General features: G+C 61.8%; 55 protein-coding genes and 3 tRNA genes (1 of these 58 only partly in view). 28 read left to right on the top strand and 30 right to left on the bottom strand.

Features of this window, described 5'->3' with window-relative positions:
• The first annotated feature begins 211 nt into the window (after nt 1-211).
• Nucleotides 212-1,156 (top strand): metallophosphoesterase, encoded by a 945-nt coding sequence (locus tag V1286_RS10475; RefSeq protein WP_334479399.1) that lies wholly within the window; start codon nt 212-214, stop codon nt 1,154-1,156.
• 156 nt (nt 1,157-1,312) lie between these two features.
• Here the strand turns inward: V1286_RS10475 and V1286_RS10470 are convergent, their stop codons facing one another.
• From V1286_RS10470 to V1286_RS10460, 3 genes are all read right to left on the bottom strand, one after another.
• Entirely contained in the window at nt 1,313-2,098 is a 786-nt protein-coding gene (locus V1286_RS10470; protein ID WP_334479398.1) for a bestrophin-like domain, read from the bottom strand.
• A gap of 525 nt (nt 2,099-2,623) precedes the next feature.
• Nucleotides 2,624-2,697, bottom strand: a tRNA-Gly gene (locus V1286_RS10465).
• A gap of 320 nt (nt 2,698-3,017) precedes the next feature.
• The gene (locus tag V1286_RS10460) at nt 3,018-3,218 is read right to left on the bottom strand and encodes a hypothetical protein (RefSeq protein WP_334479396.1); all 201 of its coding nucleotides are present in this window, start codon (nt 3,216-3,218) and stop codon (nt 3,018-3,020) included.
• A 193-nt stretch (nt 3,219-3,411) separates the two neighbouring features.
• On the opposite strand from V1286_RS10460, the gene V1286_RS10455 reads away from it, so the two are divergent.
• Both V1286_RS10455 and V1286_RS10450 read left to right on the top strand, forming a co-directional pair.
• Complete coding sequence (locus V1286_RS10455) at nt 3,412-3,798, top strand: YciI family protein (protein WP_334479394.1); 387 nt, start codon at nt 3,412-3,414, stop codon at nt 3,796-3,798.
• A 396-nt stretch (nt 3,799-4,194) separates the two neighbouring features.
• Nucleotides 4,195-5,415, top strand: coding sequence for an ABC transporter substrate-binding protein (locus V1286_RS10450; RefSeq protein ID WP_334479393.1), 1,221 nt, complete (start codon nt 4,195-4,197; stop codon nt 5,413-5,415).
• Nucleotides 5,416-5,597: 182 nt separating this feature from the next.
• Here V1286_RS10450 and V1286_RS10445 read toward each other — a convergent pair.
• Nucleotides 5,598-5,683 (bottom strand) — tRNA-Tyr (locus tag V1286_RS10445).
• Nucleotides 5,684-5,887: 204 nt separating this feature from the next.
• Here V1286_RS10445 and rlmB point away from each other — a divergent pair.
• The gene (gene rlmB, locus V1286_RS10440) at nt 5,888-6,712 is read left to right on the top strand and encodes a 23S rRNA (guanosine(2251)-2'-O)-methyltransferase RlmB (RefSeq protein WP_334479391.1); all 825 of its coding nucleotides are present in this window, start codon (nt 5,888-5,890) and stop codon (nt 6,710-6,712) included.
• Nucleotides 6,713-6,775: 63 nt separating this feature from the next.
• Here rlmB and V1286_RS10435 read toward each other — a convergent pair whose 3' ends face one another.
• Entirely contained in the window at nt 6,776-7,129 is a 354-nt protein-coding gene (locus V1286_RS10435; RefSeq protein ID WP_334479389.1) for a hypothetical protein, read from the bottom strand.
• A gap of 28 nt (nt 7,130-7,157) precedes the next feature.
• Nucleotides 7,158-7,604, bottom strand: a complete 447-nt coding sequence (locus tag V1286_RS10430; protein WP_334479387.1) for a hypothetical protein — start codon at nt 7,602-7,604, stop codon at nt 7,158-7,160.
• A gap of 267 nt (nt 7,605-7,871) precedes the next feature.
• Here V1286_RS10430 and V1286_RS10425 point away from each other — a divergent pair, with 267 nt between their 5' ends.
• On the top strand, nt 7,872-9,512 hold the full coding sequence (locus V1286_RS10425) for an alkaline phosphatase family protein (protein ID WP_334479385.1): 1,641 nt from the start codon (nt 7,872-7,874) through the stop codon (nt 9,510-9,512).
• Between the two features lie 118 nt (nt 9,513-9,630).
• Here V1286_RS10425 and V1286_RS10420 read toward each other — a convergent pair whose 3' ends face one another.
• Nucleotides 9,631-10,824: an alpha/beta hydrolase gene (locus tag V1286_RS10420; protein WP_334479383.1), complete on the bottom strand. Its 1,194-nt coding sequence runs from the start codon at nt 10,822-10,824 to the stop codon at nt 9,631-9,633.
• 220 nt (nt 10,825-11,044) lie between these two features.
• Between V1286_RS10420 and V1286_RS10415 the strand changes: the two genes are divergently transcribed.
• Together V1286_RS10415 and V1286_RS10410 are read left to right on the top strand one after the other, a co-directional pair.
• Nucleotides 11,045-12,025 (top strand): Bug family tripartite tricarboxylate transporter substrate binding protein, encoded by a 981-nt coding sequence (locus V1286_RS10415; protein WP_334479381.1) that lies wholly within the window; start codon nt 11,045-11,047, stop codon nt 12,023-12,025.
• A gap of 119 nt (nt 12,026-12,144) precedes the next feature.
• Nucleotides 12,145-12,330 carry a hypothetical protein gene (locus tag V1286_RS10410; RefSeq protein WP_334479380.1) on the top strand — a complete coding sequence of 62 codons (186 nt, stop codon included), beginning with the start codon at nt 12,145-12,147 and terminating at the stop codon, nt 12,328-12,330.
• A 463-nt stretch (nt 12,331-12,793) separates the two neighbouring features.
• Here V1286_RS10410 and V1286_RS10405 read toward each other — a convergent pair whose 3' ends face one another.
• Nucleotides 12,794-12,985: a hypothetical protein gene (locus tag V1286_RS10405; protein WP_334479378.1), complete on the bottom strand. Its 192-nt coding sequence runs from the start codon at nt 12,983-12,985 to the stop codon at nt 12,794-12,796.
• 358 nt (nt 12,986-13,343) lie between these two features.
• Here V1286_RS10405 and V1286_RS10400 point away from each other — a divergent pair, with 358 nt between their 5' ends.
• Complete coding sequence (locus tag V1286_RS10400) at nt 13,344-14,099, top strand: hypothetical protein (RefSeq protein WP_334479377.1); 756 nt, start codon at nt 13,344-13,346, stop codon at nt 14,097-14,099.
• Between the two features lie 136 nt (nt 14,100-14,235).
• Entirely contained in the window at nt 14,236-15,174 is a 939-nt protein-coding gene (locus tag V1286_RS10395; protein ID WP_334479375.1) for an alpha/beta fold hydrolase, read from the top strand.
• Between the two features lie 21 nt (nt 15,175-15,195).
• Here V1286_RS10395 and V1286_RS10390 read toward each other — a convergent pair whose 3' ends face one another.
• The 6 genes from V1286_RS10390 to V1286_RS10365 form a co-directional block, all read right to left on the bottom strand.
• Nucleotides 15,196-15,822: a methyltransferase family protein gene (locus V1286_RS10390; protein ID WP_334479374.1), complete on the bottom strand. Its 627-nt coding sequence runs from the start codon at nt 15,820-15,822 to the stop codon at nt 15,196-15,198.
• Between the two features lie 27 nt (nt 15,823-15,849).
• Nucleotides 15,850-16,899, bottom strand: a complete 1,050-nt coding sequence (locus tag V1286_RS10385) for an NAD-dependent epimerase/dehydratase family protein (RefSeq protein WP_334479372.1) — start codon at nt 16,897-16,899, stop codon at nt 15,850-15,852.
• Between the two features lie 33 nt (nt 16,900-16,932).
• Nucleotides 16,933-17,445 (bottom strand): Mpo1 family 2-hydroxy fatty acid dioxygenase, encoded by a 513-nt coding sequence (locus V1286_RS10380; RefSeq protein WP_334489616.1) that lies wholly within the window; start codon nt 17,443-17,445, stop codon nt 16,933-16,935.
• Nucleotides 17,446-17,840: 395 nt separating this feature from the next.
• On the bottom strand, nt 17,841-18,758 hold the full coding sequence (locus tag V1286_RS10375; RefSeq protein ID WP_334479370.1) for a Bug family tripartite tricarboxylate transporter substrate binding protein: 918 nt from the start codon (nt 18,756-18,758) through the stop codon (nt 17,841-17,843).
• Between the two features lie 63 nt (nt 18,759-18,821).
• On the bottom strand, nt 18,822-19,517 hold the full coding sequence (locus V1286_RS10370) for a HoxN/HupN/NixA family nickel/cobalt transporter (RefSeq protein WP_334479368.1): 696 nt from the start codon (nt 19,515-19,517) through the stop codon (nt 18,822-18,824).
• A gap of 164 nt (nt 19,518-19,681) precedes the next feature.
• Nucleotides 19,682-20,401: a dienelactone hydrolase family protein gene (locus V1286_RS10365; RefSeq protein WP_334479366.1), complete on the bottom strand. Its 720-nt coding sequence runs from the start codon at nt 20,399-20,401 to the stop codon at nt 19,682-19,684.
• Nucleotides 20,402-20,596: 195 nt separating this feature from the next.
• Between V1286_RS10365 and V1286_RS10360 the strand changes: the two genes are divergently transcribed.
• Nucleotides 20,597-20,950 carry a hypothetical protein gene (locus tag V1286_RS10360; RefSeq protein ID WP_334479365.1) on the top strand — a complete coding sequence of 118 codons (354 nt, stop codon included), beginning with the start codon at nt 20,597-20,599 and terminating at the stop codon, nt 20,948-20,950.
• Between the two features lie 160 nt (nt 20,951-21,110).
• Nucleotides 21,111-21,185, top strand: a tRNA-Thr gene (locus V1286_RS10355).
• A 506-nt stretch (nt 21,186-21,691) separates the two neighbouring features.
• Here the strand turns inward: V1286_RS10355 and V1286_RS10350 are convergent.
• Nucleotides 21,692-23,287, bottom strand: coding sequence for a porin (locus V1286_RS10350; protein ID WP_334479363.1), 1,596 nt, complete (start codon nt 23,285-23,287; stop codon nt 21,692-21,694).
• Nucleotides 23,288-23,690: 403 nt separating this feature from the next.
• Between V1286_RS10350 and V1286_RS10345 the strand changes: the two genes are divergently transcribed.
• The 3 genes from V1286_RS10345 (at nt 23,691) to V1286_RS10335 (ending at nt 26,550) form a co-directional block, all read left to right on the top strand.
• The gene (locus V1286_RS10345; protein ID WP_334479361.1) at nt 23,691-24,206 is read left to right on the top strand and encodes a MarR family winged helix-turn-helix transcriptional regulator; all 516 of its coding nucleotides are present in this window, start codon (nt 23,691-23,693) and stop codon (nt 24,204-24,206) included.
• 468 nt (nt 24,207-24,674) lie between these two features.
• Entirely contained in the window at nt 24,675-25,793 is a 1,119-nt protein-coding gene (locus V1286_RS10340; protein ID WP_334479360.1) for an alpha/beta hydrolase family protein, read from the top strand.
• Nucleotides 25,794-26,073: 280 nt separating this feature from the next.
• Complete coding sequence (locus V1286_RS10335) at nt 26,074-26,550, top strand: hypothetical protein (protein WP_334479359.1); 477 nt, start codon at nt 26,074-26,076, stop codon at nt 26,548-26,550.
• 95 nt (nt 26,551-26,645) lie between these two features.
• Here the strand turns inward: V1286_RS10335 and V1286_RS10330 are convergent, their stop codons facing one another.
• Nucleotides 26,646-26,753 carry a glucose transporter gene (locus V1286_RS10330; protein WP_334479358.1) on the bottom strand — a complete coding sequence of 36 codons (108 nt, stop codon included), beginning with the start codon at nt 26,751-26,753 and terminating at the stop codon, nt 26,646-26,648.
• 206 nt (nt 26,754-26,959) lie between these two features.
• On the opposite strand from V1286_RS10330, the gene V1286_RS10325 reads away from it, so the two are divergent.
• Nucleotides 26,960-27,214, top strand: coding sequence for a hypothetical protein (locus V1286_RS10325; protein WP_108516840.1), 255 nt, complete (start codon nt 26,960-26,962; stop codon nt 27,212-27,214).
• A 99-nt stretch (nt 27,215-27,313) separates the two neighbouring features.
• On the opposite strand, the gene V1286_RS38870 is transcribed toward V1286_RS10325, so the two are convergent.
• The 5 genes from V1286_RS38870 to V1286_RS10300 all read right to left on the bottom strand — a co-directional run bounded on the left by V1286_RS38870 (nt 27,314) and on the right by V1286_RS10300 (nt 31,004).
• Complete coding sequence (locus V1286_RS38870) at nt 27,314-27,760, bottom strand: hypothetical protein (RefSeq protein ID WP_417021123.1); 447 nt, start codon at nt 27,758-27,760, stop codon at nt 27,314-27,316.
• Nucleotides 27,735-28,448 (bottom strand): outer membrane protein, encoded by a 714-nt coding sequence (locus tag V1286_RS10315; RefSeq protein WP_334479356.1) that lies wholly within the window; start codon nt 28,446-28,448, stop codon nt 27,735-27,737. Before V1286_RS10315 ends, V1286_RS38870 begins: the two co-directional genes overlap by 26 nt.
• A gap of 376 nt (nt 28,449-28,824) precedes the next feature.
• Nucleotides 28,825-29,874, bottom strand: a complete 1,050-nt coding sequence (locus V1286_RS10310) for an alpha/beta fold hydrolase (RefSeq protein WP_334479355.1) — start codon at nt 29,872-29,874, stop codon at nt 28,825-28,827.
• 211 nt (nt 29,875-30,085) lie between these two features.
• The gene (locus tag V1286_RS10305; protein ID WP_334479353.1) at nt 30,086-30,511 is read right to left on the bottom strand and encodes a hypothetical protein; all 426 of its coding nucleotides are present in this window, start codon (nt 30,509-30,511) and stop codon (nt 30,086-30,088) included.
• Between the two features lie 208 nt (nt 30,512-30,719).
• On the bottom strand, nt 30,720-31,004 hold the full coding sequence (locus tag V1286_RS10300; RefSeq protein ID WP_334479351.1) for a His-rich protein BRANT: 285 nt from the start codon (nt 31,002-31,004) through the stop codon (nt 30,720-30,722).
• Between the two features lie 279 nt (nt 31,005-31,283).
• On the opposite strand from V1286_RS10300, the gene V1286_RS10295 reads away from it, so the two are divergent.
• On the top strand, nt 31,284-31,817 hold the full coding sequence (locus V1286_RS10295) for a tetratricopeptide repeat protein (protein WP_334479349.1): 534 nt from the start codon (nt 31,284-31,286) through the stop codon (nt 31,815-31,817).
• A gap of 67 nt (nt 31,818-31,884) precedes the next feature.
• On the opposite strand, the gene V1286_RS10290 is transcribed toward V1286_RS10295, so the two are convergent.
• Complete coding sequence (locus V1286_RS10290; RefSeq protein ID WP_334479348.1) at nt 31,885-33,471, bottom strand: S10 family peptidase; 1,587 nt, start codon at nt 33,469-33,471, stop codon at nt 31,885-31,887.
• Between the two features lie 286 nt (nt 33,472-33,757).
• On the opposite strand from V1286_RS10290, the gene V1286_RS10285 reads away from it, so the two are divergent.
• The 5 genes from V1286_RS10285 to V1286_RS10265 all read left to right on the top strand — a co-directional run bounded on the left by V1286_RS10285 (nt 33,758) and on the right by V1286_RS10265 (nt 38,835).
• Nucleotides 33,758-34,423: a hypothetical protein gene (locus V1286_RS10285; RefSeq protein WP_334479347.1), complete on the top strand. Its 666-nt coding sequence runs from the start codon at nt 33,758-33,760 to the stop codon at nt 34,421-34,423.
• A gap of 49 nt (nt 34,424-34,472) precedes the next feature.
• Nucleotides 34,473-36,602, top strand: a complete 2,130-nt coding sequence (locus V1286_RS10280) for an adenylate/guanylate cyclase domain-containing protein (RefSeq protein WP_334479345.1) — start codon at nt 34,473-34,475, stop codon at nt 36,600-36,602.
• Between the two features lie 140 nt (nt 36,603-36,742).
• Complete coding sequence (locus V1286_RS10275) at nt 36,743-37,522, top strand: NAD kinase (RefSeq protein ID WP_108516819.1); 780 nt, start codon at nt 36,743-36,745, stop codon at nt 37,520-37,522.
• 167 nt (nt 37,523-37,689) lie between these two features.
• A complete protein-coding gene (locus tag V1286_RS10270; protein ID WP_025590237.1) occupies nt 37,690-38,235 on the top strand; it encodes a response regulator in 546 nt (181 codons plus the stop codon).
• Between the two features lie 21 nt (nt 38,236-38,256).
• A complete protein-coding gene (locus V1286_RS10265) occupies nt 38,257-38,835 on the top strand; it encodes an Hpt domain-containing protein (protein WP_334479343.1) in 579 nt (192 codons plus the stop codon).
• Nucleotides 38,836-38,976: 141 nt separating this feature from the next.
• On the opposite strand, the gene V1286_RS10260 is transcribed toward V1286_RS10265, so the two are convergent.
• On the bottom strand, nt 38,977-40,152 hold the full coding sequence (locus tag V1286_RS10260) for a DUF2336 domain-containing protein (protein WP_108516815.1): 1,176 nt from the start codon (nt 40,150-40,152) through the stop codon (nt 38,977-38,979).
• 419 nt (nt 40,153-40,571) lie between these two features.
• On the bottom strand, nt 40,572-41,636 hold the full coding sequence (locus V1286_RS10255; RefSeq protein ID WP_334479341.1) for a transglycosylase SLT domain-containing protein: 1,065 nt from the start codon (nt 41,634-41,636) through the stop codon (nt 40,572-40,574).
• Between the two features lie 287 nt (nt 41,637-41,923).
• On the opposite strand from V1286_RS10255, the gene mddA reads away from it, so the two are divergent.
• From mddA to V1286_RS10240, 3 genes are all read left to right on the top strand, one after another.
• Nucleotides 41,924-42,718 carry a methanethiol S-methyltransferase gene (gene mddA, locus V1286_RS10250; protein ID WP_334479339.1) on the top strand — a complete coding sequence of 265 codons (795 nt, stop codon included), beginning with the start codon at nt 41,924-41,926 and terminating at the stop codon, nt 42,716-42,718.
• 142 nt (nt 42,719-42,860) lie between these two features.
• Complete coding sequence (locus tag V1286_RS10245; protein ID WP_334479337.1) at nt 42,861-43,478, top strand: TetR/AcrR family transcriptional regulator; 618 nt, start codon at nt 42,861-42,863, stop codon at nt 43,476-43,478.
• 3 nt (nt 43,479-43,481) lie between these two features.
• A complete protein-coding gene (locus V1286_RS10240) occupies nt 43,482-45,599 on the top strand; it encodes an alpha/beta hydrolase (RefSeq protein ID WP_334479335.1) in 2,118 nt (705 codons plus the stop codon).
• A 27-nt stretch (nt 45,600-45,626) separates the two neighbouring features.
• Here V1286_RS10240 and hisI read toward each other — a convergent pair whose 3' ends face one another.
• A complete protein-coding gene (gene hisI, locus V1286_RS10235; protein ID WP_334479334.1) occupies nt 45,627-46,058 on the bottom strand; it encodes a phosphoribosyl-AMP cyclohydrolase in 432 nt (143 codons plus the stop codon).
• Nucleotides 46,059-46,085: 27 nt separating this feature from the next.
• Nucleotides 46,086-46,808 (bottom strand): GTP cyclohydrolase I FolE, encoded by a 723-nt coding sequence (gene folE, locus V1286_RS10230; RefSeq protein WP_108516801.1) that lies wholly within the window; start codon nt 46,806-46,808, stop codon nt 46,086-46,088.
• 231 nt (nt 46,809-47,039) lie between these two features.
• On the opposite strand from folE, the gene V1286_RS10225 reads away from it, so the two are divergent.
• Nucleotides 47,040-47,489 carry an iron-sulfur cluster assembly scaffold protein gene (locus tag V1286_RS10225; RefSeq protein ID WP_108516799.1) on the top strand — a complete coding sequence of 150 codons (450 nt, stop codon included), beginning with the start codon at nt 47,040-47,042 and terminating at the stop codon, nt 47,487-47,489.
• Nucleotides 47,490-47,705: 216 nt separating this feature from the next.
• Here the strand turns inward: V1286_RS10225 and V1286_RS10220 are convergent, their stop codons facing one another.
• Nucleotides 47,706-48,623, bottom strand: coding sequence for a COG3904 family protein (locus tag V1286_RS10220; RefSeq protein ID WP_334479329.1), 918 nt, complete (start codon nt 48,621-48,623; stop codon nt 47,706-47,708).
• Between the two features lie 240 nt (nt 48,624-48,863).
• Between V1286_RS10220 and yidD the strand changes: the two genes are divergently transcribed.
• On the top strand, nt 48,864-49,217 hold the full coding sequence (gene yidD / locus V1286_RS10215) for a membrane protein insertion efficiency factor YidD (protein ID WP_334479328.1): 354 nt from the start codon (nt 48,864-48,866) through the stop codon (nt 49,215-49,217).
• A gap of 34 nt (nt 49,218-49,251) precedes the next feature.
• On the opposite strand, the gene V1286_RS10210 is transcribed toward yidD, so the two are convergent.
• Both V1286_RS10210 and V1286_RS10205 read right to left on the bottom strand, forming a co-directional pair.
• Nucleotides 49,252-50,466 (bottom strand): hypothetical protein, encoded by a 1,215-nt coding sequence (locus tag V1286_RS10210; RefSeq protein ID WP_334479327.1) that lies wholly within the window; start codon nt 50,464-50,466, stop codon nt 49,252-49,254.
• Between the two features lie 2 nt (nt 50,467-50,468).
• Nucleotides 50,469-51,842: an APC family permease gene (locus tag V1286_RS10205; protein ID WP_334489612.1), complete on the bottom strand. Its 1,374-nt coding sequence runs from the start codon at nt 51,840-51,842 to the stop codon at nt 50,469-50,471.
• A 297-nt stretch (nt 51,843-52,139) separates the two neighbouring features.
• Between V1286_RS10205 and V1286_RS10200 the strand changes: the two genes are divergently transcribed.
• On the top strand, nt 52,140-53,474 hold the full coding sequence (locus tag V1286_RS10200) for an alpha/beta hydrolase (protein ID WP_417021122.1): 1,335 nt from the start codon (nt 52,140-52,142) through the stop codon (nt 53,472-53,474).
• Nucleotides 53,475-53,533: 59 nt separating this feature from the next.
• Here the strand turns inward: V1286_RS10200 and V1286_RS10195 are convergent, their stop codons facing one another.
• On the bottom strand, nt 53,534-54,694 hold the full coding sequence (locus V1286_RS10195) for an MFS transporter (RefSeq protein WP_417021121.1): 1,161 nt from the start codon (nt 54,692-54,694) through the stop codon (nt 53,534-53,536).
• A gap of 313 nt (nt 54,695-55,007) precedes the next feature.
• Between V1286_RS10195 and thrS the strand changes: the two genes are divergently transcribed.
• Nucleotides 55,008-55,392 carry the 5' end (the start) of a threonine--tRNA ligase gene (gene thrS / locus V1286_RS10190; protein WP_334479323.1) on the top strand. Its footprint extends 1,661 nt past the window's final position, so 385 of the gene's 2,046 nt are visible here — the first part of the coding sequence; its start codon is at nt 55,008-55,010; its stop codon lies off the right edge, out of view.

Raw genomic sequence — 55,392 nt, 5'->3', positions numbered from 1 at the left:
CATCGGACGTCGAACCAGCGCTCTGGTGGGTCTGCTACTGTCGGTAAAGCGGACATCGGCAAAGCTTGCCGGCTAACCGACCACTTCCAACTAGCCTGCCTCAATCTAGGCCATGGCCTGAAATGGCGCGCCGGCCGGGGCCGACTACAATGGACCTATCATGTTATTCCTGCTCTTGTTTGGAACGCCCTCCAACTCGAGAGACTAGAATTTGGATCCTACTCTGCAAGACCTGATCGAGCGAATTGGATCAGAACATGTTGAGCGGCGACTGAAAGTCGAAGTCGAGCATGAGGCCCAGCTGTTCGGCCAGGGACTGATCATTTTCAATCTTGAAAACTGGTACGCAGCGCCGTGGATTGTCAGAACTGCGCTGAAGCTGACTGGACTTTATGGCCGTGCGCGTCGAAACGCTGACCACGTCGTTGTCAAACAACATAGCGTGGCTTTCGCCAATCTTCCCTCGGCATTTGACAATTTCACTATCCTTCACATCAGCGATCTGCATGCCGACATAAGTGTAGGCGCGATGCGGCATCTGGTTAGCGTGGTCGGCGGCCTTCAATACGACATTTGCGTCTTAACCGGCGACTATCGCGGCAAGACATATGGTCCATTCGAAAAAAGTCTAGAAATCATCGATGAACTGCAGGCCCAATTGAAGGGGCCAGTTTATGGGGTGCTTGGTAACCACGACAGCATCCGTATGGCCCCTTCAATGGAAGCCATGGGAATCTGCATGCTGTTCAACGAGTGCGAACCGATTGTTCGTGACGGACAACGTATTTTCCTGGCCGGCGTTGACGATCCGCATTTCTATCGGGCAGACGACATTGAGAAAGCCGCGTCGAAAATTCCTTCAGATGCCTTTTCGATTTTGTTGGCGCACACGCCGGAAGTCTACGATCGAGCGATGAGCGTCAGATTCGATCTCATGTTATGCGGACACACCCACGGAGGCCAGCTTTGCCTACCCGGTGGAATTCCGATCAAGCTGGAGGCAGCATTACCTAGATTCATGGGCGCTGGACCATGGCGCCATGGCGCCATGGTCGGATATACCTCGGTGGGCGCTGGCACGAGCCTTCTGCCGGTCCGCTTAAACTGCCCGCCGGAGATAACTCTGCATACCTTGCGCGATGGGCAGCAGCTCTAGCTCACGAGCAAGTCCGTTGCCGAAAAACAAAACGCGGTATCAAAATATCCCGTCGCGGTATCCAAGGAATGACCGCTTTGCGCCATTTGCGGACTCCAGCTAACGCAAACACGCTACTCATCCAACCTCGTCACAGCGGCAGATGGCCCGCGCTCACTAGCTCGCCGACTTACCTGGCATGATTTGCAGAAGAGGCTCCGGCCCGATCGAGATTTGACCGGTGAATGGCCGGTCGTGAGCGGCGATCAGCAGTACGGAGGTGGCCACTCCTGTCGCGAACAGCCCCATCGCTATCCCCGATGCCAGCCGATTGCCGCAGTGGACCACGGCGATCACGAGCAACTCGCATATCGCCTGCAGGTACAGGCTCCACCATTTCACCGAATTGACTTCTGCTTGGCTGACGATGATCCGTTGCCGGCGCGCATCGAGCGCGGACCCCAGTGCGCTGATTATTTCGCGCTGCGCGGTCTGCTGGCCCGGGTTCTGCGGAGTCATCGAGACAACGAACTGCAGCGCCTCGGCCAGAGCAATAGGAGCCGACCTCAGTGAAGCCGTTTGGCGCGCCATCATCGGCCATTCCACCGTTGCTGTTTGCTCAACGTAGTCACGAATCAGGTCACGCAACCGGCTTTCCTGTTCTGGCGGCAGGCCAGCCGCTAGAAGCACAACGGCTCTCAGCGCGCTGGCCTCTCGGCTGACCGCCGCACTACCACGATCACTGTCACTCCAGACCTGTGCAGCGGTGAAAGCAACAAACAGGCCGAATAGGATACCCAGCACCGGCAACATACCGGGAGAAATCGCCTGGAATGATTTTGCGCGCTCTCCCGTCGCGAGTGCCGAAACACTGGCGAAAATAATTATGGCAAGCAGATAGGTAAAGGCGAAGATAGCTATTGCCATCAACGGTACCGGCAGATTGTGTAACCAGTCGCTCATCATTGTCCCCGTTCCGCCTGGCGCCCGAATGGATCGGCTCCGGCCGCAACAGAATGGCGCCAAATCACGCGACACGCCGGTTGGCGTAGCGACATTGCCCCCTTGTTGTAGATCAATTCATGCGGTTTGACGACGGCTTCCACCGACGGTCGAACGGCCGCTTTGCGCCATGAGCGGCCGTCCCATTACCACGCTTTAGATGAATTGAGTCTCAGCACAAAAACGCCTTCGACAATTTTGAACATACGGCGGGGCCGCTCACTTTGAGCTTTCTTGAGATTTTCTATGCCCTCGCGCTGAGGGAGCAAGCGTGGTGACCCAGTTGCCATGCGATGGATGTCTAGTCGCCAGCCTCGCCCGAACCAAGCGTATTGGAGACGATCATCACAAATAAGAACAATCTTAAGTAGATCTTGAACACATTCGCTGATTTGCATCAGCCTTCAGCCGCGACGAGTCAAAATTGTCGGAATGGCGCCAGAACGAAAGTTTGAAAATTCCTGGCTAAGTCATTGAAATCGTTTTTGGAGCGGGTGAAGGGAATCGAACCCTCGTATTCAGCTTGGAAGGCTGCTGCTCTACCATTGAGCTACACCCGCGCTGGCGTTGACCTAACACGCCGTGCAGGCGGCCTCAACCCGCCCCGCCGCCCTGGTCCGAACATCCTGGGGAGCGGTCCATCTGCCGGTCCGGGCCCTTAACAGGGGCCGATTCGCCGCCTATATTGATGTTTCCATCAACAAAGAAAGGAGGTGATCCAGTGTCTTATACCAAGCGCTGTCACCTCGCTGGGATCGCCCGCTAGGCTGACGTTTTGGCCTGGCTCCGGGCGCTCTCAGGCCTGGACCAGCGAGCACAACAAATGGGGCGCGACGGGAGCCATCCCGCCGCGCCTTTTTGTTGCCCCGAAGCTCAAAGATCAAAAGCCGCAGAGATTGACGGAGCGCGGGCACGGGCCGCGGCGGACTTCGACGATGCGCTCGCCGCCATTGATGGCCGAACTGCCGTAGTAGCGGTGATGGCCGGTGACGTCGTGCCAATCGCCCGCTTGCGATGACGCCGGCTGCGATGCACGCAATCTGGCGGCATCGCAAATGATCGTGGCAGGCTGGCGTCGCATGACCGTCTCCTTGAATAGTGTGCGTTGGCTCGCGTTCTGCCCATCAGTCGAGAGCCCGCCACCTCTCGTTCAAGGGCAATCCGATATATCGTGTTTCCGGAATGTTTCGTGGGCCGCCGGAATGTCGGGACCGGGCGCGGCAAAACGTCCTCGGGAAGCAGCCAATCCCGGCCCCCGCATAAAGGAGAAAGCGATGCTCTACGCCATGCTGGCCTACCACGTCGAAGCCGAGGTCACGTCCTGGACGGCGGAGGAGGACGCGGCCCTGATGACCGAACTGCTGGCCGTGCATGACCGGCTGAACGCGAAGAAGCTGCTCGGGCCGGCGGCGCGGCTGGGCGCGACGGCAGAAGCCCGCACCTTGCGAGGTCCGGGCGCCGGAATGGTCATCGACGGGCCGTTTGCCGAAACGAAAGAGCAGCTGCTGGGTCTATATGTGCTGAATTGCGCCGACGAGGAGGAAGCGATCGGCATTGCGCGCGACCTGCACCGGGTCAATCCGTCCGCCGTCTACGAAATCCGCCCGATCAGGCTTTATCTCCCCGGAGAATCCTTGCCGGAGACCGCTCAAGAAGGCTGAGGCCTCGAGACGACGACGAGCTTTCGGAACAGGAAGACGGCGCGTTTTGCCACCCCGGTGATCACGGCGCCGATGAGGTTCTCCTCGCCGCTTGGTCGCGGCGGGCGGAAGAGTTCACGGGAGTAGCTTGCCCCCAAAGGGAACAAAAGCGAATTCGTTGACACAACCGATCGACGGCGTACGCTTGTCGGATCGCGTTGTGCGGGAACTTGCTCTGGCCTGCCGCCAGCTATCGCCCTTTCGGTATGAGCCGATCGGAACACAGGCACATCCATTCCGGTCGAAGAAAATGACGATCACGCTGCCGTCAATTTCTCGGCGTTCGATCCAGATCAGGCATCTCGCCTCTCATAGGTCTCGAAATCTGGCTGCATTCTTTGTAACGGAGTTCGTCCGATGCAAACCAGGGTCCGAACGCTGATTGCTCTTGTCCTGGCGCTTACGTCATTGGGCGCGATCACCGAGCGGGTGCGCGATCCAGGCGTGACCGACACTGAAATTCGCATCGGCAACGTTATGCCCTATAGCGGGAGTCTGGAGGTCTTCGGCGCGATTGGAAAAGCCGAAGCGGCGTATTTTGAGATGATCAACGAGCGTGGCGGGATCAACGGCCGCAAGGTGCGCTTCATCTCATATGACGACAAATCCGATCCATCGACCGCTCTAAGCCTCACGCGCGACCTGATCGAGAAAGACGACGTGCTCTTGATGTTCGGTTCGTTCGGAACGCCGGGGAATTTTGCCGTTCGCGCATACCTGAATGAAAGGCAAATTCCCCAACTCTTTGTCGCCTCCGGAGACGATCATCTGAGCGATCCGTCGCTGTTTCCGTGGACAATGGGCTGGCAGCCCTCCATTCGCGAAGAGGGACGCATCTACGCCAACTACATCCACGCGTTCTACCCCGGAAAAAGGATCGTAGCCCTTTGGCAGAACGATCATTTCGGTCGAGAACTGTTCAAGGGGCTGGAAGACGGGCTCGGTGACATCGCCCGGATGATCAGGGTCGACATCGCCTACGATATCGCAGACGAGCATTTGGACACGCACGTATCGATCTTGAAGCGATCAGGCGCCGAAATTTTCGTATTCGCAGGGGTGCCGGAAAACGCAGCGAAAGTCGCCCGAATAGCGGCGGATCTCAATTGGCACCCGGTGTTCATCTTGAACCATATGGCGTCATCGATCGCGACGGCGCCAAAGCCCGCCGGCCAGGAAAAATCCTTGGGCGTCATTACAGCCACTTTCTTGAAGGATGCGAATGATCCGGCCTGGAAGGACGAGCAAGCCGCCAGGGACTGGCAGACATTTGTTGAGAAATATAATCGGGCCGGCGGCAGAGACGACAGTAACGCCGTGTTCGGCTACGCCGCCGCCGAGACATTGGCCCAGGTGCTCAAGCAATGCGGCAACGACTTGTCTCGCGAGAACGTCATGAAGCAGGCGGCGGCCCTAAAAGACTATCAAGGCTCCATGTTGTTGCCCGGGATCAAAATCAGCACGGGACCTTGGAACTTCCGGCCGATCAAACACCTGCGGCTCATTCAATTCGACGGCCGCACCTGGCAGCCGATCGGCGACGTGCTCGAAACGGCTTTCTCCAACGCGCAGAAGTAGGCGATGTGTGTTTGAGCGGGCGGCTGGCGCAGAAGTTCAAGGAGATGGCTTACCGAGCCTTGGCTTGCGTATGGGCGGCACCAGTCCGTCTACGCTTTCGCTGCGCTCAAGCTACGCCGGACACGCTCCGACCAGACGGTCTCCGCGCGGCTGCGCCACGCGTAGCCCGTCAGGGCGAAGCGTGGTGGGGAAGGAAGGACTCGAACCTTCGAAGCCATACGGCGGCTGATTTACAGTCAGCTCCCTTTGCCACTCGGGACACTTCCCCGTCCGCCAGCGTCAGGAACCGGCCGCCCGAGTGGCGGAGGACCGGACCATGGATGACGCTGAGGCCGAAAGCCTGTTTCGAACCGGCTTCGACCGGCGCGTTTATGGGCGAAGCGGGATAGCAAAGTCAACCAACGGCGCCTGCCAAAAACGCATCTGATGAGGCCAAATTGCCATATTCCGGCCCCCGTGACACAAGCTCCCCATGAGCGATCGCGACCGAAAACCGCCGTTCCGCCGTGGCGGCGGTAAACCCTTCGAAAAAGGGCGGAAATTCGCCCGTCCACCGGGCCGGGACCGGGATTCGAGCCCTGACGGGCCGGTGATTCTTTATGGCTGGCACACGGTTTCGGCGGCCCTGGCCAACCCGGAACGGCAGATCCGAAAGCTGTTCCTGACCGAAAACGCCGCAAAGCGCCTAGCGGACGAGAATATCGACACCCGCGTTCCCCCCGAAATCGTCCGCCCGAACGCGATCGACCAGCGGCTCGGCCCCGACGCCGTGCATCAGGGGCTATTGGCGGAGGCCGAGCCCCTGCCCTCGCCCGATATCGATACGCTGGCTCAGGAAGGCATCGTGCTGGTGCTCGACCAGATCACCGATCCGCACAATGTCGGCGCAATCATGCGCTCGGCGGCGGCATTTGCGGTGAAAGCGATCGTCACCACGGCCCGGCACAGTCCGGAGGCCACCGGCGCACTGGCGAAATCCGCCTCCGGCGCGCTGGAGCTGGTACCGCTGGTGACCGTGCAGAACCTCGCCCGCGCGCTCAACGAGTTGAACGACCGCGGCTTCATGACGGTTGGGCTGGACAGCGAGGGCAGCGAGGACCTCGGCGCGGTGACGCTACAGCAGCCGCTGGCGCTGGTGCTGGGGGCCGAGGGCAAGGGCCTGCGGCAACTGACGCGCGAGACCTGCAGCGTGGTGGCGCGGCTCGACATGCCCGGCGAGATCAAGAGCCTGAACGTGTCGAACGCCGCGGTGCTGGCGCTCTATATCGGCGCGAGCCGGCTCGGCCTGATGAAATGAAAGGACAACGCCCGCCCGCAACTCAATGCGAACGGGCGCCGAAATCCTTCACCGATCGCGAGATCAGTAGTAGCGGCGCAGCACGCGCTGGCCGTGGTAGCGGTGCGCGCGATAGGGCCGGTTGTAGCCATAGCCATAACCGGAGATCGAGCCTTCGCGATAGACCGGACGCGGCGCCCAGTTGCCGGGACCGGTATAGGTCGGGCCCTGGTTGACCCAATAATACTGCTGCTCCGGATCGGGCAGACGTTCACGGACCCAGCCGCCGCAGGGGTTGCAGCCGGCATAGCCGTAAGCCGCGACCGGCGCGACATAGACAGGCGGCTGCACGCACGGCGCGTAGTAACCGCACGCCATCGCGGGGGCTGCGGCCATGACGGCAACTGCCGCGATCAATCCTTTAAGTATCTGACGCATTACTCTCTCCTGTCGATATTTTCGTTGGTTAGCGTGGAAAATGCTGCGGCCCTCGCCTTCGCTCCTGCGGCGCGTAGATGATCTCGGGCGGATTGACGGGGACGTTGGATTGCGCCGGCAGCGGCGCCGATTGCGCCGACCAGGATTGATGATAGCTCTCGGCCGGCTGCGGCAATCTGCGGTTCGCCGGCGGCTCGATTTCCAGCCGCCCGTAACCGGGCATGCGGCCGGCGCTCGGATAATAGCGGCCGACGTGCGGCACCGAATCGACATAGCGGCCACCGTAGACGGTCGGCTCGACATGGGTGCCTTTGCCCAGCCCCCAATCGCCCTCGACCACCGCATAGGATGCATCGACGCCGTTAATGATGACGGGTACGCCGGGGCGGCCTGGAATCACGATCTCGAAGCCGCCGCCGGCAAAGGCCGTCGACGTCATCGCCGCCAAAATTGCCAGTGTCGAGGCAACGCGCATCGCTTGGGATTCCGTTTTCCTGGAGTCCCAATTTAATCCGACACGCCGTTTCAGGGGTTAAGGCGGCCGGCCAAACTGCCGGTAAGGCTAACGCGCCAGCATGGATCGCCGTTCAATTGCGAGAAAAGTCGCTATCCAAACGTTAACGCCGAGGGGATCGGCAGGCCGACCCCGGGAGTTGGCGCCCGCTCGATTGTCATTTGCGCGGCAATATCGCACCATCCCGCCTTCTCCCGCTTCCTCCGAACTCCAGCCGAAATGCCTGAAATGACGACCAAAACGCCCGCGAAGAATGTGCTGTGGATCATGTGCGACCAGCTTCGCTACGACTATCTCGGCTGCACCGGGCACCCCGTTCTGAAGACGCCAAACATCGACGCGATGGCCAAGCGCGGCGTTCTGTTCTCGAAGGCCTATGTGCAGTCGCCGATCTGCGGCCCGTCGCGGATGTCGTTCTATACCGGCCGCTACATGCGCTCGCACGGCTCGCACTGGAACGGCTGGCCGCTGCGCATAGGCGAACCGACGCTCGGCGATCACTTGAAGAAGATCGGCGTCCGCAATGTGTTGGTCGGCAAGACCCACATGGCCCCCGACCTCGAAGGGCTGAAGAATCTCGGGATTCCACCGGACTCGATCATCGGCGTGCATGTGTCGGAATGCGGGTTCGAACCCTATGAGCGCGATGACGGCCTGCACCCGACCGGGCGGCCGCGCCCGGCCTACGACAATTATTTGCGCCAGCACGGCTACGACGCCCCCAATCCGTGGGAGCACTGGGCCAATTCCGGCGCAGCCGAGGACGGGAGCCTGCAGAACGGCTGGCTGCTGGTGCATGCCGACAAGGCGGCGCGCGTGCCGGACGAGCATTCCGAAACGCCCTACATGACGCGGCGCGCGATGGAGTTCATTACCGATGCCGAGGACGACGGAAGGCCATGGTGCCTGCATCTGTCCTACATCAAGCCGCACTGGCCCTACATCGCGCCGGAGCCCTACGCCAGCATGTACGGGCCTGAGGACGTGCAGCCGGTGATCCGCTCGCAGGAGGAACGCGCCAACGCCCATCCGGTGTTCGCCGCCTATATGGACATGCGCTACTCCCGCAACATGTCGCGCAACGAGGCGCGCGAAAAAGTCATTCCGACCTATATGGGCCTGATCAAGCAGATCGACGACCAGATGGGCGTCCTGATGCGCTTCCTCGAAGCGCGCGGCCTGCTCGACACCACCATGATCGTGTTCACGTCAGACCATGGCGACTATCTCGGCGATCACTGGATGGGCGAGAAGGATCTGTTCCACGAGCAATCGGCCAGGATCCCGCTGATCGTGATCGATCCGTCAAGCGCCGCCGACAGCACGCGCGGCACGGTGAGCGATGCGCTGGTCGAGGCGATCGACCTGGCGCCGACCTTCATCGACTATTTCGGCAGCAATCCGCCGGACCACATTCTGGAAGGACGTTCGCTGCTGCCGCTTTTGCATGGCAAGCGGCCGGCTGACTGGCGCAAGGTCGTGTTCTCCGAATACGACTACGCGATGCAGGACGTCCGCGTGATGCTGGGCCAGCCGATCGAGCGCTGCCGGCTGTTCATGGTGTTCGACGGCCGCTGGAAATTCATTCACGCCTCCGGCTTCCGCCCGATGCTCTACGATCTCGAAAGCGACCCGCAGGAATTGACCGATCGCGGCGCCGACCCCGCCTGCGCTGACGTCGTGGCGCGGCTGCAATCGGAGTTGTTCGACTGGGCGCTGCATCCGAGGATGCACATCACCACGCCGAATGCGAAGATCGCGGCATATGCTGCCCAGCAATTGCAGGTGAAGAACGGCGTGCTGATCGGCATCTGGGACGAGGCCGAGCTCGGCGCCATCAGGGAGAAGATCGGGATTATCCGCAGTTGAATTTCAGAGCGATCATCGGCCGCAGAGCCCAAACGACGAGAAATTTGCAAATAAAACCGACATGGCGAGACGCGGCTTTGACCCAATGCGAACGCGCGGATCGGTCGAAACGCGAGCGTCAGACACCTGTCAAGAACGTCTCAATCTCGCCGATGAACTTTGACCAGGCGGGCTCGCCCGGTATGGGGACGTGGTTTTCTGAGTCCAAGACCGCGAATCTTGCGTTCGGGACGGACGTGGCGATGCGGCGTCCCTCGTTAAACGGCGCTGCATTGTCGTTACGACAGTGAAGGACCAGGGTTGGGGCAGATACCTTCGGCAATAGATCGACGATATCGATCTCGTCAACGGCACATCGGTTCATGATCGCGTTTTCGACTGACGTCGAGAGGCGCAGCAGGTTTGCGTACCACTTGATCTGCTCGGCCGAAGCGCCGGGAAGAAAGACAGAGCTGAATATCCTTAGCAGAGCGGAGTTATCGTCGCCCCATCCCTGTCGCATGATGGCAATCCACGCTTTGGCGATTTCGGCCTCTTTCGGCGAGCCGCGTTTGTTGCGGCCCAACGCAAAGCCGCCGTGAAGGATCAGTTTCGATACACGTTCGGGATAGCGGGCAGCGTGAGCGATGGCGATTGCGGCTCCCTGCGATATGCCCAGGATGGCGTAACGATGCAGATGCAAAGCATCCACAACCGCGTCCAGGTCGCGCTCGAACGTTGTGAACGAAACATCGGTGATGTCTCGATCGGAAAGCCCAAAACCTCGACCATCGTAACGAACAAGCCGGACGCGGTCGACGAGGAAACGCCAAAGCGGTCCGCGGATAGGACTCTGCCAGTCGTACTCCAGGTGGGTGGCCCAGGTGGGAATACACACAAGCGGCATGCCCTGGCCCACACATGCAACGGCAATGTTGACGCCGTCTTGGGTTCGGCAGAATGTGAGCTCCTGATGACGCGAACCGATCATTGGAGGTCGGCTATCCAGTTCCCCATCGGATAATTCGGCCGCGAACAGATAGCCCCGGCGCGGGACGGTTTTGACGATCTCATGGACATCGTCGGACAGCGCCTCGCGGATGTCCTTGATGGATTGGACGAGACAGCCATCGGATACGAACACGTTGGGCCACGTCGCTCTGATCAGCTCTTCCTCTGAAACGAGCCTGCCAGCGTGCTCAGCGAGATAGCGTAGCACATCGAAGGATTTCGGCCGAAGTTGAAGCTCCCGCCCGCCGCGCATGACCGCGCAGCGCTGCAGGTCGAGGGCATAACCGTTGAAGCAGAGCACCCTGGGAGAGCCGGAATGCATCCTGACCTCCACCGCCTTCAAAATACGATCTTACCACCTTCACCGATATTTCGGCGGAATTTCATCGCGCCCTCACTACGCCAGACGCTCGCCGTGCCAGTGTCGGCCCAGCGTGCGGGCGCGCCCCTTCGGGCTGCTCCGGGCCCGTCGCCAACAGCCACCCAAACGCTTCGCCGAGCCACGATAGCCCCGGAAGGATCATCTGAGGGGGGAGGCAGCCATGAACCTTCTGCGTTCATTGATTTTGGTTCTTGCCACTCTGGTCATGTCCGTCACGGCGGGGCCGGTCGCACAGGCGCTAGATTATCCCATCCACACGGTTCGAATTGTCGTCGGTTTCGGACCGGGCACGTCTCCAGATATTGTCGCTCGCTTGCTCGGCGATCGGCTTTTCCAGGCATGGGGCAAGCCGGTCATCATCGAGAACACGGTGGGCGCCAACGGCAATATTGCCGGGGAGCGCGTCGCAAGGGCCGAGCCCGACGGCCATACGCTGCTGCTCGCGGCCGCCCCAGTTATTGTCATTAACCCGAGCCTCTATGAGAAGATGCCGTTCGACCCGGTCCGGGAGCTTGTGCCGATCTCTCAGTTATGTGCTTACGCAAACATCCTCATCGTCAGCAACAACGTGCCGGCGAAGAATGTGCAAGAGCTTGTGGCACTCGCACGCGCGCGACCGGGCGCACTCACCTATGGGTCCGCAGGATTTGGCTCGACGCTGCACCTCGCCGGGGAACTGCTGAAGTCCATGGCGAAAGTCGACATCCTGCACGTGCCGTATCGCGGTGCTGTCTTTTCCCAGGAGCTGGTCGCTGGACGACTCAGCATGGCGTTTGCTCCTCCTACCGGCGCGTTGCCCCTCGCGCGCGAAGGGAAAGTCAGGGCGCTCGCGGTGACGTCGTTGGAGCGCTATGCCGGCGCACCCGATCTCCCGACCATGGCAGAGTCTGGCTTCCCTGACTTCGACGTAACGGTATGGTTCGGCCTCTTGGCGCCTGCCAGAACTCCACCGGCCATCGTCGACAAGCTGCACCGCGAAACAGCGAGGATTCTTGCCATCCCCGACATACGCAAGCGCTTCGGTGATCTTGGAATCGAGCCGATTGGGAATTCACCTGCGGAATTCGCCGCCGCTATTGATGATGAGATTCCGAAATGGGCGAAGCTGGTTAGAGAAGCGGGTATAAAGCTGCACGATTAGATTGCGGTCGGCCGCGGAACTTGTCGCCGGCACCGGCTCCGCCCTTCGAGGAGAGCAATGAAGCCATATCGCCGCGACACCAGATTTGACCGGTTGTCATCCTTTCCCGACCGGGCATCGTGGCGCTGCTGCAGTTAGAGCTATTCGATTGGGCGCTGCATCAAAAGATGCACGTCACGACGCCAAACGCAAGGATCGCTGCCTATGCGGCCCAGCAACTGCAGGTAAAGAACGGCGTGCTGATCGGCATCTGGGACGAGGCCGAGCTCGGCGCCATCAGAGAGAAGATCGGGATCAAGCCATAAGACCAGTGATGCGCATTGCACGACGGATTAGCCCAGGCAAAAGACGTCCGGCGTTCTGTCTCGGCATCAAGTGAGCGTGAGGCGTGAGGCAGCTCACATTCGAGAACCGCGAGTTGATCTAAGGCCGTCGCAAACCCGGCTGCGGGAGACGAGCCATGCCATTGTTCAATAGCCAAATCGATTGGCAGGGAATCGGCACCATAGTGGTGGTTGGGCTTTTCACCCTATTCGCCCTTACGTTCGCCGTTGTTAGTTACGTGGAATGGTCATCGAATGCCGACTTGGCCGAGTCTATGAGCACGACCGAGTCATCGGCATCTGATCCGAACCATTCCAACAAATCTGCAGCGCAGAACCCGTCCGCCAAGGGCCGAACGAACTGCCCCCTCGATAAGAAATCGCTCCCAACTCAACTACTGCCCTTGCCGTAGTCTACACTTCAGACCAATTCGATCTCGTGCGCTTACGACGCATCGTGCGCGACGGACGATTCCATCAGCGGCCGGTCGACCGGAGTACGGTAGAGCTCGTTACTGTCTCCGTCGGTGACACGCACAGCACATCCGGTGGAACACAGCTCGGGGCGAACGATGCAAAGCTCGCTCGCGAGGCTTTCGGCCTTATCGATCGCGTTTTCTGTGTTTTCGAGATACATGCCGCCTGGTTTTTGAACTCCGCGCCTATGACGAGATCAAAGTTGAAGTATGGCATCAGTGCCCCCTGCCAAATTCAAGCTGCACGGAATCTAACTGAGTCTGGTGGGTTCCCCTCATTTCAATTTCTGCATTTGACATCTGATTGTAGCCGTCTGTTGCGCTTCGGTACCGCGACCGGGGCACGATTGCATTCTGCTCCGGGCGGCTGGCGCAAACCAGGGGGTCGGAAACGAGTGTTGCGGCGGCGACACGTCGCGTTGGTAAATTGCGGCCGCTCACGCCACGTTTATTGCGGTTCCGGGCGCGCCGGCGCTACGGTCGCCCGGCGAAACGCTTGCAGTCCCCTTGAGGAGCGCAATGAAGTCCTATCGCGGCAATATCGGATCTGTCGGCTGGTCATCCTGTTCCCGCCAGGCATCTTGGCGTCGACTGCAAACGATCGCGATCGCGATCTTGCTGCTCCTGCCGATCGGCGCAAGTCCCGTGCTGGCAGCACCGAATTCCGCGTCGGCAGCCTCGACTTCTCACGTCTATCTGCTCCGCGGCGTGCTCAATATTTTTTCTCTGGGTCTCGATGACATCGCGGCACAGCTACGGGCGCAGGGCATTCCGGTCACTGTCGCGAACTTCGCCTCCTGGTCGTCGCTCGCCGACGAAGCCGCCGCCGGATTCAAAAGTGGCAGGATCAAGACGATCATTCTGGTCGGGCATTCCTCGGGCGCGACCGCATTGCCCGACATGGTCGCCAGGCTGGACCAGCTTGGCGCTCCCGTTAAGCTGGCAATCGGCTTGGATTCGGTGTTTCGCACCAAGCTCTCGGGGCGCGTGGGACGCTACGTAAACTTCTACATCGCCAACGGCAACGGCGAGCCGGTCGCAAAGACCGCGCAATTCCAAGGCAAGCTTGAGAACATCAATGTGCAGAACGTTCCTGGCGTCGGGCACATGTCCATCGAAAAGAACCAGATCATGCAGCAGAAGGTGATAAGCGAGATCGACGCCGTCGTCTTCGGCCGATCTGCACCAGCTTCGGGGCCGCAGAAACCGCGGCAGCCTCGAGCGGCAGGCGCGGCGAGACCTGGCAGGGCAGACACCGCGGCGGTACGTCAGTAGCGCGACTGGCTCGGTTCCAGGCCGTCGCCGAAACGAGTGCCGCAAATTCTGCCAATTCCTCGACGATAGATCACTCGCAGAGCGCTGGGTGGCGTTGGGGTGTGCTTTGACGGCCAGAATCGCGGATGAAACGCGCATGAGCAGTCCGACGCGGGTTGCGGCCGTAGCGATTTGGGCGGCGCTTTCCGCCTTCGTTTTCTCGTTCGGTTGCAATCTGGCGCTCGCCGGTCCGGTCGCACGCTCGACCAATGCTGCCGCGACGACCGCCCCCGTCGCACTGCCAGCCGCGACCCAGCCGCAGGCGCGCGTCTACCTGTTCCGCGGCGCACTCGGGCCGATCTTTTCGCGCGGGATGGACCATCTAACCAAGCGCCTCGAACAAGCCGGCATCCAGGCTGACGTCTACGAATTCACCATTTGCCGGCTGATCGCGGATCAGGCTATCCGCGATTACCGTGACAATGCCGCTCCGGTCGTCCTGATCGGTCATTCGATGGGCGGACTTTGTGCCCTGACGTTCGCCGGGATACTGAAGTCCGAAAACATCCCGGTTAGCCTGGTGGTCACCATTGATCCGGCCCAAGCAAGCCCGAAGGTGCCGCTGAACGTCGAGCGTTTCATCAACATTTTCCTGTCCGACAGCGTATTGGGCGGCGGTGACGTGGTCGCCGAGCAAGGTTACCAGGGTCACTACGCGAGCTTCGATTTGAAGCAGCACGAGGAAGTCACCCACATCAACATCGACAAGATGGATTCCGTCCACGAGCAATTGGTGACGGCAATTGCGCAACTTGCGACGACGCCTTTGCCAACCGGTGGAGAGGCGGTGCCGCTGCGCTACGTCGTTCCTCCCGATGCCCCAATCGAGCTGTGGGACAGCGGCACGCAGCAATTCGCCCGTTCGGGCGATACGTTGCAGAGGCTTGCAGCACTTAACCATGTGCCGCTGTGGTCACTTACCCAAGTCAATCAGTACTCGGAGAGTGCGCCGCTGTCAGTTGGCCAGCGCGTCTTTGTTCCGCGCCGTCTCGCTCCGCCTGTCGCGACATCGGCGGCGACGCGACCGAAACGGTAACTTACAGGGTATTCTGCGGCGTCAGGTGGGCGGCAGGAACGGAATCAGCATCGGAACGCGCCGGCAATACGATCCATAGGCATCCGCACCGAGTTCAGCCGTGAGGAAGCCTTCCTCCATGCGGGCCTTCAACGACATCCCGAGCGAGATCAGCATCGCACCCAGCATCGCGGTCACTGTTCCGACCGCGACACCCGTCACCAACATCCCAAAGATAAGCCCCGTATAGATCGGGTGGCGCACAAATCCATAGGGGCCGGTATCGATGACCTGATGGCCTTCCTTGTGCGTGATCGCGTTCGACCAGAAACGTCCGAGATGAATTCTCGCCCACCATGTGAACGAGATCCCTGCAAGGACCAGGCACGCCAGCGCGTAGATGCCAACGCTGCCAAACTGCCAGAGCGGCTTTTCCCCCAGAACCTTGCCGGTCAATGGCAAGAAAAGAATTGCCCCTGCGAAAATGGGGAGCCGGTATTTGAGCGAGTCCCAGGTCATCACGTGTTTCTTGGTTTGACCGGACCAGAACGACGCCAAAACCCAACTGACGACCCACAAAATCCAGATGACGGCGAGCAACTGTGTGGGCCAGGTAGTGGTCCAGCCACTCAAGGCGAAAGCGAACCATTGGCCAGGATCGTGCAGCATGTTGCGGACCTTCAGTGAGCGATTGAATCAACCGCCAAACCGGCGCTCGATGTGAAGCGATCGAGCGCGACTACTCGGCGTTGAGCTCCATTCAGGCTGATGGTGGCCGGCATCAAGCAGATGCGCAATGGTTTCCCGCAACACAGGTTCGACGGCGCCCGGCGCATAGCCCAGCTCTCGTTGTGCTTTCTCGATCGACAAGGCCCCTGCCCGCAATGCGATACGAACGCCTTCGGCCGTACCGGACGGGGGCCGGCGCGTCACGTGATCGGCGATGAACTCCAGCGTTGCCGTGACCATTTCGGCGACCTTGCCGTTCACGTGAATGCACCGGACGCGACGTCCGCTGATCTCAGCCATGAGTTCGAGAACCTGTCTTAGCGGCATGCTTTCGCCGCCGAGAACGTAGCGATGTCCAGCCTGTCCGCGCTCCATGGCAAGGATCAGCCCTTCGGCGGCGTCGCGCACATCGACGAGGTTCACGACAAAATCAAGATGCAATTGAAGGCGTCGCTTGAGAAAATAGCGCAGCATTGCCGTCGGCGGCGTAACATTGTGATCGTAAGGCCCGACCGGCATGGTGGGACAGCCGATCACCACCGGGTATCCGGATGCGGCCGCCTGCATGGCGAAACGGTCGGCGAGCATTTTCGAGCGCGTATATGGACCCGGCATGTCGTCCGGCAAGAGCGCATCGTCAGCGACAGGAACCATCGATGGCGAGGCACGGAACAGAATGGATTCCGTCGAGCAGTGCAGGAAGCGCCTTATGCCGCGCTTTCGCGCCGTCTCAATGACGATTTCGGTGCCACCGCAATTGACGGTGTGAAAATCAGCTTTTCGCGGCAGCCACATCCCCGGTAGGCCGGCTAGGTGATAGACCTCGTCGACCCCGTCCATTGCTCGGTCCACCAGGTCGCGATCAAGTACCGATCCACTGACATACTGAACCTGCGTCAAGGCGCGGGGTGGTGGCTGAAGATCGAGAACCCTCACCTGCCCACCTCGCACGATCAGCGCCGCGACGAGGTGCTTTCCGATGAACCCACTGCCGCCTGTAACGAGTATGCGCGTCATGCTGCGGGTGCACTCAAGCTGAGCTATTTGAGATCACGATGTAGCACCTCGCGGTTGCCCCTGGATGATGATAGCGAGATCGCGCCGAAAGCCCAGCGCGATAAACAGCTTCGCCATGACAAACATTGGTCCGAGCAAAAGGTGGGTCGGATTGTCGACCAGCGCCGGCTGCCGCCGCTCGAACACGCGGTGCCCAACAATCTGCGATGCGACCCCAACGACAATTAGGATGGCCGTAAGTGACCACATGCCAGCAGTCGTCGCATGACTAACGATCACGGCAGCGACTGAGAGCAACATGATTGCGGCCCCAAGGATCGCGGCTCCGAGCGCGAAGTCGAGCAGGAACCAGTAGATGAGCACCGGTACGACAGCGATGGTCGCCGCGCTGGTCTGGAACCCGAATACGGTGATGGGCCACAGGCTGAGCGGAAGAACAGCGGCCAGGAACAAGAACGCGATGCCGAAGACATGCATCGCGCAATTCCAGGGGTCACGATGGTATTCAACGTACTCCGCAAGCTGCCGCCGAAAATATGAACTCATGCGGTGCTCTCCCTGCCGTCGGCAGCCGCGGCTAAACTGAATCAAACAAAAAGCCGACACCCCTGCCTCGATAGCTAGAGTTAAACTTGGGAATCATCGTCAAGTCAAAGCGCGGCCACGGTGGTATTCCCGGCTCATTGAGCGCGAAGACGCCGCAACGTAGACAAATCATGCGGTAATTCAGGCAACTAACATGGTATATGGGCCCGTGGAACCGGCACATCTTGCGACAATTTTTCCAGCAAATGTTGCCGTTCAGCCAAGCGTCCACTGAGCACTGGCGCGATTGTTCCCACGAGGAGGGGGCGACGGCCCCAAGCATCGCGCCAGGATGCGGGCCGCCTACCCGATCTCCGCAGCATCTGCGCGTAAGGTTACGGGTGCGAACGGCGATTCTAATTCGTGATCTTGTAGCCGGTCGCCTTCACGATCGGCTGCCAGAATGCGTGATCAGCCGCGAGCCTTTGCGTCAACTGCTCCGGCGTGGAGCCAACCGGAATCAGCATGACCGCGAGCAGCTTTTCCTTCACCTCGGACTTCGCCAACACCTCGGCGACGGCCGTGCTCAGCTTCTTTGCGAACTCTGGCGAGCTGCCGGCCGGCAGCCACATGCCGTACCAGCCGTCCGCCACCAGATTGACGCCGCTCTCCTTCAGAGTCGGGATGTCTGGCAAAAACGAAGAACGGGTCTCGCTGGCCACGGCGACAATCCGCAAACCTCCGGCGCGGTGCTGTGTGATCGTGTCGGAAACCGTGGTGATGCCAAACGGGAGGTGACCTGCAATCAGATCGTTGACCATCAGCGCCGAACCACGATACGGCACCTTGGTCATCGACAAGCCCAGCGCCTGCTCGAGCTGCCAGCCGGTGAAATGCGGGATGTTGCCGCTGCCCGGAGTGCCATAAGTCGCCTTGCCGGGATTCGCCTTCAACCAGACTGCCAATTCCTTGAAGTCTTTGACTTCGATCGCGGGGCTCGCGACCACGGCGAATTCGAAGCGGGTAAGCTGCGAGACCGGCACAAAATCCTTGGCGGAGTCGAAGCTCGGTTGGTTCTCCACCATGGGCAGCAGGTACATGGTCGGGCCAGTCGTCATCAGGATCGTGGTGCCGTCGGGATTCGCGCCCTTTACCGCCCGGATGCCGATCAGTCCGTCGCCGCCGGTGCGGTTCTCCACGATGAAATTGCGGTCAAGGAGCGCAGGCAGATATTGCGCCAGCTGGCGGCATAGCAGGTCGCCGCTGCCGCCGGCCGCAAACGGGAAGATGATTTTAGTCAGCGGGCCCGATTGCGCGAACGCCTTGCCCGTCATCGCTGCGAGCGAACATGCGGCGCTTCCGGCCAGAAAATTGCGGCGATCCATTGCTATCGTCCCTTACGCGAAAGCGGTTTCATAGACAGTCATAATTCCGATCGCGACGGTGGCAAGGCCCACCGCCCCCTGCAGGCCGCGATTGGCCCAGGTGAGCGAGCGGGCGGAGACCGCGAGCGGCACCGCGATCACCGTCGACAGCGCGCCCATGCCGATCATCGAGCCGACGCCGAACAGTGCGACGTAACCGAGGCCGAGCGCGGGACTGGACGCCTGCGTGACCGCCAGCACCAGAAGCGCAGCCGAGCCCGCCATGCCGTGCATCAGCCCGACCAGTAGCGTGCGCCAGCGGAAGCCATGATCGTGGGCATGGGCCGCACGGGCATGCGAGCTGGTTTCGCCGGCATGGCTGTGGGCGTGGAAGTGCACCGTGCCGTCGCCATGGCCGTGCCGGTGGAAATGCACCCGGTCGCGCCACAGACGCCACAGCACATGCGCCCCGAGGCCGACCAGCATGACACCGACGGCGGTCTCGATCGGCCGGGCAATGGTTTCGGGGATCGCGCGGCCGAGCAGGATGGCACAGCCTGCAAAGACGAACAGCGTCAGCGTATGGCCGAGCCCCCAGGTCAGGCCGTGCTTGACGATATCGGCCACATGGCTGCGGCGCGCGGCGATGCTGGAGACGGCGGCGATATGATCGGCCTCGAGCGCATGCTGCATGCCCAGCAAAAACCCCAGCCCCAGAATTCCGAACATACGCCCCCTGCTACCCGCTGCATCAGTTGAAGTTCAGCTCAAAGCTGAACTTCTAATTTTGATTTCGACGCGTTTTCTTCACGCGAGCCGGTGCCCACCTACGGATCAAGTCTGGGGGCATGCTTCGCTTGAAAATGCCATGAAATACCAGTTGGAAGCCTTTGTCAGGTCAAGACTTCATCGAACAGGCTCTTCATCGACGCCCAGGAGCGGCGGTCGGCCTGTTCGTTATACAGGGCGGTGCGCAGCATCGAGCCATCGGCGGCCGGGTTGGTGAAGCCGTGCAGCGTGTTGCCGTAGGCGATGACCTGCCAGTCCTTTACGCCGCCAGTGCGCATTTCATTCTCGAAATCCGCAATCTGATCAGGCGGCGCCAGGGGATCGTCCACCCCGGTGCAGACCAGCACGCTGGCCTTCACCAGCCCCGGTTGCGCCCGCAGCTTTGTCGCCAGCACGCCGTGGAAACTGACCACCGCCTTCAGCTCGGCGCCCTCGCGCGCCAGCTCCAGCACCACCGACCCGCCGAAGCAGAACCCGATCGCCGCCAGTCTTTGGCTATCGACCTGCGGCAACGCGGCGAGTGTTTCGAGCGCGGCGCGACCACGGGCGCGGAGTTTTTCCGGCTCAGCGCGAAGCTCGCCGACCAGGGTCGCGACTTCCTGCAGATTGGTCGCCTGCCGACGGTCGCCGAACATGTCGGCGGCGAACGCGACATAGCCGAGACCGGCGAGCCGGCGCGCGCGCTCCATCGCGAATTCGCCAAGCCCGAGCCCTTCGTGAAATACGGCGACGCCCGGCCGCGGCCCGGCAGCGTTCTCGTCAAGCGCGAGATAACCGCGCAAACTGGTTTCGCCGCAGCGGTAATCGACGTCGCGCACCTGCATGAAATTCCATGATCCTTCAAATGATGGGCAGCCGGAACTTCACATCGGTTTGACGATTGCACAACCCTCGAATCGGAACATCCGAAAACACCTCCGGTTGGGCTCTGACCTGACCTTCGGAGCAATCACAATGACAAGATCAGCAATTCTCGGCGCGCCGCCGCGATCCTTACGTCCGCGCTCGCAAGTCCTGCGATGGCGCGGGAGGTTATCTACAATCCCGGCTATTGCGCGCAGTTCTATCCAAACGCCAACTGCCAGAACAAGGGACCGGGAAATCCCTATACCGACAGCTACCAGCGGCAGGTCTCTCGAGACCAAGTCTATCGGGATCGCACCTGGCGGGACAGCTACAACCGCTGGGACAACAACAGCAGCTTCTGGCCGGGCGATGTCGCGGCCGGCGTCGTCGGCAGCGCGGCCGGCACGGTGGCTGGCATCGCGACCGCTCCGATCGGCGGCGATGCCTATGCCCACCGCAACGGCTTTGTCTGCATCCCCGGCACCTGGTTCCGCGGCGAGGATGGCCGGAGGCATCCCTGCCAGTAAGGCAAGCAGAATTTGCGAAGGGAAGCCGGCCAAATGTCCGGCTTTTTCATGCCGGGACGGATATCGGGGTTCTGGCCCTTTGCGGCCAAGTCTGGTATTCGAGCGGCCGAAGATCGGGGCCAATGCGGGATGTTCTCACCGCTCACCGATCACTCAATTCGCCGGTTTAGCTCAGCGGTAGAGCAGCGGTTTTGTAAACCGAAGGTCGGGAGTTCAATCCTCTCAACCGGCACCATGTCTTGCTTGAGGCCGCACCCAGCGATCTCTGAGAATGAAGCGAAATACGACACTATCCTCGAGCCGCGATCCGCCAGGCACTGATGGTTTGCAGCATGGTCAGGCCGCCGCAGCCCCCACGAGGCGGCGAACCGGATCAGCATGGTTCGCACGGTCACTTCCCCCGATGATCCTGCGCCGCTCTGGCTGCCATCCGCTCAACAGGTCCCAAAAATTAAAAACCTCCGGCAGGGCATTGCCGGAGGTTTCGGAGGTTTATCATAAAGAAGCTTTGCGTCTCCTTGAGACTAAGAGGCCGTCAAACGATTTTGGCGGCTACCTGGAGATCACAATACATGACTAACTCACATTATCAAATCACATTTTGAAACTAATTCGCTCGCCCACAGATAGAACGTTCTGCTTTCCGAGGATCGTCGTCCAACATCCTGAAGCACGGATAACAGCAAAAACCCCCGGCAGTTTCCTGCCGGGGCTCTCCTGGACTATCGTTAGATTATGCGATCAGAAGTTGCGCTGAACGCGAACGTTCAAGCTGACCGTATCCTGGTCCGCGTAGTTGTAGACGGCAGTCGGCTTGGGAGCCGTCGGCGTCAGAACCTTGGAACCGGTGAACTTCTGGTCGAGGTGGAAATAGAGCACTTCGGCCGAGAACGTCAGGTTCTTGACGGGAGTCCAGCGAGTGATCAGACCAATCTGCGCGAGATTGAAGTCGGGGTTGCAGCTGAAATCCGCAGACTGGGCGCCGAGGTTGCTCGCAGCGTAGGCCGCACAGTAAAAGTTCTTCGCCGTGCCATCATAGCGAATGGCAGCGTAGCCGCCGAACAGGCTGGTCGACCAGTATGGATCCCAGTTGTGGTTGAACGCACCACGGAAACCAAAACCTTCGGTCAGATGCAGCGTGCCGTCACCGCCGGCAAACGTCGGCAGATAGATGGCGTCGGTCGCGTTGGCGAAGCCGATGCTCTGGTAAGCGCCGCCACTGCCGCCGCCGAACATATTGAAGGCCCGTACGCCTGCGCTGGTGCCAATGATGTTCTTCATGTCGCCCTTGCCCCAGCTGGCATCCATCTTGATGTCGTCGCCGGCGCCAGTCGGGATGTTCTTGATCTGCAAGGCAGCCATCACCGAACCGCCAAACTTGCTCTCGGGGTGGCCAGAGATTTCAGAGAGACCATTCGCACCGAATGTCGGTCCCCCAAACGGCGTAACAAGGCCGCCGGTCACCACGTGTGTCAGAGCATTGTATGAACCGTTAACCTCATGCAATGCGCCCGAAATCTGGAACAGACCCCAAGCCTGATCGACCCGAATGTTGCCGACGATGTCGGGAACATGCGTGCCAGCGTAGGCGTTGCCGCTAGAGCCCGTGCCGGTAAGCGACGCGAGCGTAACGACGCCGGCGGCGGAGGTGTTCGCAAGGTTGTACACGCTGATGCGGTTGAACGCGAGCGGGTCGTCTAGACCGATCGTGCCCGACACGCCGTTGCCGAACTGAGCAGTGTACTGGATGTTGTTCGTGCCGGTAACGGTGTCATGACCGCCAACCAGGAACGAGGTGTTGTTGCCTGGATAACCATGCCAGGGCGTCGCATAGGCCGAAGCCGAACGACCGAAGGTGAATCCAGCGAACTGGATGAACAACATTTCCGTCGCGATCTGCTGGCCGTTGTTAAGGCCACCGGCTTGGCCGGTAGGTCCCACTTCTCTGAAGCTGCCGCTCGGCGAGGCGAACGACCAATCCAGCTGACCGAAGGTGCGAACCACGCCGTACTCGGTGGCAGTGCGGGTATCGATCGTGAACGCCAGACGGGAACGGGAGGCGAAGTAATCGCGATAGCGATTGCCCTGACCCAGATCGCCGGCCCAGGCCGGCTCATTGTAAGGAGCGCCGTTGAATGTTGTATCAACGCGCAGATAACCACCCAGCTTGATGCAGGTGTCGGTGCCCGGGATATAGAAGAAACCCGCGCCATACAGGGAGCAGATCCTCACGTACTCGACCGCTTTGGCCTTGACGGGAAGATCGGCTGCCTGAACTCCACTCATGGCGATCAGACCCGCCGCTGAGCCGAGAATAAGGCTCTTAACCATCTTCATGTTAAACCTCCAAGTTGCTCTGTAGGGAAGGTTCCGGATCCGCTGGGTGAAGCACCCTAAGGTTGGTTCCCTTGTCCCCCATAAAAACCCGCCCAGCCGCTTCGCGCCTTCGGACACTCCCGCATCAGCGCGAGGGACTTAAGCGAACCACCTAGAACGGGACGATCTAGGACCCCCCAGTCGTCACGAGGACTATGCCTTCACAACTAAGTTAATCAAAATACTTTATGTACTCATGCATCGTTATGGTCGGCGTCTGTGTCCTTGCAGCAACAGGTCGAAAACAGGACAATTGCTAGGAATCATACCGATGTTTAAGGTGATTTAGTTCAGTGATTTCATTATTGAATTTTCCAATGTGCATCGATGCAAGATCGGTGAAAAAAGGGGCATCGAAAAGCAGATGAATTCACGAGTCGTGGAGAAGAATTCCGATCAACCTCAGCCCTCTGCAAGGAATCAGGACCTGGCAAAGCGATTCGCGTGGGAGGTCGCTTCAATCAATGTGCACCTCCAGCAACTCCGGCATTTTTGGGCGAAGACCCTTGGCGTTAGTGGTCCGCAGTGGATGATTCTGATGGCTCTGGCGGACTTGGACAAAGGCGACGGAGTTCCGGTGAAGGTGGTGTCAAAGATGCTTCACGTCGACTCGTCGTTCGTGACAACCCAGTCGAAAATGCTTGAAAAGAAAGGCTTCATGCGCCGAAAGACCTCGGAGGACGACGCCAGAGTTGTAAAAATGTCACTGACGGACAAGTCATACAAGCACATCGCAAATCTGGCCTCCCAGCAGGAAGCCCTTAACAAATTTATCTTTGCGGAATTCAGCGATCGAGAACTCACCGAGTTCACCGGCAAACTCGCGTCCCTCAAGGATCAATTTGAGAAGGCCTGCTTGAAGGTTGCCATGGACATCTGAGTCTCGGGCGTTGGTGAGTGTTGGGTGTTAGTAAGTCTTGGGCGTCAGTGAGTCTCGGGCATGAGCCTGAACTCACAAACGTCCGACCTCGTGCCCTGCTAGAGATCTCACGAGGGTACTATCGAATTCGCTTGCGCTGCGCGGCTCGTTTCGAATCGGTCAGAAAGCGAACACCGAACTCCGGCCTGGACGATGTCCACTGTTGCGCGGGGCGCACTCCAAAGTTCCACGCGCCGTTTCCGGCTGCAATGCGTATTGATCCATATCAAGCGAGCCATCGATTCTTCTTCTTTGATTGATCCCCGACAGGGAATGGGGTGCTTTCATGGAAGATCTGGCATGCCACATTGATCAGCGGCGGAAGGCCAATCGCAGCACACTCGACCGCACCGCGGAGGCGCGAATTGGCTTGCGAAAACGCACGCCTTGGTTGAGTATTGATCAACCTAAGTAATAAAGTCAGATTTGATGGCCATTCCGGTCGGTCACTTTGACCAAAAAGGGTGGATCCAGTGGCCGGACAGCGAAGATCTGTCTGCCGAATTTCTGCGGCTTTTGGGTGCTGCTCAAGAAGGCGGCTCAACTGTTTCTGAATGCTTCCGCACGGCAAGCCGGATAGACCCGAAGGACCACGAATCCTGGTACCGGGAATGGAACAAGACGGCCGACGCCAACAATGAGCGAGGCAATACAGCTCTCGGTGCTGGACATTTTCTGACGGCCCAAAGCAACTGGCTGCGGGCCCTAAACTATTATAGCGCGGCCGTGTTCGATCTTGAATTCGTGGACAAGAGACTGCAGGCCGGTCTCGCCAAGATGCGGACCTGCGCCCGTCGCTACCTGGAGCATCGAACCCCTGCTGGCGAAGTTGTCGAGATTCCCTGGCTGAGCCGCTATCCGTTGGAGGGCTATTTCCTGCCTGCCCCAGCCGCGTCGGCTCAAACGCCTGTCATCATTTGCCTCGGCGAACCGGGACATCGAAAGGAAGAGTACCTCTACAAGACGGCGCGCCACGCCCGCAATCGCGGAATGTCGCTGCTGGCCACCGATCTTCTGGGAACGGATAACGGCGCACAGTTCGAAAATGTGGTCGGCCGTTCTGATCTGGAGACGGCTGTCTCCTATATAATGGACTATCTCACAACGAGGGACGACGTTGATAAACGTCGAATAGCGATTCTCGGCGATGGTTCGGGCTCTTTTGTCGCGCGCGGTGTTGCGCTTGACCATCGATTCGCTGCCGCCGTTTGTGACGGCGGCATTTGGGATTTGCAGGAGCGGGCGTTTTTGGCAAACCACATTGCGCCGCTTGATGCGCGCGCGAATCTCATACCCAACGGGATCGCACGAAATCTAAAGTGTCCGATCTTGATTACCATCGGCGAGCATGGCTGGCTGGAGCCAGAACACGTGAACGTCCTGATCGAGCAACTCAAGACGGATCAGCAGGATATCACGCTGAAAATTTTTACGGGGGCGGAAACGGGTGCCTCCCAAGGGCACGCCGACAACCCAACGCTTGCCAGCGAATTCATTTTTGACTGGATTGCGGACCGCTTGGAAAGCAATGCCGCTTCAAACCCATAGCTTGCGGCTCGGAGGAGCGTTGAGCGGCAGACGGAAGCGCTCAGCAAGCGCGAGGATCGCAATGAGGCCGCGGAAGCGATCCGGGGCTTGGTTGAGGGATCATGCTGCGTCCGGCCCTAACCGCAGCGAAATTGACACCACCATGTGCGCGTTGCCGGTCACGAACTGTCACCGTTTTGTCACCTCGCGCGCAAAAGCGCGGCAGTTATCCCCGGCCACCTCTCCACCCGCTTGATTCCACAAAAGGCGTTTGATGGAGTGACTTGGGCCGAGGTGTTTCATGAAATGGATGAGGGAACGCGATCTCCTGATCGCGCAAACGATGGCGTTCGTTCAATCGGTGACCGGCAAGACGCCGGAGACCGGGAATACGGTCACCACGTCGGTTGCCCCGCTCTCCGTCGAGAGATCCGAAACCACACGCGCGGCCGAAACCACCCGCGCGGCCGCGGCCCTTCCCGACATTGAGTTTCTGCTGGCGGCGACCCCGTCCGTTGCCCGGGCGCCAAAAGAAGCATCACAAGACATATCAACAGAAGTACCTCAGGAAATACCGCGGGAGATATCGAGGCCGGCCCCTCCTGCGCGTCCCGATCTGCGGGAGGAATTCCAGTCCGAGATCAGGGCGCGGGTCGCCAGTTTCCGCGCCCATCAGGAGCGGTTCAACCGCGAGCGCGAGGCCTATTGCAGCGCGACCATGGCGAAGGTCCACGCGGCTCTCAAAGAAGGCGAGCAGCCGACGCGGCCGGGCAAGTAAACCCGGGCAGACCCAGCGCGCAAAAACCGCGCTTCCCCGGCATCCGCACGATGTTCAGAGCCAATTCAGATCCAAGCCTTTCAGAGCCAAGCCTTTCAGAGCCAAGCATAGACCAGCGCCACGTTGGCCGCGCAGGCGGCCAGCAGGCAGACGGTCAGCGTGAGTTGGACACGCTCGCAGGAGGTCTGGAGGCTCGTTCTCATGGCCGGAAACATCCGGCGATTCTGGCGGTCGAGTCTCGGGGATTCTTTTTCCCGGGATTTACGACTCGTTAAAGACTCAGAGACTCCACGAAAATGGGCCGAAGCGAGCCAATTTGCTCCCGAAACGGCCTGTCGAATGGCTGCATGGCAGCCAAGCCTGAAACCCGGACCCCGCTTCCGCGTTGACCGTTTTATCGGAGTCGACAATGCCCTACGCGCTGTTCTCAAACGATGCCAAGCTCAGCAAGGCCTATCCCACCGCGGCCGACGTCTGGAAGATTGCCCAGAAGAGCGGCCTCGTGGTCGATGTCGTCTCCGAGCAAGACAGCACCGCCCCTCGCCCGGTGCTGGACCATGATTACGAGATCAAGCCGTGCCAGCTCGAGCCGCATGAAGACCCCGCCCGAAACAAGGCCGACGCCGAGCGCGACGCGCAGACGGAATTGCAGTTAGCGTCGTAAGGGCTGTGGCGGCCGGGTGGGCAACCCGGGCAAACGACGGCTCTCGGCGTATGGGCCCCGCTCGCCGGGGACGACATCCGAGGCGGAAAGAAAATCGATTTATGGCGTCGCCGAGACCAGCGATGCCTGCTCCGAAGCCAGAGTGACACAGGCCTTGCGCCGCTGCAGTCCCCTGATCGCGCCGGTTACCTTGCGCACCTTGCCGGCCCCGCACGTGGGATCCTGCACGAAGGCGACTTCATAGGGAGCAAGCATAAGCGGTTCGGATTTCAGGACAGTTTGGGCAAGGCACGGAAACGCCGCTGCGGAAAAGATCAGCCCTAACGCAAAAGCACGCATGTTCGTTGTCCCACCAGCCGGCCGGAACCATAATATCGGATCGTGACGAAAAGTTGCATGCAGCGCGAAAATTTTTTCGCGCCCGCCAAAAAGCAATCGAGGCACGCTCGCCCCCGACAATTCCCCCAACAAAAAGGCCGGCGTGAAGCCGGCCTTTGTCGTGACGATACGAAGCGCCGTATCAATATCTGGCGGCAGCAGGCCCACCCCAACCAAACCGGTAGTTCACGCCGACCTTGGCGGTGTGTTCGTCGTTGCGGAAGCTGCGACCGGCGATATCGGCAGGACCCGTCGTGAAGGTGGTGTTGCCGAAATTGTAATACTGGTACTCGGCCTTGGCCGACCAGTTCGGGGCGAACATGTATTCGAGGCCGCCGCCGACGGTGTAGCCGTCCTTGTGGCTGCCGTTGGTGGTGAAGCCTTGCGGCACGCCGGCCACCGAAACACCGAGATTGTTGCCGTCGCGCCAGGCGTAACCGCCCTTGGCGTAGAGCAGCGCCGGACCCCAAGTGTAGCCGAGCCGGCCGGTCACCGAGCCGAGCTGGTCGGTGTTTGACGTCACGAGGGTGCCGCCCGGAAACAGCACGCCATTATTATTGTTGTTCGGCAGCCAGCTATACTGGGCTTCGGCACCCATTACCCAGTTCGGCGCGAACTGATAGTCGAAGCCGCCCTGCACGCCGCCAAGGAAGCGGGCGTCGCTGCCCTGCAGGGAGTTGTCACCCGCAAAGGCGCCGCCGACATGGCCGCCGATATAGAACCCGGTCCAGTTATAGACGACCTGAGGCGCGGTATAGGCAGGCGCCTTGGCATAAGGCCGCGGCGGTATGTCGGCCGCAAAAGCTGGAGCCGCCATGGCGGCCAGCGCGGCAGCGCCGAGCAAAATCTTCTTCATACTCATTCCCCGTTACGGACGTTGCGGACCCAATCCAAACAACGTGACTTCATTTAGGTTGCTTAGCGGCAAGTGCCCGCGACCCGATGGCGCGCCACTGTGACGGCACAGCAACAAAACGCTTTAGTTCCCTTGCACATAAGGCTTTTCCCTCCATTAAGGAGGGTCGTTTCCCGCTTAGTTGATGTCCGGGATGACTAAGGCAAGGTTCAACCCTCGCCGAAAAGTGATCCGAATTCGTTCACGGTTCCGTCCCGGGAACAGCGCAAATGCGGACGCCCCGCCGGCAGGCTTCACGGCCGCCGGCGGGGCCCCTTGTTCCCTTGGCGGGGGCCTAGCTCCCTTGGGGCCTGGCTCCCTTGGGGCCTGGCTCCCTTCAAGAGCGAGCCACTTCGATGACGGCGTCGGCAAAGGCCTGCGGCGCCTCTTGCGGCGGGTTATGTCCGATCCCGCCAGTGAGGAGGCGGTGGGCATATTTGCCGGAAAACTTCCTGGCGTAGACCTTGGGGTCCGGATGCGGCGCGCCGTTGGCGTCGCCTTCAAGGGTGATGGTGGGCACGGCGATGGCGGGGAATTCGGCCAGCCGCTTTTCCAGCTCGTCGTATTTCGCCTCGCCCGGGGCGAGACCAAGCCGCCAGCGATAGTTGTGGATCACGATGGCGACATGGTCGGGGTTGTCGAAGGACGCCGCGCTGCGCTCGAAGGTGGCGTCATCGAAATTCCACTTCGGCGAGGCGAGCTGCCAGATCAGCTTTGAAAATTCGCGCCGGTATTTTTCGTAGCCCAGCCGGCCGCGTTCGGTCGCGAAGTAATACTGGTACCACCATTGCAGTTCGGCCGATGGCGGCAACGGCTTCTTGTTGGCCTCCTGGCTGCCAATCAGATAGCCGCTGACCGAGACCAGCGCCTTGACCCGCTCCGGCCAGATCGCCGCGACGATGTCGGCGGTCCGCGCGCCCCAGTCGAAGCCGGCGACCACCGCTTTGTCGATCTTCAGCGCATCCATCAGGGCGATGACGTCGGTAGCGAGCGCGCCCTGCTGGCCGTTGCGCGGCGTATCGCCCGAGAGGAAGCGCGTCGTGCCGTAGCCGCGCAGCCAGGGCGCGATCACCCGGAAGCCGGCCGACGCCAGCACCGGGGCGACGTCGACGAAGGCGTAGATGTCGTAGGGCCAGCCGTGCAGGAGGATGGCGACAGGACCACCGGCGGGCCCGGCTTCGGCATAACCGATCGTGAGGACGCCGGCCTCGATCTGTTTCAGCGCGGCAAACGAGGTGTGGGCGCCCGGCCTGATTGCGCCAGCGCCGGGCTTGGCGTCGCCGGGCTGCGCAAAGAGAGCGCCGCTCATGGCAAACGGCGCCGCCGCAAGCGTCACGGCGGCGGTACCGAGGAAGCGGCGCCGGTCTGGATTGGTGTGCTGGGACATGGATTCTCACTCCGGCTATATCTGATGCGATTGGATCGTATGCGATATAAAGGGTGCAACCCCGATGTCAACCCTTCCGATTTAATCGTATGCGATGCAGATGGGTGCAAGGCATCACAGTCTCGTGTGGAGGCCAGCATGGAATCCGCGAAGGAAAGGACTCTGCCAACACCGACCCGGCCAAGCCGCGTTCTCAGGCAGACGCGCGCGATCAGCGCGTCATTTTCTCCAGTTCCGCGAATGGCGCGTACGCCATCCCCGCACAGGGCTCGACGGCGTTTTCGATGATGCGGTCGAGGCGACCGTCGACGAAGAGGATGGCGCGTTCGCGCGGCTCGCGGTAGCTGCCGTCGGACTCGCGCGGACTGAAGCGGAGACAGGCGACATAGCGCAGCCGCCCGCCGATGACGCGCTCGACCGGCTCGGCCATCACGGCGTCGCGCACGCCGACGGGATCGTTGAGATAGGTCTTCAGGAACGACAGTATTTCGGCGCGGAAATTTTTGGGAAACGGCTGGCTGGAGACGCCGCGATCGTCGGTAAAGGTGATCGGCTTGCTGTCATCGACGGCGGCGGCACAGGCCGACAGCATGATCGGCAGCAACATCATCGCCGCGAATTTGGCCGAACGTCTCAAGCGAACTCTTCCCCTGCCCTTCGCCGTCTCTTAGACCGCCCGGCGGCGAAATGGAATTCGCAACTCGGTTATCTCCTCGCTTCGCTCTCGAAAAGTTGAGCGCGCGCGCCAGCCCACGGCCATTAGCGAAGCAAATGGCGCATGGGCTGGTCTGACATTCGCAAGGCGCGGGGGCAATGGGGGCGAAACGCGCGCCAGCGAATCAGATTCAGCTGCGTTTTGCGGCCGGCGTCACGTGCTTGACCGCGATGTGCTTCGCATGCGTCTTGTGCAAGCCGATGTGCTTGTGGTGGCGATGATGTCGATAATGCTTGTGATGGCGGCCCATCCTTGCATTGGCGTTCAGCGCCTTCGATTTGCCCTCAGCCTTGATGACAGGTGCCTGCGTGGACTTGTTCACCGGAGCCTGCGCGGTCTTGCCAGTCGTGCCGGCATGTGCAGGCGCGGCGAGAACGGAAACGGCAACGAGCGCTGCGGTAATGGTCTTGAGCATGGTTGTCTCCTTCTCCATGGGACCCGCGGGCATTTCCGGTCGAAAGGCCGGGCTCGCCGATCATGCAGGCGACGCTAGCGGTTGCGCACTGAACCGCTCCTGAATCGGACTTTTCGATTCCGTTCATCTGAATGACATCTTCGTCATGTCCGGTGACGGCGACCGCCGATGAAAATTGGCGAAATCGAGGGAAGCGGTGCGGGAATGTTCTCGGCCGCCGGGGGTTCAAATCAACGGGCTTCGGTGTAGGATTGCCAAACCGGCCATCAGGAGAGATGCATGAATAGACTTGCGATCAGACTTTTGACCCTTGCCATGTTGTCGCTCACGCTCGCGGCGGCCCCCGTCGTTAGCGTCGTCTACGCCGCACCCGATAACGATCCGCCGCCGCCGCCGAAGAAGAAGAAATCCAGCGAAGCCCGCCCGGGCATCGAGCAGACCGCATTCGCTAACGGTTATCGCGCCGCCTACGCCGCGATCTACGACCGCCACGACTACACCTCGGCGATTACGCAGCTCAAGGCGCTCGGCCGTGACGACCAGGCCGCCGTCGCCAACCTGATCGGCTACTCCTATCGCAAGCTCGGCGACTACAAGGTCTCGCAGATCTGGTACGAGCGCGCGCTCAAGGCCGATCCGAGCCACGTCAAGACCTGGCAGTATTACGGCCTGTGGCAGGTCGAACAGGGCAACCGCGACCAGGCGCAATATCACCTGAACCGGATCGCTCAGCTCACCGGCACGACAAGCGAGGAATATCGCTCGCTCGCCGCCGCGCTGGAAAAGCCGCCGGGCACGGGATTGGTTTATTGATGCACTAACCTCTCCACGTCATTGCGAACAGCCGGCGCAGTCGTAAGGACGCGCCGGTTTTTTGTTGTCACTTCATTACCGCCTCAACCTCCGCGCGGAACGCCTGACGTGCGCCGTCACGCGAATAGAACATGTGGCCGCCGGGATAGACGACGAGCTTCACCCGGTCCGCACTCGCATAGGCCGGCAACTGGTCGAGAAGGACCTTGGACGCGAAATACGGCGTGGCGAGATCGAACAGCCCGTGGCCGACCAACAGTTTCATTTTCGGATCGAGCGCGAGAATCTCGCGAAGCTGTGAAACCGACTCGGCCGGCCCGCGGCCGAAATCCCACGACCTGTTCACGCTGTTGCTGAGCAATTGGTACGAGCCATCCGGCCGCCAATTGAGCTTGCGCGTTGCGAGGTCGACGGCTGCGCTCGTCAGCGGCGCCATCAGGGGATCGCCGGACGGATCACCGAAATGCGCGGTGTTGGAATCCGGATAGGGGTCGAAGCCTGATACCGAGCCGTCGTAGCGCCCGGTCACCCGGCCGTTGCGCCGGTCGAATTCGCGGCGAAATTCGCCAACCTCGAAACGCCCGGCAAGCCTGCGGCTTACCGCCTGATCGATCCCGGTGAGCGTTGCCACCCTGTCCGTGAGCCGCGCCGTTGCCTCCTTGTCGGCCTGCCCCTTGAGGAGATCGACGATGAATTCGCCTTGTGCGTAACGCTCGACGTCGGCGAGATCGGCGCGCGTCACCCGCCCCCTGGTCTCGCCCCTGGCTTCACGGGCGACCGCCGTCATGCTCGGCAGGCTGTACATATATTTCAGCAGGCTCGAGCCGGAAAAGTCGCGGAAGTCGAGCAACGGCGACACCAGGATCAGCCCGCGCACCCCGACACCCTGCTCGGTCTGCAGATTGCGGACGATTTTCGGCCCGCGAATGCCGCCATAGCTCTCGCCCGCGACGAATTTCGGTGACAGCAAACGGTCGTATTTTTCCAGCCAGCGCCGGATCACGAGCGCGATCGAATTGACGTCGCCATCGACCGAAAAGAACCGCTTGCGCACGTCCTCGCCGGACGCAACGAAGCGGCTGTAGCCGGTGCCGACGGGATCGATGAAGACGAGATCGGTGAAGTCGAGCCAGGTCTCGGCGTTGGGCAGCAGATCAGGCGTCGCGGATGACACGGCGCTCTCACCCGTGATCGAGATGCGCCAAGGGCCGGCATCGCCGAACTGCAGCCAGGCCGAGGACGCGCCGGGGCCGCCGTTGAACAGAAACGTCACCGGCCGGCTTGCGCGATCGGCGCCGTCGAGTTGATAGGAGGTGTAGGCGATATCGGCTTGCGGCTCGCCCTTGTCGTCGAATATTCGGATCGAGCCTGCGGTGGCTGTGAAGTTGAGCGTGCGGCCGGGCAGCGCCAGCGTCTGCGTGGTGGTGGAATCCGGCGGCAGACGGTGTTGTTCGGCGGCAGAGGGCGCTGGCGCGGCGGCGCCCCGCCCTGCTCCGCCCTTCTGGCCCGATGGCGACGGTGTGGCCGCGGCCGCGGCCGGCTGCTGCGAGGTTGGCGAACTGGCCTCCTCGGCGCGCGCACTGCTTGCCCAACACACGACCAGAAGGGCAGCGGCAAGACGCGCGGGGCGCGTCGCCGTGAAACGAAAAGCCATGCCGTTTGCTCCCTGCGCGCCCCGCGATCCAGCCGCCCCGCGGATTCTGCCGTAACACTGCGACAATGAGGCCCTGATGCACAACAAGCACAAATCTTTTCGAAAATCACAATCCCGACAGCATCGCGTGAGAAAGCGGTCAGTGCGCCCGGTGGTTGTCCTCGCCGGCCGTCAGGTGCTATCGGTCGGTTCCGCCGGCGCACCGGCCAGGTATTTTTGATCATCCATGCAACCATTCAGGCGCTGGCGCGACTAATGAACCTGCGCTTTTCAATGGGGACTTAAAATGAAACGTTCGATTGCTGTTTGTCTTGGCCTGCTGGCGCTGGCCTCCCCGGCGATCGCAGATTCGCCGGTCGCGGTGGTCGAGGACGTCCAGGGCAAGGTCACCGGCGCGGAATTCATGGACTATGTGACGCCCAAGGCGGTCATCAAGATCGGCGACGGCGGCTCGGTCATTCTCAGCTACCTGAAGTCATGCCGGCGCGAGACGATCAGCGGTGCCGGCACCGTCGTCGTCGGCACCGAGGAGAGCGCCGTCCACCTCGCCGAGGTCAAGGCCGAGAGGACGAATTGCGATCCCAGCCAGGCCAACGCGACCACGCGCGAGACCAGCGGCGTCGCCGCCACCGTGCTGCGCAGTGTCGACAACACGGCCTCCTTGCCGCAGTCGCAGCTCACGCTTTACGGAGCATCGCCGCTGGTGGAAGCCAAAGGCCGCGGCAAGCTGGTTATCCGGCGCCTCGACGTGCCGGGCGAGCGTCAGGAGATTAGTCTTGGCGGCACCCAGCTCAAGGGACGGTTCCTCGATTTCGCCAGCGAGAACGTCGCGCTGGCTCCAGGCGGCCTCTATGCCGCAACGTTCAAATCATCGCGGATTGTCTTCAGGGTAGACCCGCAGGCCAGGGCCGGCGCGACGCCGATCGTCGGCCGGTTGCTGCGGATGGAATAGGCGTGACGGGCCATCCCGCTTGAGAATCCGGCGCAGCACGCGCAACAGGATGGTGGTTGCCGCCATCGCGCTGGTCTGCGCGGCGGCTTCGATTTCTCCGGTGGCCAGACCGATCCGCGGGCTCTCCCTCGATATCCTCACCGCCCTGCGCTGGGAGATGTTCGGCCGCAGCCATGATCCGGCCGCTTCGCCGGCAGTCGTCGTCGCGATCGACGAGGAAAGCATGCGCACCGCCCCCTTGAAGGGCGCGCCGATGCTGACCTGGACCGGAGAGATCGGCCGCGTGCTGTCAGCGACGCTCGAAGGCGGCGCCAAGGTGGCCGGCTTCGACATGGTGATCCAGAACTCGATCGAGCAGTCGGAGATTCCGTTCGGCGAGGGCATGCTCGGTGAGAAAGTCCGCGGCTTCGACCGCGACTTCCTTCGTGCGCTTGCCGTTGCGGCGGCGAACGGCAAGGTGGTGCTCGGAGAAACCCTGGGCGGCAACCAGTCGGTCAGGCCATCGCCCGGACAGCGCGTCGCGGTACGGCAGCAGCAGAACATCCGCCCGCTCAACGTTTTCGTCGACAGCGACGATATCGTGCGACGGCTGCCGCTGGGCTTCACCGTCAACGGGGCGAAGGTGCCCTCGATGGCGGTCGAGCTGTCGTCGCGGGCGCTGGGCGCGGCACCCGAGTTCGATGAGCGCGGCAGGCTGACGCTTGCCGGCTACCGCGTCCCCGGCCGGGTTCCGAACACGATGACGCTGAACTTCGAGGGCGGTGCCGACGACATTCCGACTTTCTCGTTTGCCGACCTGCGCGCCTGCGCCGTCAAGAACGACAAGGATTACTTTCGGCGCTGGTTCGCCGGAAAGGTTGTCATTTTCGGCAGCGTTCTCGATATCGAGGATCGCCGGCAGACCTCCAAGCGCTTTGCGACCGGCATCGAAGGCGCGCGCGCACCGCGCTGCGCGGCCGAGAGCACGCCGGTCATGGCCAGCTTCAGGATCAGCACGATCGCGGGCGTCTATATCCATGCGACGGCGGTCAACAATCTGATCTCGCGCAACGCGGTGGTCGAACCCGGCCCGCTGGTGCGCTTCCTGATCTCTACCCTGTTTGCGGTGCTGGCGGCGGTTGCCGCGTGGCGGTTTCGGCCGCTCAGCGCAGCATTGGCCTGGATGGCCGTGATCGTGGCCAGCATTGCCGGCGCCACGATCGCCTTCAACCATGCGCTGGCGCTGCCGATCGCCGAGCCGCTCCTGGCGAGCCTGTTCGCGCTTGCCGCCACCATCGGCTTCCGCTTCGTCATCGCCGACAAGGACCGCCGCCTGCTGCAGAAGAGCTTTGCGCTCTACCTCGCCCCGCACGTCATCAACCGCATGCTGTCGTCGAACAAATTGCCGGAACTCGGCGGCGAAACCCGCGACGTGACGGTGTTCTTCTCCGACATCGAGGGATTTTCGCTGATCGCGGAAAAGATGTCGCCCGACAACCTGATGGAGCTGATGAACGAATATCTTTCGGCGATGACCGACGTCATCGAGCGTCACGGCGGATATGTCGACAAATATATCGGCGACTCCGTCGTGGCGGTGTTCGGCGCGCCGGCGGACGACCCCGATCATGCCGCCAATGCGGCGCGCGCCGCGCTGGATTGTTGCGCGCAACTGGCCGAACTCAACGCTTCATCCGCCCTGTTCCAGGAATACAAGCTGGCGCAGCGGATCGGCATCAATTCCGGCGAGGCGCTGGTCGGCAATTTCGGATCACGGCGGCGCTTCAACTACTCGGTAATGAGCGACGCCGTGAATCTCGCCTCGCGGCTGGAGGGCGCCAACAAATTCTACGGCACCACCATCATCGCTTCCGAGACCACTGTAGCCCTCACCGGCGAAGCCTTCGCCTGGCGCGAACTCGACGCCATCAGGGTCAAGGGGCGAACCCAGGCGCTGAAAATCTACGAATTGCTGGCGCTGTCGGCCGGGCTGACATCCTCGCAAGCGGTATTGATCACCGACTACGCCGACGGGCTTGCGCAGTGGCGGGCCCGCGAATTCGGGCGCGCCGCGCAGTATTTCGGCCGTTCGGCCGACATCGACCGGCCGGCATCGTTGTTTGCGGCGCGGGCCCGGGAATTGGCCCAAAACCCGCCGGGCGAGGATTGGGACCCGATCCGGACGTTGCAGGAAAAATGACGCCCTGATGACCAGCGGTTTACGTTACCGGCGCGAAAGAGCCGCCCGGCTATCTCGACAAGCCTGCCTAAGGTGTATAGACGAGCGCGGCGCAATCCGGCGCCACCCAATCCTGGCGCTACCCGAGAGTTCGTCGTCCAATGGCCACCCCCAAGCGATACGACCGGATCGCCTTTGTCGCAAGCGCAAGCACCGAGGCGCAGGCCGCGCTGGCGCAGCTCGTCAAGCTCTACGGCAATCATGATGCCGACGATTCCGACGTCGTGGTGGCGCTCGGCGGCGACGGATTGATGCTGCAGACGCTGCATCGCCACATGCGCTCGGGCAAGCCGATCTATGGCATGCATCGCGGCACCGTCGGCTTCCTGATGAACGAATACACCACGCACGACCTGCAGACGCGGCTGGCGGCGGCGCGGGAATCCCTGATCAATCCGCTCCTGATGCGCGCCACCGACATCCATGGCACGGTGCACCTGCATCACGCCATCAACGAGGTCGCGCTGTTTCGCCAGACCAACCAGGCCGCGCATCTGCGCATCCTGATCGACGAGCACGAGCGGATGGCGGAATTGATCGCCGATGGCATCCTGGTGGCGACGCCGGCCGGCTCCACCGCGTATAATCTCTCGGCCCAGGGGCCGATCCTGCCGATCAACGCCGCGCTGTTGGCGCTGACCCCGATAAGCGCCTTCCGCCCGCGCCGCTGGCGCGGCGCCCTGCTCCCCAACTCCGCTTTCGTTGTCATCGAGGTGCTCGAGGGCGAGAAACGTCCGGTCGCGGCCGCCGCCGACCATGACGACGTGCGCGATGTCTGCCGCGTCGAGGTGCTGTCCGACAAGACGATCTCGATGCGGATGCTGTTCGACCCCGGTCACAGCCTCGAGGAACGCATCCTGCGCGAGCAGTTCGGGTCCTGACGCCCGCCCGGTGACCGCCCGTTGACCTTGAGGCGGGTTCCTATCCGAAAAAAGTAGCGCCATCGGGTATTCGCGCGAGCCTGATAGGCCGGCTTCGCAACCATTCCTTAACGAGCGCCGCGATATGGTTAACACCAGTATACTGTTTTGCTGGGCCGGGCCGGACCATGTATCGCATCGACTTCAACAAGCTGCGGTTTCTGATTTGCGATGACAATCCGCACATGCGCCGCATCTTGCGGACGCTGTTGCATTCGTTCGGCGCGCGCGAGGCCTATGAGGCCGAGGACGGCGCCACCGCGCTGGAAATGTACAGCCACTACGTGCCCGATATCGTCATCACCGACTGGTCGATGCCGATCTTCGACGGCCTCGAACTGGCGCAGATGATCCGGCAGCCGGAATCGAAGGGCAACCCCTACGCGCCGATCATCATGTTGACCGGGCATTCGGAGAAGCGCCGCGTGACCGTCGCACGCGATGCCGGCGTCACCGAGTTTTTGGCGAAGCCGATCTCGGCCAAGGGACTCTACCAGCGCATTCTCAACGTCGTCGCCAACCCGCGCCCCTTCATCAAGACCAAGACCTATTTCGGCCCCGACCGCCGGCGCAACACCAACAACGCCTATATCGGCCCCGAGCGCCGCGTCGGCGGCGAGGTGGAAGTCATGCAACAGCCGTCGCTGCTCGACAAGGCGCGCTCGGCCGTCTAGCGCCAGCCTGGAGAGACCATCATGGCGAAAGAAAAGCCCGGGACGATACAGGTCAAGTCGTTTGGCGATCACCACGTGATCACGCAGCCCAACTCCCTGCGCAAGGCATTGCTGCGCGTTCCCGAATCCGACCTCGACGATCCCGTCGGGCGCGCGGAAAAGGCGCTCGCCGGACTGTCCGGCGAATTCAAGAACTGGATGACGATCGAGGCCGACCGGCTCTCGGCGGCGCATGCGGTCGTTCTCCGCGACGGCTTCACCACCGACAACCGCGAAGAGCTGTTTCGCGCCGCCCACGACATCAAGGGCGACGCCGCCACGTTCGGCTTCCCTTCCGCGGGTGCTGCCGCCGAAAGCCTCTGCCGCATCATCGAACACGCGCCCGACCTCGACCAGGTCCCGGCGGAGTTGATCACCCACCACATCAACGCCATTCAGGCGATCGTGCGCGAACGCACCAAGCTCGACACCGCCACGATGGCGAGCAAGCTCAGCAAGCAGCTGCGCGGGGTCGCGGACGAATTTTTGCTCAAGGTCAACCGCGACCGCCCCGAACATCTCGAAGCGATCCTGGCGCCGAGTATTGTGCCGGCGGAGTGAGAGTCGCCGCTCTCTCGCGTTGTCGCAGCTTCGTAGGGTGGGCAAAGGCGCACTTGCGCCGTGCCCACCATTGATGTTTCCGATCATGCGTTGAAGATGGTGGGCACGCTTCGCTTTGCCCACCCTACGAAATTTTCGAATTTACGCCGCGATCAGATCGCGCTCGGGCGGCACGAACGCTTCGTCGGCGACCAGTTCCTCGCAAAACATGCGGGCTTCTTCGCGCGCGGACTCGGTCGCGAAGCGCCGCAGCAGGATCAATAGCGGCTCGGCGGCCTTGCGGTCGGTCTCACAATGGGTCAGCACGCGCTCGACCATGCGGCGGCGCAGCCTCGCCGCGCCTCCAATGGTATCGACATAGCCGGTTTCATGGCTGACCTCGAGCGCCACGCGAAACGCCGCGAAGGTCGATTCGGGAAGACCCGCACGGATCAGGAGCGCCTGCAGGCTGGCGCCGCCGCGGTCGTGCAGCAGCGCCGTCACGCGGGCCAGCGGCAGATCGGCCAGTTCGGCCAGCGCCGCATCGAACAGCTCGATATTGCCCGACAACAGCGCGCGCAGGATCAGGCCTGCCGTCAATTGCCCGGTGGCGCGCAGGTGCTGCACCAAGCCCTGCATGTCCTCACCGCGCGAACGCGCCGCGATGTTCATGGTCGAGCGCTCGCGCGCTTCGCTCGCAAGCCGCCCTGCCCGGTCGGCGCTCAGCCAGTTACGCGCGACGACGAATTGCGCCAGCGTGTCGGAGAGTTTGGCGATCAGCGCAACGCGGGTGGCGGCGGGAAGGCCTTCCAGCACCAGCATCGATTCCCGGATCGCGGCGAGATGGCCGTGACGTTCGACGATGCGGTCCCAGGAAAACGGCGCCAGTTCGGCGTAGGCGTTTTCGATCAGTTCGAGCGCTGCGGCCGCCGAGCCGACTTCGGCAATGGCAGCGGAAACCGAGGGCGGCAGGTTGATGCGGCGGGCAATGGCGCATTGCATGTCGCTGTTGCCGGTCGCGACGATGTCGACGAGGTCGGCATCGATCAGAAGCGGTGAATGCTCGAGTACCGGCAGCGCGATCGAGGGCTGGTCGAGCGAAAGCGCCTGCACGATCGCTGCCGGCGCGTCCGGGCTGCGCGAAAATACTTCCGCCATGGCCTGGCGGACCAGCGGCGACGGATCGTCGAGCAGCATCAGCAGCGCGCCTTCGGCGGCGATGCGATCGTCCTCGCTGAGATCTGAAATCAACCAGGCCCGCGCCAAAGCCCGCGTCGCCTCTGCCCGCTCGCCTGCCGGAGCGGTACGAATCCAACTAATGAACTGCCGAACGATCATGGTCCTGGCTTACGCAACCTGTGACGACACCGTGACGCGGTGCCACTATTAGAAAAAATAAACCACGACGCTTAACAAAGGGTTCACCATAAACGGCTGGTTTTATTGACGTTTTGTTAAGGGCGCGGCAACGCCTCGTTAATATTTGATGGCGTCGTCGGGATAATGGAACCTTTCCTCTCCCGGCTTCCGCGAGCCAACAACGATGAAGATCGCCGAAGCGTTCGAGCGGTTCACCAGATGATGGGCGTTGGCACATCCGGCAGGGAATCCCGCGCAAAGGACCCTGCTCCATCACCATTGTCGTCGATCAGGGTGAGTTGCGTAGGGTGGACAAAGGCGCTTTTGCGCGGTGCCCACCGTCTATCCACGTCGGTGTTCTTGAATGGTGGGCACGCTGCGCTTTGCCCCCCTGCAAACTAGCTGCTGAACGTGCCGTTGCGGTCGCTAAAGAGATCGAGCCGGCCGGGTGCGCGCACCTCGGGCTTGTGTCCCGACAACACGGTGCTCGCGGAGGCAACCGAGGTTGCTGATGCAACCGAGGTTGCTGACGCAACCGGGGTTAGCGACGAATTACTGCCCCACAATTCCTGCACCGCCGGCGAGATCGGCTGCGAGCGTTCGCCAGCCTGGAACAGCGAACGGAAGATCGGCTCGGGTGACGCAGCGGCAGTCTGCGACGTTGCGGCAACCGGCGTCACGCTGCGCTGATCCGGGAAGCTCGACAGATAGGCGGCGTTGTCGATCGCCGTCGTCGCCGGCGCGGCGTTGCTCGCGACCGTGATACGCCTCGGCAGATCGCCGCCGGCGGCCGCCATCGCGGTGCGCGTCACCGGCGAACTGGCGGCAGCCGCGTAGCGCGTGTTCAGCACCGAATAGACCTGGGAGACGCTGCGGGCCTTTCCCGAGCGGTCGTAGAAGATCGACTGGTTGGCCGCGGCCGCGTTCGGAAACATCCGCGCGGCGGAAGCGTTCGGATTGTCTTCGGCGCTCTGGATCAGCTTGCCGGCGCCGCCGACGCCCATGAAATGCGCCATATAGAGTTCGGCGTCGGTCGGGCGGCGGCCGATCTTGCCAGTCAATTTGAAACTGTTGGACTGGGTCAGCACCGCCGCCATCGACGAGGCGGCTTCCGGATCGTCGCGCAGCTTCATGATTGCCGCGCGCGCGTCGGGGTCGCTGACCGAATAGCTGCCGGAAGGATCTTTGGTGATGGCCTCGGCATATTTGCCGTAGCCGAGATGGGCGCCCGCCTCTTTCACCGTGCCGAGCCAGGTCTGGTCGATGAACTGAAACAGCCCCCGCGCCGACGAGGTGGTGGCGGCGGCCTTCGGGTTGAAATTGGATTCCATCTTCGCGGTGGCGAGCAGATATTCGAAGCTGGCGCCGGTGGTCGAGGCGGCCTGCCTGATCGAGCCCGCAATCTTCGCGCGCGTGGGATCGACACCTGCCGCAGCCGTGGCGCTCGTTGTGTCGACCGACATGTCTTTGGTGCCCCGCTCCTCGCGAAACGACCGCGCGGGCTCTCAAGGCCCTGGCAATCAGCGCCTATACGCGGTCGAAACTGCCGCAATTATAGTTAATGGCGCGTTAAGGGGCCCCTCGCCTCAAAAAAACCGCACCGCGGGTTGAATTTTTCGGTCGATCGACCGACCTATTAGTAGCGGTCGGACGGCCGCGGAATGGCGGGGAAGTGCCGGGCGACGGCTTCCCCGACTGATGAACATTGCACGGGCATCCGCCTTCAACTTTCCGGAAACAGGATCAGCTCATGAGTGATCACGCCATCAATCCTCCCTCTGCAAAGACCACCGCCGGCGGCCTGGTTGCGATGCTCTACGGCATCGTTACCTACCTGTTGTTTCTCGCCACCTTCCTCTATGCGATTGCCTTCGTGGGTAACCTGCCGGTACCCAAAACCATCGACAGCGGCCAGCCGGGGCCGTTCATTCCATCCCTGATCATCAACGTCCTGCTGCTCGGCCTGTTCGCTATCCAGCACAGCGTGATGGCGCGTCCCGCCTTCAAGCGCTGGTGGACACGCCTCGTGCCGCCTGCGGTCGAGCGCGCGACGTTCGTGCTGCTTGCCAGCCTCGCATTGCTCCTGCTCTATTGGCAGTGGCGGCCGATGACAGACATCATCTGGTCGGTGACCGATCCCCTTGGCGCGATCATGCTTGAGGCGATCTCCTGGATCGGCTGGACCGTGGTGCTCGCCAGCACTTTCATGATCAACCATTTCGAGTTGTTCGGCTTGCGTCAGGTGCTGGCGCGCCTGCTCAGGCAGGAGTTGCCGCCGGCCAAATTCAAGACGCCGATGCTCTATAAGTCGGTCCGGCACCCGATCTATCTCGGGTTCCTGATCGCCTTCTGGGCGACGCCCGTAATGACGACCGGGCATCTGCTGTTCGCCATCGCGACCACGGGCTACATCCTGATCGGCATCTGGCTGGAGGAGCGCGATCTCATCGCGCTGTTCGGCGACCAGTACCGCCGCTACCGGGAGCAGGTATCGATGCTGATCCCGCTGCCGGGACGCAGAGCGCGTGCGGATGATTTGGGTTAGTCGCAGCCACGATGCCCGGCGTCGCGCCGGGCATCGACGCCTGGATATCAAGACAGCAAGCCGCAGGCGAGACGGCGCGCCTAGCCTTTGCAGCCGGAATTCATGTAGCGTTTGGCTGAGATCAATCACATCGCGAGACAATATGGCGCGCACCGCAGTGAAGAAGATTGAGACCAGCACGAGCCTGCTCGAGGCGGCCAAGAAGGTGCTGCGTCATTCCGGCTATGCGGGCCTCTCGACCCGGGAGGTCGCGGCGGAAGCGGGTGTGCCGCTCAGCCAAATTCACTATCATTTTGGCTCCAAGCAGAACCTGGTCCTCCAGCTGTTCGAATATCTCAATGCCCAGCTTCTGGACCGGCAGAACAGATTGTTCGGAGACCCATCCCTGAAACTGTCCGAGCAGTGGGACCGCGCCTGCGACTACCTCGATGAGGACATTGCCTCAGGCTATGTGCGGGTGCTGCAGGAGTTGATCGCCGTGAGCTGGCATGACGCGGAAGTCGCCAAGGTGATCCGCGCCGGCATCATGGGTTGGATCGATCTGATCGTGGGCCTGGCACGGGCGGCTGAAGCGAAGATCGGCCCCCTCGGCCCCTTCTCGGCGGAGGAAGCCGGCGCGATCGCCGCCGCCAGCTTTATCGGAGGCGAAAGCCTGTTCCTGCTTGGCCTGGAGAAGAAGGGTTCGCCGATACGGGCGTCGCTTCGTCGCGTCGGTGACCTCATCCGGATTGCGGAAGGTACCTCGTCAGACAAGAGGTGAAGCATGCGCGCAAAACTGCCGGATCGTGAGGGGCTGGTTACCCGCGACGGCGTGAATCTCGCCTACGAAATCTACGGTGACGCGCCTGAAACCATGCTGTTCATCCCGCCCTGGAGCATCGTTCACTCGCGAATCTACAAGGCGCAGCTACCCTACTTCAGCGAGCGCTTCCGCTGCATCACCTATGACGGCCGAGGCAACGGCAAATCCGACCGGCCGAAGGATGTCACCGCCTACACGCTGGACAATTACCTGGCCGACGCACTCGCCGTCATGGATGCTCTCGACGTCGGCCAGTCGATCCTGGTCGGACTTTCGTTCGGCGGCCTGCTCGCCTCCATCCTGGCGGCGTATCATCCCGAGCGCGTCAGGGCAGCGGTTCTTGTCGGTACGGTCTCAACCATCGGATCTCCGCCCTACGCAAGGTTGGCCGCCTCGCACTTTTCGGCGGAGCGGGAAAGTTACGAAGGTTGGGACAAGTACAACCGCGATTACTGGCTGAAGAACTATCCTGACTTCGCCGAGTTCTTCATTCGCAACATCTGCAGTGAGCCGCATTCAACCAAGCAGATCGAGGACGGAATCGGCTGGGCCGTCGAGACCAGCGGGCCGACGCTGATCAACACGGTGGAAGCGCGCAACATTCCACCCCGCTTCGACGTCAGCGAAGAGATGTACCGCAAGATCCGTTGTCCGGTGCTGTTCATCCACGGCGACAACGACCAGATTCAGCTTCACGCGCGCGCGGAGGCCGCGCACACCGAGGTGAGCGGCTCGGAGTTCGTCACGATCAAAGGCGGCGGCCATAACCCTCTCGGGCGGTATCCTGCAAAGGCGAACACCCTGATCAGCGACTTTATCGACCGACGGCTCGGTATCACGGCGCCGGCGCGCGGGACTGTCCGGCGCAACGGGGCCGGGAAACGTGCCCTCTACCTTTCGTCGCCGATCGGCCTCGGGCATGGCCGCCGCGATATTGCCATCGCGCACGAGATGCGCAGGTTGCATCCCAATCTCAGCGTGGACTGGTTGGCGCAGGACCCGGTCACCCGCCTGTTAGAGGCCAGCAACGAGCATGTTCATCCGCTAAGCGCGCGGCTTGCCAGCGAGACGCGACACATCGAGCTCGAAAGCGGCGAGCACGAATTGCACTGCTTTCAGGCGCTCCGCCGCATGGATGAAGTGCTGATCAAGAATTTCATGACCTTCCAGGAGGCGGTCGAGCAAGGCGCCTATGACCTCGTGATCGCGGACGAGGCCTGGGACATCGATCATTACTGGCACGAGCACCCCGAGCTGAAGAAGGCGAAGCTTGCCTGGCTGACGGACTTTGTCGGTTACGTCCCGATGCCATCCGGCGGCGAGCATGAGGCGCTCCTGACGACCGACTATAATGCGGAGATGATCGAGCACATCGAACGACATCCGGCGGTGCGCGATCGCTCGATTTTCGTCGGCGCACCTGAAGACATCGCGCCGCTGTCGTTCGGCACAGGTCTGCCTCCGATGCGCGACTGGATACCAAAGCATTTCGATTTTGCCGGCTATGTCATCGGTGAGCATCCCCAAAACTTCGGCAGCCGGGAACAGCTTCGCGAAAGGCTGGGTTACCGCAACGACGAGCGGATTTGCATCGTCACCGTCGGCGGCTCGGGCATCGGTGCGCACCTGATACGACGCATCCTCCAGGCCTATCCGATCGTAAAGGCCAAGCTTACGGACTTGCGCATGATCGTCGTCGCCGGCCCGCGCATCGATGCAGCGGCCATGGTCGCGCCCGAGGGCGTCGAGATGCGCGCCTTCGTCGCCAATCTCGACCGCCATCTCGCGGCCTGCGATCTTGCGCTGGTGCAAGGCGGGCTCACCACCTGCATGGAGCTTGCCGCCGCCAGCACGCCGTTCGTCTATTTTCCGCTGCGAAATCATTTTGAGCAGAATTTTCATGTCGCTCACCGCCTCCGCCGCTATGGCGCGGGCATTCAAATGGATTTCGCCGCCTCCACGCCGGATATGATTGCCGATGCGATGATGCAGGCTTTGTCGAGCCCGGATAAGCCGAAACCAGTCGAGGCCGATGGGGCAAGGCGTGCCGCCCGCATGATCGCCGAGCTGCTGGAATGATCCGGCGTCCGGCCGGACGGACCGAAGCTATTCGTGGTAAACCGCCTTTGGATCGAACAGGCGGTCGGCGTCGACGAATGACAATCGCGCGCCGCCATCGGCAGAAGAATCGACCTTGCGGTAGAAACACGAGCGCCGGCCGGTGTGACAGGCGGCGCCGATCTGCTCTACCCTGATCCAGACCGCGTCCTGATCGCAATCCAGGCGCATCTCGACCACGCGCTGGGTCTGACCCGACGTCTCACCTTTTCGCCACAACGCACTGCGCGAACGGCTGAAGTACCACGCCTCGCCGCTCGCGATCGTCTTGCGCAGCGCCTCGTCATTCATGTGCGCGACCATCAGCACGTCGCCGGTCGCAGCGTCGGTCGCGACAACGGTCACGAGCCCGGACGCGTCGAACTTGGGCTGGAATTCCAGCCCTTCTTCGCGGTCATGGTTATGTTTTGAAGCGGACACGGAAAGCCTCGCAAACTTCAAGCGAGGTTACCGGCTCGGTCCTCGCACCAGGGACAGGAAACGCTGCTGTTCCGCCGGATTGTCGCGGAACATGCCGGTGAACCGGCTGGTGAACGTCATCGCGCCATGCTTGGCGACGCCGCGCACCGACATGCAGGTATGCTCCGCCTCGATCAGCACGGCAACGCCGCGAGGCTTCAAGACCTCGTCGATCGCGGCCGCGATCTGGGCGGTCAGGTGCTCCTGGGTCTGCAGGCGCCGGGCGAAGATATCGGTCAGCCGCGCCAGCTTGGACAATCCCACCACCCGCTCGACCGGTGTATAGGCGATATGCGCCCTGCCGTAGAACGGCATCATGTGGTGCTCGCATTGCGAGGTGAATTCGATGTCGCGGACCAGCACGAAATCGTCATAGCCGGCGGTTTCGCCAAAGGTGCGGTCGAGCACCTCGGCCGGGCATTGGTGGTAGCCCTGATAGAGTTCGTCGAAGGCTTCGACCACCCGGCGCGGCGTATCCAGCAGGCCCTCGCGGCCGGGATTCTCGCCGATATAGCTGAGCAAGACGTGCACGGCCTGTTCGGCCTCTGCGCGCGACGGGCGCGGCAGGTCGGCGCGAACGGCAGCCGCCAGGAACTCGGCCGGATCGAGCTCGGCCGGGCGTGTTTCCGGGGCCACATCGGGCGATTTGACTTCAGAAGGCTTCAAGTCAGGCGCCTTGCCGGGGCGGAGGGATTTGATCAATGCGTCCATGTCTTCTCCGTTCGACCGGCCCGAAGGACCGGAGTGTCACCGGGCAGACGGGGGCGGTTTTGCCGCCGGACGCCTGAGTCCCATCACAATACGTTGGCGGGCGAATTGGTTTCCATTTCGGCACGCCTCGGCGAAAGGCCGGGCTGTTTTTCGGCCGTTCCAGTCCATATATAGGAGGATGAAACCCAGCCGCCAAGGGCGCTCAGACCGCCGCCCGGGACACCGATTCTCATGCTGAACGACATCTACAACAAGCGGATCATCGAACTGGCGGGCAATATCCCCCGCCTCGGCCGCCTCCCCGACCCCCATGCCAGCGCCACCGCCCACTCCAAACTGTGCGGCTCGACCGTCAAGGTCGACCTGAAGATGGAGGGGCCCGTGGTCACCGACTTCGCCCATGACGTGAAGGCCTGCGCGCTGGGACAAGCCTCCTCCTCGATCATGGCAAGCCATGTGGTCGGCTCGACGGCTGGCGAGTTACGTGAACTGCGAGAAACCGTGCGCAAGATGCTGAAGGAAAACGGCGGTCCCCCGCAAGGCAAATGGGCTGACATCGCCCTGCTCGAACCGGTTCGCGACTACAAGGCCCGCCACGCCTCGACCATGCTGACCTTCGACGCCGTGGTAGATGCCATCGGCCAGATCGAGGCCAGAGCGAAGCAGCCGGCGCAGGCTTAAGGGATAAGTCCCGTTAAGGGATAAGTCCTGCCTAATACACCGTCGTCATGCCCGCCAACGGGTCTCGCCTGCGGCGAGCCCGATGACAGGCTCCGGCGGGCATCCAGTACGCCGAGAAATCCCGATCAATTACAGATGCTGCGGCGTACCGGATCATCCGCCTCAGTGCGCAATTGCGCACAAGGCGGATGATGACACCGCTTGTGTAGATGCGTTTTACTTCTGCTGCGGCGGGGCCGGCGCAGTCGCGGAGCCGCCGGTCGGAGCCGCGGCCTCGGCGGTCTTGGTGGATTTGCCCTGCGGTTGCGCGTCGCCCTCGACGGCGGAACTGGCGAAGCGGTCCTGCGGCTTGGCAGGCTTCGCCTCCGCCATCGGCACCGACGCATTGTCCTGCGGGAACACATCGGCGACCGCATCGGTCGTGACGAGATTGGTCAGGCGCAATTCACCGCCCGACATCTCGTGCAGATCTTCCCACGGCGGCACGCTGAGCGCGAGCGAGAGCAGATCGCCGGTGCCGCCCATGTCGAAGGTAAATTTCGCGAGCCGGCCGATGTCCCGCTCCACGATCATCAGGTCTTGCGCGGTGTAGGTCGCGGCCTTGGCGTCGTCGGCGCGATCGCCCATCCAGATCTGGTGCACGCGGACATGCGCGCCCGGCGGCACGTAACGGGTCTTGCCCGAGAGAAGCAGGAACACGCACATCGACTCGCAATGGGCTTCCGGCGTCACGCTCGCGCGTTCGCCTTGCGGGGCCTGCGTGCGCACGGTGGCGCCTACCGTGGTCAGCGCGCCGAGACCGCGGAACCGCCGGCCAAGCGCGATGGAATCGTTGACCGAGCCGCCGCTGGAATCCAGCACGATGGTCGCGCCGGCGAGCTGGCGGCCCTTGGCGAACTCGTCGAACTCTCTCGGACTATCTGATGTCACGATGCCGACCGCTGAGACCCAGCCCCTGCAATCGGGCTGGCAAGCATTCCACTTGAAATGCATCGGCTGCTTGCGTTCTTCGAGGGTGCCGCCGGCGTGCGCCGAGTTGCCCAGCGTCGTGATCGCGCCAGGCAGTGCGAGACAAAAGGCGGTGGCGCCGAGAAGCGCCCAGCCGCGAATTTTCAGCGACCTTGCAAACCTCAATTTGGTTCCTTCCCCCAAGCAGCCCCCTTTAGGGAGCGATGGCAACGGCCCCACTTCAACGCGACATGATTCTGTCATCGAAGCGTGGCTGAAACGGTAACTGTCCTGTCCTGTGTCGTCCATAATACCTTGGCGTGCTCCGGTATACTGCGGTGCGATAGTTGCGAACTGTGGCGTAAATATCTGCACGCATTGAGTTCCGCGCTTGGAACACCCGAAAAACTACGTACATAGTTCAGCATGGCGCCCGCGGATCATTCATCGTCACCTCCAAAACACTGCACGGATTGTGCCAACACTGTCCGTCGTCTGCCGCGCAATGCAGGGCGCGGGCTGATCTGGATCTACCGCCACACACTATCGCTGCTGGTTGGCTACAACTGCCGGCATCTGCCGACATGCTCGGTGTATGGCGACGAAGCAATCGAACGCTTCGGTCTATGGGCCGGCGGATGGATGACGCTGGCGCGGATCCTGCGCTGCCAACCCTGGGGCACATCCGGCATCGACAATGTGCCGCTGATCACACCTGCGGGCGCGCGATGGTATCTGCCGTGGCGTTATGGTCGATGGCGCGGCGTCAACGGCGGATGAATACGAAGCTTGCGGCACGCCTGCGTTCCGTCGCTCACCGCCAGAAGAAAAATCCGCCTCTCGGCTGCGGTCCGATGTCCGCCGGAGGACGCGGCTTTCGCACGCGCGGCGGCGGTGGTGGGAGTTCGGTCGACGACGTCGCATCGGAACTGGCCGGGCCGTCGTCGGGCAACCGCACCGACAGCAGCAAATTCGTTTCGGGCGTCCGCCAGCGATAGCCGATGCCGAAATCGATCGGCTGCGCGCGCCGGAACAGTGCGGCATATGAATCCTGATAGCGTCCCGGGAATTCGTCGATCGGCCCCAGATAACGGCCGAACGGGAAGAAGCGCCACTTCTTCGTGCTGTAATAGCCAAGCGGAATTCCGGAATCGTCCTGGATGATGGTGGCGCTGTTATTGAGCAGGAAGTCGCGCACCGTGGTGAAGTTGCCGGAATGCAGCAGATAGGAGGCGCTCTTGATCAGGCTGTTGCCGGGCGCGAGCGTCGCACAGAACTTCAGGAACCCGCTCCCCTTCACGCCGGAGTTGGAAAGATCGGTCGAGAAATAATACAGGGTCTTTTCCTGACCGTCGCTGCCGGCGAACATGATGCGCACGCCGCGCACGGCATTCGGTCCGGCATTCTCGCCTGCGAGATACGCCGCGCCCTGGTCGTCCAGCGAGATCGGACTGACGCTCTTCACGGTCATGCCCGAGCGCGCCAGGAACACGTAGAGGATCGGCAAGGTACCGCTGATCTGGCCCGCCTGCAGATCGGTCTTCATATCCTTGGTGATGAAGAAGCTGAAGCTCAGGATCGAACCCAGCGAGCGCTCGACATTGTAGAGCGCTGACGCAATGCCGCCGCGCGGCAATCGTGAGAGGTCGGGCACCGAGCCGACCGGCTCGAGCGCACTCAGCACGTAGGTCGACGCCTTGGAATGGAAGGCGTTCGCGTAAAGAAAGTCCGGGCCTGAGAACATGTAGAACATGGTCGGCTTGGGCGCCGCCAGATTGGTATCCGCCCAGGCGCGGATCCGTGACAGCTGGCGCTGCTCGAGTTGCCCAAACGCGGTGTCGAAGAATTTGGCGTGACGTTGCCAGGCCGGCTCCTTGGTGAGCGGCGCCAGCGGCGAATCCGCGGAAGGCATCATGCCGGCCAGAAATTTCGCGGTATCGTCCACCGTTGCGGTTTGGGCATGGACGGTAGCCGCAGCCGCCAGCAGCATGACAGCAGCAAGCGTCGCCGTTTTCAGGGAATGCAGCATGTTCATTCGCTACCCGCGGATACGGCCGCGGGGGCTTGATCTGCCCGCTTGCGGAAGACGGCGTAAATCAGGAGACCTGAACACATGATCAGAAGACCCAGCAGCGACTGCAACGGCCGTTCGGTCAAAAGGTAGTACATCATGAACCCTGTCACGAGCAGGAAAACCACAGGGGTTACCGGGTATCCCCAGGCACGGTAGGGCCGCGGCAGATCGGGGTGTGTGATGCGCAGCTTGATCACGCCGAGCACGGTGAAGAACGAGCAAAACAGCAGTGCAAACTGGATGAAGTCGAGCACCGCCTCGAAGCTGCGCGTAAACAGCATCAGGCTCGCGACCGTGAGCTGAAACAGAATGGCGTAAGCCGGCGCGCCGCCGGTCGAGCGGCGAGCGAACGCCCGCAGCACCGGAAGGTCCTCGCCCATCGTCATCATGACGCGCGGACCGATCCACATCATCGCGCTGATCGAGGAGATCAGCCCGAAGCAGATCATCGCGCCGACGATGCGGCCGCCGAATTCGCCGAAGATGTAGCTGCCGGAGATGCGTGCGACGTCGAGTTGACCAGCGAGCTTGTCGATCGGCGCGGTGTGCAGGAACACCGCGTTGAGCGCCACATACAGCACCAGCACGATCAGCGTTCCGAACAGCATCGCCCGCGGCACGTTGCGCTCGGGCAACCTCACCTCACCGATGATGTAGGTTGCCGCGTTCCACCCCGAGAACGAATACATCACGAACACGAGGCTGATCGCGAACGGCGCGCTGACGATATGGGTGAAGTCGGAAGCCGATGGCGCGAACGATACCGGCTGCGCCGTGCCGATCACAAATCCGCTGACCAGGAAGGCTACGATCAGCAATACCTTCAGAATGGTCGCGATCAGTTGAAAGTTCGAGGAATGCCGCACGCCGGTGAGTTGCACCAGCGACACCAGCCAGACCACGCCGATCGCCAGCGCCAGCGGCGGCGCGTTGGGCACGACCGACTTGCCGTACTCGCCGAATGCCATGGCAGCCAGCGCGACCGGTGCGGCGAAGCCGACGGTTGCCGACACCCAGCCCGCCACAAAACCGAAGGCCGGGTGATAGGCCCGGCCGAGGAAGTTGTACTCGCCGCTCGAGCGCGGAAACATCGCGCCCAGTTCACCGTAGGAAAACACCCCGCACAACGCGACGATGCCGCCTATCGTCCACAGCAACAGGATCGAAAAGCCCGAGGGGATGTCCTTGACCTGAAAGCCGAGGCTGGTGAAGACGCCGACGCCGACCATGTCGGCAACGACGATGGCAACCGCCACCAGTACCGAAACGCTGGAGCCGCTGCCGGAGCGCGAGCCGGGCCACGCCGGGCTTCCCGTTTCTGATGCCGCCATCTCGGACCGTACCTTCAGCGCCGCAGCCAGGAGCTGCCATCGTGCAGGCACACGCGCCTCAATTCAAGCAATGTTAACAATGGTTTAAATTGAGAGACAAAATAGGTTCTATGGTACCGCCAGCTTCCCCGTGGCACTGCTGGATTGCGAAAACATCGTGACGGTCCCACAATCGCGACACGATTGCATGGTCTCCTCGGGGCTTCCGGACGTGGGGAGTTTTTCCGGACGCTTAATGTCGCCTAAACGCGTGCGAGCTTACGCCGGTTGACGGTCGATCTTGGGACATTGGGGTGGATGGTCGGAGCAATTCCGAAATTCCTGACAGTTGATCGCGCCAACCGGGCAGTGTCCCCGGTCATGCCGCGCCGCGCCTTGCCGATCCCCTTGTCGTTTCCCTTGCCGCTCCGATGGCATTGGGTTGCGATGGCTGCGCTGTGCGTGCCGCTGGCGTTTGTCCTGGTTCAATGCGGCAAGGCGCCGAGCGCGGGAATGCTGGCGGCGAGCACGGATGGCGCAAAATCCCGGGCCGCAAAGTCCCGGACTTCAATCGATACGTTTGACGACCGTTTCCCGCAGCCGCAATTTGCCGACCGTTTCCCGACCGCCAATGAAAGCCTGCCGCAGGTCCAGCGCCAGGTTGCGCTGGCGCCTCAGCCGCGCGCCGCGCGTACCGAGCCCGTGAGGGTCGCGTCGCTGACGCAGACGTTGGCGCTGCCCCGCAGCGAGCGCGAAGAATTGACCACGCTGGTCAGCATGAAGTCCTCGGCCTTCCCCTATTTCGGCACCAATCCGCGCTCCGAAGAACCGTTCCTCAACATCTCCAAGGGCGACCGCAAGGGCCACCGCAGCTATGGCGGCCGGGTCTATTGGCAGGACGAGACCTACAACGACAGCCGCGTGCTGGTGCATGTCCCCGAGACGTTCGATGCCAGGAAGCCGGGCGTGATCGTGGTGTTCTTCCACGGCAATGGCGCGACGCTGGAGCGCGACGTCCGCGACCGGCAACTGGTGCCGCAGCAGATCTCGGATTCCGGCGTCAACGCCGTGCTGCTCGCGCCCCAGCTCGCGGTGAACGCCGCCGATTCCTCGGCCGGCAAGTTCTGGCAGCCGGGCGGCTTCAAGCGCTTCATCGATGAGTCGGCGAGCCACCTCGCCCGCCTCTACGGCGATCCAAAGTCGGCGCAGGCATTCGCGAACCTGCCGATCGTGATCGTCGGCTATAGCGGCGGCTTCCTGCCGACCGCCTGGAGCCTCGAGGTCGGTGGCGTCCCCAACCGGGTCCGCGGCGTGTTCCTGCTCGACGCTGTCTACGGCGAACTCGACAAGTTCGCGTCCTGGATCGAGAAAAACCGGACCGGCTTCTTCGTCTCTTCGTATACCCGCTACACCAAGCGGCACGACCAGGAGCTGATGCAGATGCTCCGCGACAGGGGCATCACGGTCACCGAGAGCATCGACGGGCCGCTGCGGCCCGGCAGCGTCGTGTTCGTGAAGACGCCCGACGGCGTCACCCACCGCAACTACGTCACGCAGGCCTGGACCGAGCATCCGGTCAAGGACGTGCTGGTCAAGATGGCGGCAACGCCCGCTTTGACGCAAGTCGCCAGCGCGCCGTACTCAAACCGGTAGCCGCCTCTTCGCCGCGCCATCGCGGCGTGTGAGCCGTCACCCGCTTTGATCATGTTCCGCTAAAGACTATTTTTCGGTTTGGTCAGGATCACCGCCACCAGCGCCAGTGCAACGAAGGCCGCGGCGACGTAACCCGCGGCATGGAGCAGATCGCGCGCGTAGAGAAACCCGCCTATCGCCGATCCCACCGCCTGCCCGATGTAGAGCACCGACGTGTTGAGCGACACCGAAGCGGATGAGAGCGCAGGTGCCGCGCCGACCAGCCGCACCTGCTGCATCGAATTGGTGGAGGCAAAACCGAGGCCCCAAATCGCGACCGACACAGCCATCAGCGGATAGATGCCGGCGCTGAGCGCCCAGCCGGCCACGCCCGCCAGCAACAGCACCGTGAAGAATACCGACGTCTTCCAGGCGCCCCAGGAATCGACGATACGGGTTCCGATCGCCGTGCCGATGACGCCGCATACACCATAGACCGCAAATACCAGCCCGATCGCATCCGGCCCTGCCCCCGTCAGCCTCGCCAGCAGCGGCGCCATGAAGGTGAACACCACGAACTGACCGGACATCTGCAGCGTGGTGATTAACAGCAACAGCACGATCAGCCTGTTGCGGCCGATAGCGGCCCATGTCTTGAGGTCGACCGGCGCGCCCATCAGCCCACGCGGCAGGCGCCAGGCCAGAAGAAGGAAGCTTACGCAGCCGATCAGGCCAATGCTGCCATAGGCCGCGCGCCAGCCATATCGGCTGGCGATGAAGGTGATCAGCGGCAGGCCGACCGCCGCCGCCAGCGACCAACCGAGAAAGATGTAGGCGATGGTGCTGCCGCGCTTTTGCTCCGGAACGATCAGCCCGGCAGTCCCGGCCGCCTGCGGCGTATAGAGCGCGCCGACCGCGAGCATCACCAGACGGATGATGAGCAGGCTGGTATAATCGGGCGCGAAGGCGGAGGCGAAGTTGGTAAACGCAAGCACTGCGAGCGTCGCCGTCAGCAAGGTGCGGCGATCGATCCTGGAAGTCAGCCACGCCGTAACGGGTGAACCGACGCAGAGCATGATCGCACCGAAGGTGATCAGCAGCCCCGCGGTGCGGATGCTGATATCGAGACCAGAGGACAATTCGCCGAGCATGCCTGCCGGCGCCAACACCGAGCAGCCGGTGACAATGTTGCCGAGCATAAGTGCGCTGGGCGCAAAGCGGCGTTCGGCCCGGACAGGCATGGGCACATGTTTCATGCACGTGCATATACGCGGCGAGCCGCGCCAAGAAAAGGCCGCGATGCCGGACTATTTGTCATCGCCGTCATGAGATTATTGATTTGATTCCGCTGATGCCTCGCGGGCTCTGCGTGCGTTGGCTGTGAAGAAGTAATCCGTTTTTCCGGGCAATGAGGCCCCGGTTGCGGCCCCCCGCGGCGGCTTCCATCACGCCCAATTTAGCAAATTGCCCGATTGCAGGCGCCGAATCCCCTGCTATACCGCAGCATTCCGCTTACCTGCGCTCGTTCGCAGGAGTGAGCTTTAGGAGACTGATATGCCTGACCAGAATACGCCTGCATCCGGATTCCAGTTCGGCCTTGCCAATTTGAAGCCGGCCGAGCCCCTGGAAAAAATCACCCTCACTTTCCCGGACGGCGCGAAGCGCGAATATCCCAAGGACATCACCGGGCTCGACATCGCCAAGGGCATCTCGCCCTCGCTGGCCAAGCGCACGGTGGCGATGGCGCTGGACGGCGTGGTCGTCGACCTCAACGATCCGATTTCGGGCGACGCGAAGATCGAGCTCATCAACCGCGACGATGCGCGTGCGCTGGAATTGATCCGCCACGACTGCGCACATGTGCTGGCGGAAGCCGTGCAGTCGCTGTGGCCGGGCACGCAGGTTACCATCGGCCCGGTGATCGAGAACGGCTTCTACT

Origin of the sequence: Bradyrhizobium algeriense (assembly GCF_036924595.1) — a bacterium.
Lineage (GTDB): Bacteria > Pseudomonadota > Alphaproteobacteria > Rhizobiales > Xanthobacteraceae > Bradyrhizobium > Bradyrhizobium algeriense.
This window is presented reverse-complemented; position numbering and strand designations above follow the sequence as displayed.

Excerpts from the sequence above, each read along its gene's own strand:
- V1286_RS10270 (WP_025590237.1), top strand. The coding sequence starts at position 37,690 with ATGTATCGCATCGACTTCAACAAGCTGCGGTTTCTGATTTGCGATGAC.
- V1286_RS10300 (WP_334479351.1), bottom strand. The coding sequence starts at position 31,004 with ATGCTCAAGACCATTACCGCAGCGCTCGTTGCCGTTTCCGTTCTCGCC.
- V1286_RS10245 (WP_334479337.1), top strand. The coding sequence starts at position 42,861 with ATGGCGCGCACCGCAGTGAAGAAGATTGAGACCAGCACGAGCCTGCTC.
- V1286_RS10315 (WP_334479356.1), bottom strand. The coding sequence starts at position 28,448 with ATGAAGAAGATTTTGCTCGGCGCTGCCGCGCTGGCCGCCATGGCGGCT.
- V1286_RS10400 (WP_334479377.1), top strand. The coding sequence starts at position 13,344 with ATGAAGTCCTATCGCGGCAATATCGGATCTGTCGGCTGGTCATCCTGT.
- V1286_RS10290 (WP_334479348.1), bottom strand. The coding sequence starts at position 33,471 with ATGGCTTTTCGTTTCACGGCGACGCGCCCCGCGCGTCTTGCCGCTGCC.
- V1286_RS10255 (WP_334479341.1), bottom strand. The coding sequence starts at position 41,636 with ATGTCGGTCGACACAACGAGCGCCACGGCTGCGGCAGGTGTCGATCCC.
- V1286_RS10265 (WP_334479343.1), top strand. The coding sequence starts at position 38,257 with ATGGCGAAAGAAAAGCCCGGGACGATACAGGTCAAGTCGTTTGGCGAT.
- V1286_RS10450 (WP_334479393.1), top strand. The coding sequence starts at position 4,195 with ATGCAAACCAGGGTCCGAACGCTGATTGCTCTTGTCCTGGCGCTTACG.
- V1286_RS10200 (WP_417021122.1), top strand. The coding sequence starts at position 52,140 with ATGGTCGGAGCAATTCCGAAATTCCTGACAGTTGATCGCGCCAACCGG.
- rlmB (WP_334479391.1), top strand. The coding sequence starts at position 5,888 with ATGAGCGATCGCGACCGAAAACCGCCGTTCCGCCGTGGCGGCGGTAAA.
- V1286_RS10330 (WP_334479358.1), bottom strand. The coding sequence starts at position 26,753 with ATGAGAACGAGCCTCCAGACCTCCTGCGAGCGTGTCCAACTCACGCTG.
- V1286_RS10415 (WP_334479381.1), top strand. The coding sequence starts at position 11,045 with ATGAACCTTCTGCGTTCATTGATTTTGGTTCTTGCCACTCTGGTCATG.
- V1286_RS10405 (WP_334479378.1), bottom strand. The coding sequence starts at position 12,985 with ATGTATCTCGAAAACACAGAAAACGCGATCGATAAGGCCGAAAGCCTC.
- V1286_RS10460 (WP_334479396.1), bottom strand. The coding sequence starts at position 3,218 with ATGCGACGCCAGCCTGCCACGATCATTTGCGATGCCGCCAGATTGCGT.
- V1286_RS10430 (WP_334479387.1), bottom strand. The coding sequence starts at position 7,604 with ATGCGCGTTGCCTCGACACTGGCAATTTTGGCGGCGATGACGTCGACG.
- V1286_RS10455 (WP_334479394.1), top strand. The coding sequence starts at position 3,412 with ATGCTCTACGCCATGCTGGCCTACCACGTCGAAGCCGAGGTCACGTCC.
- V1286_RS10420 (WP_334479383.1), bottom strand. The coding sequence starts at position 10,824 with ATGCATTCCGGCTCTCCCAGGGTGCTCTGCTTCAACGGTTATGCCCTC.
- V1286_RS10380 (WP_334489616.1), bottom strand. The coding sequence starts at position 17,445 with ATGAGTTCATATTTTCGGCGGCAGCTTGCGGAGTACGTTGAATACCAT.
- V1286_RS10325 (WP_108516840.1), top strand. The coding sequence starts at position 26,960 with ATGCCCTACGCGCTGTTCTCAAACGATGCCAAGCTCAGCAAGGCCTAT.
- V1286_RS10285 (WP_334479347.1), top strand. The coding sequence starts at position 33,758 with ATGAAACGTTCGATTGCTGTTTGTCTTGGCCTGCTGGCGCTGGCCTCC.
- V1286_RS10340 (WP_334479360.1), top strand. The coding sequence starts at position 24,675 with ATGGCCATTCCGGTCGGTCACTTTGACCAAAAAGGGTGGATCCAGTGG.
- folE (WP_108516801.1), bottom strand. The coding sequence starts at position 46,808 with ATGGACGCATTGATCAAATCCCTCCGCCCCGGCAAGGCGCCTGACTTG.
- V1286_RS10470 (WP_334479398.1), bottom strand. The coding sequence starts at position 2,098 with ATGAGCGACTGGTTACACAATCTGCCGGTACCGTTGATGGCAATAGCT.
- V1286_RS10310 (WP_334479355.1), bottom strand. The coding sequence starts at position 29,874 with ATGTCCCAGCACACCAATCCAGACCGGCGCCGCTTCCTCGGTACCGCC.
- V1286_RS10360 (WP_334479365.1), top strand. The coding sequence starts at position 20,597 with ATGGCGCGGGAGGTTATCTACAATCCCGGCTATTGCGCGCAGTTCTAT.
- V1286_RS10390 (WP_334479374.1), bottom strand. The coding sequence starts at position 15,822 with ATGCTGCACGATCCTGGCCAATGGTTCGCTTTCGCCTTGAGTGGCTGG.
- V1286_RS10275 (WP_108516819.1), top strand. The coding sequence starts at position 36,743 with ATGGCCACCCCCAAGCGATACGACCGGATCGCCTTTGTCGCAAGCGCA.
- V1286_RS10335 (WP_334479359.1), top strand. The coding sequence starts at position 26,074 with ATGAAATGGATGAGGGAACGCGATCTCCTGATCGCGCAAACGATGGCG.
- V1286_RS10375 (WP_334479370.1), bottom strand. The coding sequence starts at position 18,758 with ATGACGGGCAAGGCGTTCGCGCAATCGGGCCCGCTGACTAAAATCATC.
- V1286_RS10425 (WP_334479385.1), top strand. The coding sequence starts at position 7,872 with ATGACGACCAAAACGCCCGCGAAGAATGTGCTGTGGATCATGTGCGAC.
- V1286_RS10435 (WP_334479389.1), bottom strand. The coding sequence starts at position 7,129 with ATGCGTCAGATACTTAAAGGATTGATCGCGGCAGTTGCCGTCATGGCC.
- V1286_RS10370 (WP_334479368.1), bottom strand. The coding sequence starts at position 19,517 with ATGTTCGGAATTCTGGGGCTGGGGTTTTTGCTGGGCATGCAGCATGCG.
- V1286_RS10395 (WP_334479375.1), top strand. The coding sequence starts at position 14,236 with ATGAGCAGTCCGACGCGGGTTGCGGCCGTAGCGATTTGGGCGGCGCTT.
- V1286_RS10195 (WP_417021121.1), bottom strand. The coding sequence starts at position 54,694 with ATGCCTGTCCGGGCCGAACGCCGCTTTGCGCCCAGCGCACTTATGCTC.
- V1286_RS10345 (WP_334479361.1), top strand. The coding sequence starts at position 23,691 with ATGAATTCACGAGTCGTGGAGAAGAATTCCGATCAACCTCAGCCCTCT.
- V1286_RS10210 (WP_334479327.1), bottom strand. The coding sequence starts at position 50,466 with ATGCTGCATTCCCTGAAAACGGCGACGCTTGCTGCTGTCATGCTGCTG.
- V1286_RS10280 (WP_334479345.1), top strand. The coding sequence starts at position 34,473 with ATGGTGGTTGCCGCCATCGCGCTGGTCTGCGCGGCGGCTTCGATTTCT.
- V1286_RS10350 (WP_334479363.1), bottom strand. The coding sequence starts at position 23,287 with ATGAAGATGGTTAAGAGCCTTATTCTCGGCTCAGCGGCGGGTCTGATC.
- yidD (WP_334479328.1), top strand. The coding sequence starts at position 48,864 with ATGGCGCCCGCGGATCATTCATCGTCACCTCCAAAACACTGCACGGAT.
- V1286_RS10260 (WP_108516815.1), bottom strand. The coding sequence starts at position 40,152 with ATGATCGTTCGGCAGTTCATTAGTTGGATTCGTACCGCTCCGGCAGGC.
- V1286_RS10365 (WP_334479366.1), bottom strand. The coding sequence starts at position 20,401 with ATGCAGGTGCGCGACGTCGATTACCGCTGCGGCGAAACCAGTTTGCGC.
- V1286_RS10385 (WP_334479372.1), bottom strand. The coding sequence starts at position 16,899 with ATGACGCGCATACTCGTTACAGGCGGCAGTGGGTTCATCGGAAAGCAC.
- mddA (WP_334479339.1), top strand. The coding sequence starts at position 41,924 with ATGAGTGATCACGCCATCAATCCTCCCTCTGCAAAGACCACCGCCGGC.
- V1286_RS10240 (WP_334479335.1), top strand. The coding sequence starts at position 43,482 with ATGCGCGCAAAACTGCCGGATCGTGAGGGGCTGGTTACCCGCGACGGC.
- V1286_RS10295 (WP_334479349.1), top strand. The coding sequence starts at position 31,284 with ATGAATAGACTTGCGATCAGACTTTTGACCCTTGCCATGTTGTCGCTC.
- V1286_RS10225 (WP_108516799.1), top strand. The coding sequence starts at position 47,040 with ATGCTGAACGACATCTACAACAAGCGGATCATCGAACTGGCGGGCAAT.
- V1286_RS10205 (WP_334489612.1), bottom strand. The coding sequence starts at position 51,842 with ATGGCGGCATCAGAAACGGGAAGCCCGGCGTGGCCCGGCTCGCGCTCC.